This window comes from Bradyrhizobium elkanii WSM2783, from assembly GCF_000472865.1.
Classification (GTDB): domain Bacteria; phylum Pseudomonadota; class Alphaproteobacteria; order Rhizobiales; family Xanthobacteraceae; genus Bradyrhizobium; species Bradyrhizobium elkanii_A.
On record NZ_AXAP01000010.1, the window covers coordinates 114,749 to 170,682 of the forward strand.

The 55,934-nt window shown below is 64.1% G+C and carries 51 protein-coding genes, 1 tRNA gene and 1 riboswitch (2 of these 53 running past the window's edge); of the genes, 26 read left to right on the top strand and 26 right to left on the bottom strand.

Translation table 11 applies throughout. The features are described from left to right. The 8 genes from YY7_RS0111980 to phoB form a co-directional block, all read left to right on the top strand. On the top strand, positions 1–749 hold the 3' portion of the coding sequence (locus YY7_RS0111980; protein ID WP_028163447.1) for a lysylphosphatidylglycerol synthase domain-containing protein. 307 nt of this gene lie to the left of the window's left edge; the window shows 749 of its 1,056 coding nt (coding positions 308–1,056); its start codon lies off the left edge, out of view; the stop codon is at positions 747–749. Between the two features lie 32 nt (positions 750–781). Continuing rightward, the gene (locus tag YY7_RS0111985; protein ID WP_028163448.1) at positions 782–2,080 is read left to right on the top strand and encodes an ATP-binding protein; all 1,299 of its coding nucleotides are present in this window, start codon (positions 782–784) and stop codon (positions 2,078–2,080) included. Positions 2,081–2,223: 143 nt separating this feature from the next. Then, positions 2,224–3,234 (top strand): phosphate ABC transporter substrate-binding protein PstS, encoded by a 1,011-nt coding sequence (pstS, locus tag YY7_RS0111990; RefSeq protein WP_028163449.1) that lies wholly within the window; start codon positions 2,224–2,226, stop codon positions 3,232–3,234. Between the two features lie 201 nt (positions 3,235–3,435). Then, positions 3,436–4,425 (top strand): phosphate ABC transporter permease subunit PstC, encoded by a 990-nt coding sequence (gene pstC / locus YY7_RS0111995; RefSeq protein WP_035689936.1) that lies wholly within the window; start codon positions 3,436–3,438, stop codon positions 4,423–4,425. 1 nt (position 4,426) lies between these two features. Further along, on the top strand, positions 4,427–5,272 hold the full coding sequence (gene pstA / locus YY7_RS0112000) for a phosphate ABC transporter permease PstA (RefSeq protein ID WP_028163451.1): 846 nt from the start codon (positions 4,427–4,429) through the stop codon (positions 5,270–5,272). After that, a complete protein-coding gene (gene pstB, locus YY7_RS0112005; RefSeq protein ID WP_028163452.1) occupies positions 5,269–6,090 on the top strand; it encodes a phosphate ABC transporter ATP-binding protein PstB in 822 nt (273 codons plus the stop codon). Before pstA ends, pstB begins: the two co-directional genes overlap by 4 nt. Before the next feature lie 11 nt (positions 6,091–6,101). After that, on the top strand, positions 6,102–6,818 hold the full coding sequence (gene phoU / locus YY7_RS0112010; protein WP_028163453.1) for a phosphate signaling complex protein PhoU: 717 nt from the start codon (positions 6,102–6,104) through the stop codon (positions 6,816–6,818). A 116-nt stretch (positions 6,819–6,934) separates the two neighbouring features. Continuing rightward, positions 6,935–7,642: a phosphate regulon transcriptional regulator PhoB gene (gene phoB, locus YY7_RS0112015; RefSeq protein ID WP_028163454.1), complete on the top strand. Its 708-nt coding sequence runs from the start codon at positions 6,935–6,937 to the stop codon at positions 7,640–7,642. A gap of 120 nt (positions 7,643–7,762) precedes the next feature. On the opposite strand, the gene YY7_RS0112020 is transcribed toward phoB, so the two are convergent. Next, entirely contained in the window at positions 7,763–8,278 is a 516-nt protein-coding gene (locus tag YY7_RS0112020) for a GcrA family cell cycle regulator (protein ID WP_028163455.1), read from the bottom strand. Positions 8,279–8,776: 498 nt separating this feature from the next. Here YY7_RS0112020 and YY7_RS0112025 point away from each other — a divergent pair, with 498 nt between their 5' ends. The 3 genes from YY7_RS0112025 to YY7_RS0112035 all read left to right on the top strand — a co-directional run bounded on the left by YY7_RS0112025 (position 8,777) and on the right by YY7_RS0112035 (position 12,122). After that, the gene (locus YY7_RS0112025; protein WP_028163456.1) at positions 8,777–9,985 is read left to right on the top strand and encodes an aspartate aminotransferase family protein; all 1,209 of its coding nucleotides are present in this window, start codon (positions 8,777–8,779) and stop codon (positions 9,983–9,985) included. Then, entirely contained in the window at positions 9,985–10,911 is a 927-nt protein-coding gene (gene argF, locus YY7_RS0112030; protein WP_028163457.1) for an ornithine carbamoyltransferase, read from the top strand. The genes YY7_RS0112025 and argF overlap by 1 nt, the downstream gene beginning before the upstream one ends. Before the next feature lie 212 nt (positions 10,912–11,123). After that, the gene (locus YY7_RS0112035) at positions 11,124–12,122 is read left to right on the top strand and encodes an Hsp33 family molecular chaperone (protein ID WP_028163458.1); all 999 of its coding nucleotides are present in this window, start codon (positions 11,124–11,126) and stop codon (positions 12,120–12,122) included. Between the two features lie 167 nt (positions 12,123–12,289). Here the strand turns inward: YY7_RS0112035 and apaG are convergent, their stop codons facing one another. Next, entirely contained in the window at positions 12,290–12,682 is a 393-nt protein-coding gene (apaG, locus tag YY7_RS0112040; protein WP_028163459.1) for a Co2+/Mg2+ efflux protein ApaG, read from the bottom strand. Between the two features lie 226 nt (positions 12,683–12,908). Between apaG and YY7_RS0112045 the strand changes: the two genes are divergently transcribed. From YY7_RS0112045 to YY7_RS0112055, 3 genes are read left to right on the top strand one after another with little or no spacing between them, the layout of a single operon-like run. Next, positions 12,909–14,159 (top strand): OpgC domain-containing protein, encoded by a 1,251-nt coding sequence (locus tag YY7_RS0112045; protein ID WP_028163460.1) that lies wholly within the window; start codon positions 12,909–12,911, stop codon positions 14,157–14,159. Next, positions 14,156–14,914: an SGNH/GDSL hydrolase family protein gene (locus YY7_RS0112050; protein ID WP_028163461.1), complete on the top strand. Its 759-nt coding sequence runs from the start codon at positions 14,156–14,158 to the stop codon at positions 14,912–14,914. Before YY7_RS0112045 ends, YY7_RS0112050 begins: the two co-directional genes overlap by 4 nt. Before the next feature lie 15 nt (positions 14,915–14,929). Beyond that, positions 14,930–15,946, top strand: coding sequence for an SGNH/GDSL hydrolase family protein (locus tag YY7_RS0112055; RefSeq protein ID WP_028163462.1), 1,017 nt, complete (start codon positions 14,930–14,932; stop codon positions 15,944–15,946). 186 nt (positions 15,947–16,132) lie between these two features. On the opposite strand, the gene YY7_RS0112060 is transcribed toward YY7_RS0112055, so the two are convergent. Then, entirely contained in the window at positions 16,133–17,317 is a 1,185-nt protein-coding gene (locus tag YY7_RS0112060; RefSeq protein ID WP_028163463.1) for an O-succinylhomoserine sulfhydrylase, read from the bottom strand. Between the two features lie 71 nt (positions 17,318–17,388). Continuing rightward, a riboswitch (SAM riboswitch) is annotated at positions 17,389–17,468 on the bottom strand. A gap of 156 nt (positions 17,469–17,624) precedes the next feature. On the opposite strand from YY7_RS0112060, the gene YY7_RS0112065 reads away from it, so the two are divergent. Next, entirely contained in the window at positions 17,625–18,683 is a 1,059-nt protein-coding gene (locus YY7_RS0112065; protein WP_433994496.1) for a 2'-deoxycytidine 5'-triphosphate deaminase, read from the top strand. A gap of 569 nt (positions 18,684–19,252) precedes the next feature. Next, complete coding sequence (locus tag YY7_RS0112070) at positions 19,253–20,671, top strand: adenylate/guanylate cyclase domain-containing protein (RefSeq protein ID WP_028163465.1); 1,419 nt, start codon at positions 19,253–19,255, stop codon at positions 20,669–20,671. A gap of 85 nt (positions 20,672–20,756) precedes the next feature. On the opposite strand, the gene YY7_RS0112075 is transcribed toward YY7_RS0112070, so the two are convergent. The 3 genes from YY7_RS0112075 to YY7_RS0112085 all read right to left on the bottom strand — a co-directional run bounded on the left by YY7_RS0112075 (position 20,757) and on the right by YY7_RS0112085 (position 22,507). Further along, positions 20,757–21,080, bottom strand: coding sequence for a hypothetical protein (locus YY7_RS0112075; RefSeq protein ID WP_028163466.1), 324 nt, complete (start codon positions 21,078–21,080; stop codon positions 20,757–20,759). A gap of 260 nt (positions 21,081–21,340) precedes the next feature. Further along, entirely contained in the window at positions 21,341–21,541 is a 201-nt protein-coding gene (locus YY7_RS51425) for a hypothetical protein (protein ID WP_035689939.1), read from the bottom strand. Between the two features lie 225 nt (positions 21,542–21,766). Further along, positions 21,767–22,507 (bottom strand): SDR family NAD(P)-dependent oxidoreductase, encoded by a 741-nt coding sequence (locus YY7_RS0112085; protein ID WP_028163467.1) that lies wholly within the window; start codon positions 22,505–22,507, stop codon positions 21,767–21,769. A 101-nt stretch (positions 22,508–22,608) separates the two neighbouring features. Between YY7_RS0112085 and YY7_RS0112090 the strand changes: the two genes are divergently transcribed. Continuing rightward, positions 22,609–23,220, top strand: coding sequence for a TetR/AcrR family transcriptional regulator (locus YY7_RS0112090; protein ID WP_028163468.1), 612 nt, complete (start codon positions 22,609–22,611; stop codon positions 23,218–23,220). 40 nt (positions 23,221–23,260) lie between these two features. Here the strand turns inward: YY7_RS0112090 and YY7_RS0112095 are convergent, their stop codons facing one another. Together YY7_RS0112095 and YY7_RS0112100 are read right to left on the bottom strand one after the other, a co-directional pair. After that, positions 23,261–23,494, bottom strand: a complete 234-nt coding sequence (locus tag YY7_RS0112095; RefSeq protein WP_028163469.1) for a hypothetical protein — start codon at positions 23,492–23,494, stop codon at positions 23,261–23,263. Positions 23,495–23,745: 251 nt separating this feature from the next. Further along, positions 23,746–25,083 (bottom strand): PQQ-dependent sugar dehydrogenase, encoded by a 1,338-nt coding sequence (locus YY7_RS0112100; RefSeq protein ID WP_028163470.1) that lies wholly within the window; start codon positions 25,081–25,083, stop codon positions 23,746–23,748. A 209-nt stretch (positions 25,084–25,292) separates the two neighbouring features. On the opposite strand from YY7_RS0112100, the gene YY7_RS0112105 reads away from it, so the two are divergent. Further along, the gene (locus YY7_RS0112105; protein ID WP_028163471.1) at positions 25,293–26,738 is read left to right on the top strand and encodes an MATE family efflux transporter; all 1,446 of its coding nucleotides are present in this window, start codon (positions 25,293–25,295) and stop codon (positions 26,736–26,738) included. A gap of 10 nt (positions 26,739–26,748) precedes the next feature. On the opposite strand, the gene YY7_RS0112110 is transcribed toward YY7_RS0112105, so the two are convergent. The 3 genes from YY7_RS0112110 to YY7_RS0112120 all read right to left on the bottom strand — a co-directional run bounded on the left by YY7_RS0112110 (position 26,749) and on the right by YY7_RS0112120 (position 28,521). Then, complete coding sequence (locus tag YY7_RS0112110) at positions 26,749–27,150, bottom strand: SRPBCC family protein (protein ID WP_028163472.1); 402 nt, start codon at positions 27,148–27,150, stop codon at positions 26,749–26,751. Between the two features lie 114 nt (positions 27,151–27,264). After that, the gene (locus YY7_RS0112115) at positions 27,265–27,624 is read right to left on the bottom strand and encodes a VOC family protein (RefSeq protein WP_028163473.1); all 360 of its coding nucleotides are present in this window, start codon (positions 27,622–27,624) and stop codon (positions 27,265–27,267) included. 57 nt (positions 27,625–27,681) lie between these two features. Continuing rightward, a complete protein-coding gene (locus YY7_RS0112120; protein ID WP_028163474.1) occupies positions 27,682–28,521 on the bottom strand; it encodes a helix-turn-helix transcriptional regulator in 840 nt (279 codons plus the stop codon). A gap of 145 nt (positions 28,522–28,666) precedes the next feature. Between YY7_RS0112120 and YY7_RS0112125 the strand changes: the two genes are divergently transcribed. Next, positions 28,667–28,740 (top strand) — tRNA-Gly (locus YY7_RS0112125). Between the two features lie 10 nt (positions 28,741–28,750). Here the strand turns inward: YY7_RS0112125 and amaB are convergent. The 4 genes from amaB to YY7_RS0112145 form a co-directional block, all read right to left on the bottom strand. Continuing rightward, positions 28,751–30,268 (bottom strand): L-piperidine-6-carboxylate dehydrogenase, encoded by a 1,518-nt coding sequence (amaB, locus tag YY7_RS0112130; protein ID WP_028163475.1) that lies wholly within the window; start codon positions 30,266–30,268, stop codon positions 28,751–28,753. 149 nt (positions 30,269–30,417) lie between these two features. Further along, positions 30,418–31,476, bottom strand: a complete 1,059-nt coding sequence (locus YY7_RS0112135) for a class I SAM-dependent methyltransferase (RefSeq protein ID WP_035689941.1) — start codon at positions 31,474–31,476, stop codon at positions 30,418–30,420. Positions 31,477–31,742: 266 nt separating this feature from the next. Beyond that, positions 31,743–32,108 (bottom strand): nuclear transport factor 2 family protein, encoded by a 366-nt coding sequence (locus YY7_RS0112140; RefSeq protein WP_028163477.1) that lies wholly within the window; start codon positions 32,106–32,108, stop codon positions 31,743–31,745. Between the two features lie 185 nt (positions 32,109–32,293). Beyond that, positions 32,294–32,509: a ChaB family protein gene (locus YY7_RS0112145; protein WP_028163478.1), complete on the bottom strand. Its 216-nt coding sequence runs from the start codon at positions 32,507–32,509 to the stop codon at positions 32,294–32,296. A 131-nt stretch (positions 32,510–32,640) separates the two neighbouring features. On the opposite strand from YY7_RS0112145, the gene YY7_RS0112150 reads away from it, so the two are divergent. Further along, positions 32,641–33,795: an alpha/beta fold hydrolase gene (locus YY7_RS0112150; protein ID WP_245287260.1), complete on the top strand. Its 1,155-nt coding sequence runs from the start codon at positions 32,641–32,643 to the stop codon at positions 33,793–33,795. Positions 33,796–34,047: 252 nt separating this feature from the next. Here the strand turns inward: YY7_RS0112150 and YY7_RS0112160 are convergent, their stop codons facing one another. Next, positions 34,048–34,719 (bottom strand): helix-turn-helix domain-containing protein, encoded by a 672-nt coding sequence (locus YY7_RS0112160; protein ID WP_196237257.1) that lies wholly within the window; start codon positions 34,717–34,719, stop codon positions 34,048–34,050. Between the two features lie 241 nt (positions 34,720–34,960). Then, positions 34,961–35,797 carry a universal stress protein gene (locus YY7_RS0112165; RefSeq protein ID WP_028163481.1) on the bottom strand — a complete coding sequence of 279 codons (837 nt, stop codon included), beginning with the start codon at positions 35,795–35,797 and terminating at the stop codon, positions 34,961–34,963. Between the two features lie 303 nt (positions 35,798–36,100). On the opposite strand from YY7_RS0112165, the gene YY7_RS0112170 reads away from it, so the two are divergent. Beyond that, positions 36,101–36,556, top strand: a complete 456-nt coding sequence (locus YY7_RS0112170; RefSeq protein ID WP_028163482.1) for a CBS domain-containing protein — start codon at positions 36,101–36,103, stop codon at positions 36,554–36,556. Positions 36,557–36,757: 201 nt separating this feature from the next. Further along, complete coding sequence (gene glk, locus YY7_RS0112175) at positions 36,758–37,726, top strand: glucokinase (protein WP_028163483.1); 969 nt, start codon at positions 36,758–36,760, stop codon at positions 37,724–37,726. 98 nt (positions 37,727–37,824) lie between these two features. Here glk and YY7_RS0112180 read toward each other — a convergent pair whose 3' ends face one another. Next, a complete protein-coding gene (locus YY7_RS0112180; protein WP_028163484.1) occupies positions 37,825–38,175 on the bottom strand; it encodes a RidA family protein in 351 nt (116 codons plus the stop codon). A 65-nt stretch (positions 38,176–38,240) separates the two neighbouring features. Beyond that, positions 38,241–39,899, bottom strand: a complete 1,659-nt coding sequence (locus tag YY7_RS0112185; protein ID WP_028163485.1) for an FAD-binding dehydrogenase — start codon at positions 39,897–39,899, stop codon at positions 38,241–38,243. Between the two features lie 271 nt (positions 39,900–40,170). Here YY7_RS0112185 and YY7_RS0112190 point away from each other — a divergent pair, with 271 nt between their 5' ends. Beyond that, positions 40,171–40,635 (top strand): hypothetical protein, encoded by a 465-nt coding sequence (locus YY7_RS0112190; RefSeq protein ID WP_028163486.1) that lies wholly within the window; start codon positions 40,171–40,173, stop codon positions 40,633–40,635. A 183-nt stretch (positions 40,636–40,818) separates the two neighbouring features. On the opposite strand, the gene YY7_RS56485 is transcribed toward YY7_RS0112190, so the two are convergent. Beyond that, on the bottom strand, positions 40,819–43,818 hold the full coding sequence (locus tag YY7_RS56485; protein ID WP_028163487.1) for an autotransporter outer membrane beta-barrel domain-containing protein: 3,000 nt from the start codon (positions 43,816–43,818) through the stop codon (positions 40,819–40,821). A 654-nt stretch (positions 43,819–44,472) separates the two neighbouring features. Here YY7_RS56485 and YY7_RS51445 point away from each other — a divergent pair. After that, on the top strand, positions 44,473–45,084 hold the full coding sequence (locus tag YY7_RS51445; protein ID WP_245287261.1) for a helix-turn-helix transcriptional regulator: 612 nt from the start codon (positions 44,473–44,475) through the stop codon (positions 45,082–45,084). A gap of 9 nt (positions 45,085–45,093) precedes the next feature. Here the strand turns inward: YY7_RS51445 and YY7_RS0112205 are convergent, their stop codons facing one another. From YY7_RS0112205 to YY7_RS0112215, 3 genes are all read right to left on the bottom strand, one after another. Next, the gene (locus YY7_RS0112205) at positions 45,094–45,537 is read right to left on the bottom strand and encodes a hypothetical protein (protein ID WP_028163488.1); all 444 of its coding nucleotides are present in this window, start codon (positions 45,535–45,537) and stop codon (positions 45,094–45,096) included. Positions 45,538–45,717: 180 nt separating this feature from the next. Continuing rightward, a complete protein-coding gene (mfd, locus tag YY7_RS0112210; protein ID WP_028163489.1) occupies positions 45,718–49,236 on the bottom strand; it encodes a transcription-repair coupling factor in 3,519 nt (1,172 codons plus the stop codon). Then, positions 49,233–49,517, bottom strand: coding sequence for a succinate dehydrogenase assembly factor 2 (locus YY7_RS0112215; protein ID WP_028163490.1), 285 nt, complete (start codon positions 49,515–49,517; stop codon positions 49,233–49,235). Before YY7_RS0112215 ends, mfd begins: the two co-directional genes overlap by 4 nt. A gap of 207 nt (positions 49,518–49,724) precedes the next feature. Here YY7_RS0112215 and recG point away from each other — a divergent pair, with 207 nt between their 5' ends. Together recG and YY7_RS0112225 are read left to right on the top strand one after the other, a co-directional pair. Beyond that, on the top strand, positions 49,725–51,833 hold the full coding sequence (gene recG, locus YY7_RS0112220; RefSeq protein ID WP_028163491.1) for an ATP-dependent DNA helicase RecG: 2,109 nt from the start codon (positions 49,725–49,727) through the stop codon (positions 51,831–51,833). Positions 51,834–52,083: 250 nt separating this feature from the next. Continuing rightward, the gene (locus YY7_RS0112225) at positions 52,084–52,371 is read left to right on the top strand and encodes a GIY-YIG nuclease family protein (RefSeq protein ID WP_028163492.1); all 288 of its coding nucleotides are present in this window, start codon (positions 52,084–52,086) and stop codon (positions 52,369–52,371) included. Between the two features lie 111 nt (positions 52,372–52,482). Here YY7_RS0112225 and YY7_RS0112230 read toward each other — a convergent pair whose 3' ends face one another. The 3 genes from YY7_RS0112230 to glmS all read right to left on the bottom strand — a co-directional run. Further along, the gene (locus YY7_RS0112230) at positions 52,483–53,340 is read right to left on the bottom strand and encodes an NAD(P)-dependent oxidoreductase (RefSeq protein WP_028163493.1); all 858 of its coding nucleotides are present in this window, start codon (positions 53,338–53,340) and stop codon (positions 52,483–52,485) included. A 90-nt stretch (positions 53,341–53,430) separates the two neighbouring features. Continuing rightward, the gene (locus tag YY7_RS0112235; RefSeq protein ID WP_028163494.1) at positions 53,431–54,213 is read right to left on the bottom strand and encodes a DUF502 domain-containing protein; all 783 of its coding nucleotides are present in this window, start codon (positions 54,211–54,213) and stop codon (positions 53,431–53,433) included. A 92-nt stretch (positions 54,214–54,305) separates the two neighbouring features. Continuing rightward, a protein-coding gene (gene glmS, locus YY7_RS0112240; protein WP_028163495.1) for a glutamine--fructose-6-phosphate transaminase (isomerizing) crosses the window boundary here: on the bottom strand, positions 54,306–55,934 show its 3' portion. It continues 198 nt past the right edge of the window; 1,629 of the gene's 1,827 nt are visible here — the last part of the coding sequence; the start codon falls outside the window, past its right edge; it ends in the stop codon at positions 54,306–54,308.

Consider the following 55,934-nt stretch of genomic DNA (forward strand, 5'->3'; position numbering starts at 1 on the left):
CCTATTCGATCGGGCACAATGTCGGCGCCAGCGTCTTCACCGGCGGGGCGGTGCGCTACCGCATCTATTCGGCCTGGGGGCTGAACGCGATCGACGTCGCCAAGATCTGCTTCCTGGCCGGGCTGACCTTCTGGCTCGGCAATGCCGCCGTGCTCGGCATCGGGATTGCCTATCATCCGGAAGCCGCCGCCGCGATCGATCAGCTTCCACCCTGGCTCAATCGGGTCGCGGCATTCACCATCATCGTCGCGCTGGTAGCCTATGTGGTCTGGGTCTGGACCCAGCCGCGGGTGGTCGGGCGCGGGCCCTGGACAGTGACGCTGCCGGGCGGCCCGCTGACGCTCTTGCAGATCTGCATCGGCATCATCGACCTCGGGTTCTGCGCCCTGGCGATGTACGTGCTGGTGCCGGACGAGCCCAATCTCGGCTTTGTCGTGGTGGCCGTCATCTTCGTCTCGGCGACGCTGCTGGGCTTTGCCAGCCACTCGCCCGGCGGCCTCGGCGTATTCGACGCCGCCATGCTGGTCGGCCTCTGGCAGATGGACCGCGAGGATCTGCTCGGCGGGATGCTTTTGTTCCGGATGCTCTACTATATTTCACCTTTTGTCGTATCTGTAATCTTGCTGACGTTTCGGGAGCTTATCCTTGGAGCGCGAATCAAGCGCCTGCGCCATTTGGGAGCTGGCTCCGACGCCAAACCGCGGCATGAGGCCGTTTATGTCCGCGAGCGCGGAGACACCAGCGCCTGACGCCGCCGCCTGAACAGGAAGAAGCCGGCTCAATGGCCCTTCACGAATCCTCTTCCTCCTTTTTCTCGCCGTGGCCTGACCGGCTGCGGCACTCGGCTATTGTCCTGCTTGCGGCGGGGCTGGCGCTCAGCGTGCTGGTCGCGCTCGATGAACTCTCGCTGATCCGCGCCTTTGCGGTGTTCCTCTGCATCGCCGCCGCGGCGCTGGTGCCCTGGCGCCTGCATGACGTGGCGGCCTCCCGCGAGGACACCCGCAGCGTCAATCCAGTCGAGAACGGGGCGGTTGCCGCCGTCGTCGCCGGCATGCCGGACCCGGCCGTGCTGCTCGACCGTGCCGGCCGCGTCATTCATCTCAATGCCGCGGCGGCCCAGTTGGCGCCGGCGCTGCGCAAGAACGAGCTGGCCCAGTTCGCGCTGCGCTCGCCGGAGATCATCACCGCGCTGCGCGAGGCGATTGCCACCACCGAGCCGCGGCGCGCCACCTATCTCGACCATGTCCCGGTCGATCGCTGGATGGAATTGGTGATCACGCCGGTGCCGGTGCCGACCCTGTTCGGCGGCACCGACAAATGCATGCTGATGACCTTCCATGACCTGACGCCGCTGCGCCGGGTCGAGGAAATGCGCGCCGACTTCGTCGCCAATGCCAGCCACGAATTGCGGACGCCGCTCGCGGCGCTGTCGGGCTTCATCGACACCCTGCAGGGGCCGGCCAGGGACGATCCGCGGGCGCGGGAGCGCTTCCTTGGCATCATGCATACCCAGGCTACGCGGATGGCGCGGCTGATCGACGATCTGTTGTCGCTGTCGCGGGTCGAGCTCTCGGCCCATGTCCGCCCTGACACCTGCGTCGACCTGATCCCGATCATCCGCCAGGTCGCCGACGGCCTGGAGCCGCTGGCGCGCGAGCGGCAGGTCGTGATCGAGATCCAGCTTCCCGAGACGCCGGTCATGATCGCGGGCGACCGGGAGGAGCTGTTGCGGCTGTTCGAGAACCTGATCGAGAACGCGCTGAAATACGGCGCCTCCGGCGGCCGGGTGATCGTCTCGCTAAAGGAGGCCGCCTCCGGCGAGGGCGCCCCCGAGATCCGGGTCCTGGTGCGGGATTTCGGTCCCGGCATCGCCCCGGAACACCTGCCGCGGCTGACCGAGCGCTTCTATCGGGTCGACGTCGGCGACAGCCGCCTCCAGGGCGGAACCGGGCTTGGATTATCCTTGGTGAAACATATTCTTAACCGTCATCGCGGCCGCCTCTTGATCGAAAGCGTGCCGAAAAACGGCGCTACTTTTACCGCCTGTTTTCCCCAGGTGAAGACCCCTGCGGCGGCATAAAATCAAGCAATTTCAATTGCTTGAATGTGTCATCCAACTGTCATCCAACCTTCGTAAAACGAGCATCGACCGCTCCTAAACGGACCGGCGTGAGCGCGATCGGGCGCATCCGGCGCTTCGCTCACAGGATTGGAGACCACCCCATGAATTTCTTTAGGACAATCGTCGCTGCCGGCTTGGTGGCCGTTTCGACGTCGGCCTTTGCGGCCGATATCACTGGCGCAGGCGCGACATTTCCGTTCCCGATCTATTCCAAATGGGCGGACGCCTATAAGAAGGAAACGGGCAACGGGCTGAATTATCAGTCGATCGGCTCCGGCGCCGGCATCAAGCAGATCCAGGCCAAGACCGTGACCTTCGGTGCCACCGATGCGCCGCTGAAGGCCGAGCAGCTCGAGAAGGACGGACTCGTCCAATGGCCGATGGTGATGGGCGCGATCGTGCCGGTCGTGAATCTCGAAGGCATCAAGCCGGGCGAGCTCGTGCTGTCGGGCGAAGTGCTCGGCAACATCTATCTCGGCAAGATCACCAAGTGGGACGATGCGGCGATCGCCAAGCTCAATCCGAAGCTGAAGCTGCCCTCTGACGCCATCACCGTCGTGCGCCGCTCGGACGGTTCGGGCACCACCTTCAACTTCACCGACTTCCTCTCCAAGTCGAATGCCGACTGGAAGTCCAAGGTTGGTTCGGGCACCGCGGTCGAGTGGCCGGTTGGCGTTGGCGCCAAGGGTAACGAGGGGGTTGCGGGCAACATCAGCCAGACCAAGAACGCCATCGGCTATGTCGAATACGCCTACGCCAAGCAGAACAAGCTGACCTATGCGGCGATGGTCAACAAGGCCGGCAAGACCGTGCAGCCGACCATTGCTGCGTTCCAGGCCGCTGCTTCCAACGCGGACTGGGCCAAGGCTCCGGGCTACTACGTGATCCTGACCGACCAGCCGGGCGATGCGTCCTGGCCGATCACCGCGGCGACCTTCATCCTGATGCACAAGGAGCCGACGGATAAGGCGGCCTCTGCGGAAGCCATCAAGTTCTTCAAGTGGTCGTTCGAGAAGGGTGGCAAGGCCGCCGAAGAGCTCGACTACATCCCGATGCCGGAGCCGGTCGTCAAGCTGATCGAGAAGACCTGGTCGTCGGACATCAAGAGCTGAGCCTCGCATAGCGAGCGTCGCGCCCTGTCCTCTGCGGGCGCGACAAAGTCGAGAAACCGGAATCCATCGCTTCGCAACCGAAGCTGTGGATTCCGGGTCTACGCCCGACGGGGTGCATCCTGCGACGATGCGGGAAAACGTTCAGGACGGGTCGCGCAGTAAGTTGCGATCGAGTAAACACAGGGGATTGGCGTGGCAGACATGGCCGTTCAAAGCGACGTAATGGCAGCCTCCGGACCTTACGATCGTGCCAGGGCCCTCAGCGCCTTCAAACTCGGTGACATCACCTTCTACTGGATCACTCGCGCCTGCGCGATTTCGGTGCTCCTGATCCTAGGCGGTATCATCCTTTCGCTGATCGCCGGCGCCTGGCCGGCAATGAAGGAATACGGCTTCTCGTTCCTGTGGACCCAGCGCTGGGCGCCTTCGGCAGACCCGCCGGTGCTCGGCGCGCTCGGGCCGATCTACGGCACGCTGATCACCTCTGTCATCGCTATGATGATTGCCATTCCAGTTGGCATCGGCATTGCGATCTTCCTCACCGAGCTCTGCCCACAATGGCTGCGCCGCCCGATCGGCATCGCGATCGAACTGCTCGCCGGCATCCCCTCGATCATCTACGGCATGTGGGGCTTCTTCGTGCTGGGCCCGTTCCTCGCCAACACCTTCCAGCCGTTCATGATCCGCGTGTTCGACGGCGTGCCGGTGCTGGGCGCGATATTCGCAGGCCCGCCATCCTATCTCAGCCTGTTCAACGCGGCGCTGATCCTGGCGATCATGGTGCTGCCCTTCATCACGGCGATCTCGGTCGACGTGTTCAAGACGGTGCCGCCGGTCCTCAAGGAGGCGGCCTACGGGGTCGGCTGCACCACCTGGGAAGTCGTCCGCAACGTCGTGATCCCCTACACCCGCGTCGGCGTGATCGGCGGCATCATGCTGGCGCTCGGCCGCGCCCTCGGCGAAACCATGGCCGTGACCTTCATCATCGGCAATTCGTTCCGCATCTCCTCCTCGATCTTCGCGCCCGGCACCACGATCTCCGCGGCGATCGCCAGCGAATTCGCCGAGAGTGACGGATTGCACCAGTCGGGCCTGATCCTGCTCGGCCTCTTGCTGTTCGTGCTGACATTCATTGTTCTCGCCTGCGCGCGACTGATGCTGATGCGTCTGGAAAGGAAGGCGGGGAACTGACATGAACCCGATTTACAAAGCACGCCGCCGCAACGACATCATCATCCGCGGGCTTTGCATCGCCGCTGCCGCGTTTGGGGTGACCTGGCTGGCGCTGATCCTGTTCACGCTGTTCTACAATGGTCTCGCCGGCCTCAGCCTCGACGTCTTCACCAAGAACACGCCGCCGCCCGGCTCCACCGATGGCGGCCTGTTGAACGCGATCGTCGGCTCGGTGATCATGACCGTGATCGGTGTCGGCATCGGCGCGCCGCTCGGCCTGTTCGCGGGCACCTATCTGGCCGAATATGGCAAGCATGACCGGCTCACCTCGGTGATCCGCTTCATCAACGACATCCTCTTGAGCGCGCCGTCGATCATCATCGGCCTGTTCATCTATGGCGCGGTCGTCGTGCCGATGGGCGGCTTCTCCGCGCTGGCCGGCTGTCTGGCGCTGGCGGTGATCGTCATCCCGGTCGTGCTCCGCACCACCGAGGACATGCTGCTGCTCGTCCCCAACCCGCTCCGGGAGGCGGCCTCCGCGCTTGGCCTTCCGCGCTCGCTGGTGATCAAGCGGATCGCCTATCGCGCGGCGCGCTCCGGCCTGATCACGGGCGTGCTGCTGGCGACCGCCCGCGTCGCCGGTGAGACCGCCCCGCTGTTGTTCACCGCGCTGTCCAATCAGTTCTTCAGCCTGAACCTGACCAAGACGATGGCGAACCTGCCGGTGACCATCAACAACTTCGTGCAGAGCCCCTACGCCTATTGGAAGGAGCTCGCCTGGAGCGGGGCCTTGCTTATCACCTTGACCGTGCTCGCGCTCAACATCGGCGCGCGCATCCTCGGCGCCGAAAGGAGCGCAAAATGACCGATCTGTCCGTATCGACGACCAGCCCGAGCGCGGCCATTCCCCAGAAGTCGCTGCCGGAAGCGGCGCCAAAGGTGACTGCGCGCAGCCTCAACTTCTATTACGGCGAGCACCATGCGTTGAAGAACATCAACCTGACGCTCGGCACCAACCGCGTCACCGCCTTTATCGGCCCGTCCGGCTGCGGCAAGTCGACCCTGCTCCGGATCTTCAACCGGATGTACGACCTGTATCCCGGCCAGCGCGCCACCGGCCAGTTGATGCTGGACCAGACCAACATCCTCGACCCGAAGCTCGACCTCAACCTGCTGCGGGCGCGGATCGGAATGGTGTTCCAGAAGCCGACGCCGTTCCCGATGACGATCTACGAGAACATCGCCTTCGGCATCCGCCTTTACGAGAAGATCTCGAAATCTGAAATGGACGGCCGCGTCGAGAAAGCGCTGCGCGGCGGCGCGCTGTGGAACGAGGTCAAGGACAAGCTCAACGCCTCCGGCCTGAGCCTCTCCGGCGGCCAGCAGCAGCGCCTCTGCATCGCCCGCACGGTTGCGGTGCGGCCCGAAGTTATCCTGTTCGACGAGCCCTGCTCGGCGCTCGATCCGATCTCGACCGCCAAGGTCGAGGAGTTGATCCAGGAATTGTCGGAGGACTACACGATCGCGATCGTCACGCATAACATGCAGCAGGCGGCGCGCGTCTCCGACAAGACCGCGTTCATGTATCTGGGCGAACTGATCGAGTTCGACGACACCAGCAAGATCTTCACCTCGCCGAGCGATCGACGCACCCAGGACTACATCACCGGCCGGTTTGGTTGAGGAGGGACATCATGGCTTCTGAACATACCGCCAAGGCATTCGACAGCGATCTTCAGGAACTGACCCGTCTGGTCGCAGAGATGGGCGGGCTGGTCGAACGGATGATCACCGAATCCGTCGATGCGCTGATCCGCCGCGACGTCGCGCTCGGCAAGCGTGTCGTCGCTTCCGACATCGAGATCGACAGCCTGCAGCGCGTGATCGAGGAGCGCGCCGTGCTGACGATCGCCCGCCGCCAGCCGATGGCTGTCGACCTGCGCGAGATCGTCGGCGCGATGCGGGTGGCGACCGACCTCGAGCGGATCGGCGACCTCGCCAAGAACATGGGCAAGCGCGTCGCCGCGCTGGAGAACGACTTCCAGCCGCTGAAGCTGATCCGCGGCCTGGAGCACATGACCGACCTCGTGCTGTCGCAGGTCAAGTCCGTGCTCGACGCCTATGCCGCGCACGATCTGCCGGCGGCGATGAACGTCTGGAAGAGCGACGAGGAGGTGGACGCGATCTGCACCTCGCTGTTCCGCGAGCTCCTCACCTACATGATGGAAGATCCGCGCAACATCTCGTTCTGCATCCACCTGATGTTCTGCGCCAAGAACATCGAGCGGATCGGCGACCACGCCACCAACATCGCGGAAACGGTCTTCTACATGATCGAGGGTCAGCAGATCACCGACAAGCGGCCGAAGGGGGATATGACGACGTTCGCCACGACCGTTCCGGGCAACTAGAGCAACATCCGGAAAGTCGACGCCGGCTTTCCGCCAAGATCCTGCTCAAACATCAAAGGAAGAGTGGGATGACGATTCAAGCAGAGAGTCATCCCGCTATAGGAGAAGCCAAGCCGATGAGCGCACGCATTCTGGTGGTCGAAGACGAAGAAGCGCTGACGACGCTGTTGCGCTACAATCTCGATGCAGAAGGCTATGATGTCGAAACGGTCGCCCGTGGAGACGATGCGGACACAAGGCTCAAGGAACGTATTCCCGACCTTGTCGTGCTCGACTGGATGCTGCCGGGACTCTCCGGCATCGAGCTGTGCCGGCGTCTGCGGGCGCGGCCGGAGACCAAGCAGCTCCCGATCATCATGCTGACCGCGCGCGGCGAGGAAAGCGAGCGCGTGAGGGGGCTGGCGACCGGTGCCGACGACTACATCGTCAAGCCGTTCTCGGTGCCTGAACTGCTCGCGCGGGTGAAGGGCCTGTTGCGCCGGGCAAGCCCGGAGCGGCTCGCCACCGTGCTCACCTATGGCGACATCGAACTCGACCGCGAGAAGCGCCGCGTCGCGCGCTCGGGCCGCCCGATCGATCTCGGCCCGACCGAATATCGCCTGCTGGAGTTCTTCCTGGAGCATCCCGGCCGCGTGTTCAGCCGCGAGCAGCTGCTCGACAGCGTTTGGGGCCGCGACATCTATATCGACGAGCGCACCGTCGACGTTCACATCGGCCGCCTGCGCAAATTGCTCAATCCCGGCCGCGAGCAGGACCCGATCCGCACCGTCCGCGGCGCGGGCTACGCGCTCGATGATCGCTTCGCGAAGGCCGAGCAGTCGTAAACCGGCGACCTCAATCCGTAGCCCGGGTGGAGCGAAGCGTAACCCGGGGAAATTTGGACCTGCCGATACAGCGTTCCCGGGTTGCGCTGCGCTCCACCCAGGCTACGATCTGTCGTCGGCTTACTTGCCTTGTGACGGCTTGACCGTCGGACGGCGGCGGTCAGCCGCCGGCTGGTAGGCGATGCGGGAGTGGTGCGCGCAATAGGGCAGGCCGGGAAGCGCCTTGCCGCCGCAGAAGAAGAATTCCGGGCTCGAAGGATCGCCGACCGGCCAGTGGCAGGTGGCCTCGTTCAATTCGAGCAGCGACAGCCGCTGGCTCATCGGCACCACATTGTCGTAGGCGATAGGGTCCGCTTCCACCTCCACCTCGAAGGCGTGGGCGAGCGCGGTGTTGCCGCGGGAGACCGGACGCGCCACGCGCATCATCGGCTGTGCGGGACGCGCCTTGCGCTGCCGCGGCGCGGCTGCAGCAGGACTCTTGGCGCGGCCCGAGAGGCCGAGCCGGTGCACCTTGCCGATCACCGCATTGCGGGTCACGTTGCCCAGTTCCGCAGCGATCTGGCTGGCCGAGAGGCCACCTTCCCAGAGCTTTTTCAACTGCTCGACGCGTTCGTCGGACCAGGTCAATACCGTCATCGCATCTTTCCCTTCGCGTTGCGCCGGCCGATCCTGGGACAGCGCTGCGATGCCTAATCTCAAAAATCCCTGCGGGCAGAATCCCTTAAGGCTCGCCGGGCACGAAAACCGCACCCGAACGTGTACGCCGCACACAAAGGACTCTAAGGGATCAAAACTGCCGCACGAGATGTCGTACCCGACAGGCCAGACGCTACAATATGGCGTGACTCTGGCGCAAGAGTCCGCGCCTATGCGTCCACATGTTCCGACATTTAGGGATTGCAATCGGGCTTTTCCACCACACCGGAAAACTGCGGATTACCGGCACTTTGCAGCGCAGCCTGGCGGCTTCGTGGCGATTGACAGCACCCGCCGCGCGCATAGAATGCCTGTACGTGCCGCCCTGCAAAGGCGGCACGTTTTGTTTTCGCTGGATGAGCTCCAGCCGCGTGTCTGCATCGCTGCACGCCGCCGGGGCTTGTCTGAAAGGCTTGTCTGAACCCTTCAGTGATCGCCATGACCGACCGCGCCACGTCGCATCTGCTTCCCGTTTTTGCCAGGGCCGATCTCGGCTTCGAACGCGGCGAAGGCTGTTGGCTGATCTCGACCAAAGGCGAGCGTTATCTCGACTTCACCTCCGGTGTCGCGGTGAACGCGCTCGGCCATGCCCATCCGCATCTGGTGAAGGCGCTGCAGGAACAGGCGACGAAGCTCTGGCACATGTCGAACCTGTTCAAGAGCCCGGACGGCGAGAAGCTTGCCGCGCGGCTGTGCGAGCAGAGTTTTGCGGACTTCGTGTTCTTCTGCAATTCCGGCGCGGAAGCGATGGAGGGCGTGATCAAGGTCGTGCGTCACTATCACTTCTCGAAGGGGCATCCGGAGCGCTACCGCATCATCACCTTCGAAGGCGCCTTCCATGGCCGCACGCTCGCGACACTCGCCGCGACCGGCGCCGCGAAATATCTCGAGGGCTTTGGGCCGCCGATGGACGGCTTCGACCAGGTGCCGCATGGCGATATCGAAGCGGTGAAACGTGCGATCGGTCCAGAGACCGCAGGCATCCTGATCGAGCCGGTGCAGGGCGAAGGCGGCGTGCGCTCCGCGCCGCCGGCCTTCTTCAAGGCGCTGCGCCAGCTCTGCGACGAGCATGGCCTGCTGCTCGCGTTCGACGAGGTGCAGACCGGCATGGGCCGCACCGGCGATCTCTTCGCCTACAAGCGCATCGGAGTCACTCCCGATGTGATGTCGCTGGCCAAGGCGCTCGGCGGCGGCTTTCCGATCGGCGCCTTCCTTGCGACCGCGGAAGCCGCCTCCGGCATGACGCCGGGCTCGCATGGCTCGACCTTCGGCGGCAACCCGCTCGCAGTCGCGGCCGCCGGCGCCGTGCTCGATGTGATGCTGAAGCCCGGCTTCTTCGATCACGTGCAGAAGATGTCGCTCCTGCTCAAGCAGAAGCTCGCCTCCGCGGTTGACCGCTATCCGTCCATTCTCGCCGACGTGCGCGGCGAGGGGCTTCTGATCGGCGTCAAGGCCGTGGTGCCCTCGGGCGACCTCGTCAACGCCCTGCGCGAGCAGAAGCTGCTCACAGTCGGCGCCGGCGATAATGTGGTGCGCTTCCTCGCGCCGCTGATCGTCAGCGAGGCCGAGATCGAGCACGCCATCGGTTGCCTGGAGCGCGCCTGCACCGCGCTCTCAAGCGGACCGTCGAAGAAGGCAGCGGGATGATGAGCAAGGCGCCCCGTCACTTCCTCGACATCAACGAAATGTCGCTCAACGAGCTGCGCGCCATGCTGGCCGCCGGCGCCGCCATGAAGGCGAGACTGAAGGCGCATGAGAGGGCTACGAAGCCGCTCGAAGGCAAGACGCTGGCGATGATCTTCGAGCGTCCTTCGACCCGCACGCGAGTGTCGTTCGACGTCGGCATGCGCCAGCTTGGCGGTGAATCGATCATGCTCACCGGCGCCGAGATGCAGCTCGGCCGTGGCGAGACCATTGCCGACACCGCGCGCGTGCTGTCGCGCTATGTCGATGCGATCATGATCCGCATCCTCAACCACGATGCGCTCTTGGAGCTTGCCGCGCATGCCACCGTCCCCGTGATCAACGGGCTGACCCGCCGCTCGCATCCCTGCCAGGTGATGGCCGACCTGATGACGTTCGAGGAGCGTCGCGGTTCGATCGAGGGCAAGACCGTGGCCTGGACCGGTGACGACAACAACGTGCTGGCGTCATGGGCGCATGCCGCCGAGCGTTTCAAGTTCGCCCTCAATATCGCGACGCCGCCGCAGCTCGCGCCGAACAAGGCGATGCGCGACTGGATCAAGGCGACCCAGGCGCCGATCGTGCTCGGCAACGACCCCGAGGAGGCCGTGCGCGGCGCCGATTGCGTCGTCACCGACACCTGGGTGTCGATGGGCGACAAGGACGGCGAGCACCGGCACAATCTGCTCCGGCCCTATCAGGTCAATGCCAAGCTGATGTCGCTGGCGAAACCCGATGCTTTGTTCATGCATTGCCTGCCGGCGCATCGCGGCGAGGAAGTCACCGACGAGGTGATCGACGGTCCGCAATCGGTGGTGTTCGACGAGGCCGAGAATCGCCTGCATGCGCAAAAGGGCATTCTGGCCTGGTGTTTTGACGCGGTCGCGTAAGCGCGCCGCCAAGATAGCTGTCGTCCCGGCCAAGCGAAGCGCGAGCCGGGATCCATAACCACCGATGTGAGTTGTTGCATCAAGCTGCGGCCTCAGCTTTTCACAATGCTCACATCGGTGGTTATGGATCCCAGCTTTCGCAGGGATGACGGCTAACAGCGATAGATGTGAACCCCTTTCGTTTCGCCTCTCAAGACCCCAGATAGAGCGCCATGGTTTCACAATCCCCCGACATCAAGATCACGGAAACACCGACCCGGGCGCCATCGGCCGTTCCGGTCGACGACGCGGTGCTGCCATTCGAGGTCGATGCACTCGATCTGCGTGGGCGGCTGACGCGACTCGGTCCCGCCCTCGACGACATCCTGCACAAGCATGATTATCCGCCTGCGGTCGGCAAATTGCTCGGCGAGGCGATCGTGCTGACGACGCTGCTCGGTTCATCCCTGAAGTTCGACGGCCGTTTCATCCTGCAGACCCGGACCGACGGCCCGGTCTCGTTCCTGATCGTCGATTTCAAGGCGCCCGATCGGCTGCGCGCCTATGCGCGCTACGATGCGACAAGATTGCAGGATGGGCTCGATTCCGGCGCGCTGCTCGGCAAGGGCCATCTCGCGATGACCATCGACCAGGGGCCGGACATGAGCCGCTATCAGGGCCTGGTCGCGCTCCATGGCGGCAGCCTCGAGGACGCAGCTCATGAGTATTTCCTGCGCTCGGAGCAGATCCCGACGCGCGTGCGCCTTGCAGTCGGCGAGGAATGGCGCGGCGGCGACGGCGGCAAGGTTCGCTGGCGCGCCGGCGGCATGCTGCTGCAGTTCCTGCCGAAGGCGCCGGAGCGCGCGCGGCAGGCCGATCTGCATCCCGGCGATGCGCCCGAAGGAACGGCCGCCCATGAGGTTCCGGAAGACGATGCCTGGGTCGAGGGGCAGTCGCTGATTGGAACGGTCGAGGACGTCGAACTGCTCGATCCGGATCTGTCGGGCGAGCGGCTATTGTACCGCCTGTTCCACGAGCGCGGCGTGCGCGTGTTCACGCCCCTGCCGCTGCGCGCGCAATGCTCCTGCTCGCGCGAGGCGGTATCGTCGATGCTGAAAAGCTTTACGGCGAAGGACCGCGCCGACATGGTGAAGGATGGCAGGGTCGTCGTCACCTGCGAGTTCTGCTCGTCGGTCTACGAATTCACGCCGGAAGAAGCGGGCGTGGAGTAGGGCTCTCGCACGTGGAATCGTAGGGTGGGCAAAGCGAAGCGTGCCCACCATTTCGAGCGGAGTGTTGATGGTGGGCACGGCGCAAGAGCGCCTTTGCCCACCCTACGATTGTCGTTGAAGGGATGGATCACCGGGTCAAGCCCGGTGATGACGAGCGCGAGCGCTCGTCAATTCAACACCCTCTTCCCGTCCGGGCTGTCGAGCGAAAATGTCGGCACGTCGATCTCGAACCGTTCGCCGCTTTCGCTCACCATCTGGTAGCGGCCGCTCATGAAGCCGGATTCGGTCGGCAGCGGCACGCCCGAAGTGTATTCGAAGCGCTCGCCCGGCGCGAGCACCGGCTGTTCGCCGACCACGCCCTCGCCGCGCACTTCCTGCTGGCGGCCGGTGGCGTCGGTGATGAGCCAGTATCGGGTGCGCAGTTGCACCGTCTCGGTGCCGGAATTGGTGATGACGATGGTGTAGGACCAGAAATATTGCCGGTTTTCAGTCGACGAACGTTCCGGCAGGAAGTTCGGCTCGACGGTGACTTCGATGTCGCGGGTGACGGCGCGGTACACTTTTCCAGTCTCCTCAACTCGCATCATAGCCAATAAGTCCGTCGGAACCAATCGTCGCACTTGGTGACGAAGTTGGGCGGTTACTGTTTTTCATCCCCGTTTGACCATAGTTCCGCTCTAAAGGCGCGAGCATCCGCGTCAATCCCGTATCTTGTCCGCAAGTGGCGGGCGGATATTATCCTTTTGAGTCGGGGCGGCGCAAAGCTTCGCACGGTCATGGTGCCCGATGACGTCGATTGCCGATCCAATTTCCGGAACGCAGCTTGCCGACGCCAAGGACGCGAGCGCAGCGGTCGCCGCCGCGCCCGCGATCACGATGCCCACGACCTCCGAGCGCGAATTGCGGCTGGATTTGTTCCGCGGGCTTGCGCTGTGGCTGATCTTCATCGACCATTTGCCTACGAACATTCTGACCTGGCTCACGATCCGCAATTACGGCTTCTCCGACGCGACCGAGATTTTCATCTTCATCTCCGGCTACACCGCGGCCTTCGTCTATGGCCGTGCGATGCTTCAGGCCGGCTTCGTGGTGGCGACCGCGCGCATCCTGCGCCGCGTCTGGCAGATTTATGTCGCCCACGTGTTCCTGTTCACGATCTTTCTTGCGGAAATCTCCTACGTCGCCACTCGCTTCGAGAACCCGCTCTACACCGAAGAGATGGGGATCATGGATTTCCTCAAGCAGCCCGACGTCACCATCGTGCAGGCGCTGCTGTTGCGCTTCCGCCCTGTCAACATGGACGTGCTGCCGCTCTACATCGTGCTGATGCTGTTCCTGCCCTTGATCCTGTGGCTGATGAAATGGCGGACCGACGTGACGCTGGCGCTCTCGGCCGGCCTCTACGTCCTGACCTGGCATTTCGACCTCTATCTCAGCGCCTATCCGAACGGCGTCTGGGCGTTCAATCCGTTCGCCTGGCAATTATTGTTCGTGTTCGGCGCCTGGTGCGCGCTCGGCGGCGCAAGAAGGATGTCGCGCATCCTGGCCTCCCCGATCACGCTCTGGATCTGCATTGCCTATCTGTTCGCGGCGTTCCTGGTCACGCTGTCCTGGTATCTGCCGCAGCTCGGCCACATCGTGCCGCGCCGCATCGAGCAGTGGATGTATCCGATCAACAAGACCGATCTGGACGTGTTGCGCTTTGCCCATTTCCTGGCGCTGGCGGCCATCACCGTCCGCGTCCTGCCCCGGGATTGGCCGGGCCTGAAATCGCCCTGGCTGCGACCTTTGATCCTCTGCGGCCAGCACTCCCTTGAGATATTCTGCCTTGGTGTGTTCCTGGCATTTGCCGGGCATTTCATCTTGGCCGAGGTGTCCGGCGGCGCCGGAATACACTTCCTGGTCAGCGTCACCGGGATTGTCATCATGTGCGCCATGGCGTGGGTGATTTCGTGGTACAAACACTCCGCCGACAAAGGTGCCGCGCGATACAAGAGCGCCGGCGGCAATGCCGACCTGGCGGGAGGGGCGGTATGAAGTCCGGCTTATGGACTATGCTAGGCCTGACATTGCTGGCCGTTTATCTGTCGGCGGCCCCGGCGCGCGCCGGCGATCCCGAGCAGATCTGCGACGTCCCGGCCAATCTGCTGGCCACCGAAAGCTCGTTGCGCAAGGTTGCCGAGGCGGTGCGAAGCGGCCAGCCGCTGAATGTGCTGGTGGTCGGCAGCCGCTCCTCCACGATTCCCTCTTCCGAGGCCAGCGCGTACCCGGCAAAGTTGCAGGCAGCGCTGAAGGAAAGCCTGCCCAGCACGACCGTTAACCTGTCCGTAGAACTGCAGGGCGCCAAAACCACGGCGGATACAGCCGACACCCTTGTTAAGCTGGTGGAAGCAAAAAGGCCTACTTTGGTGATCTGGCAGACGGGAACCGTCGATGCCATCCGAGCTACCGATCCCGACGACTTTCGCAGCGCTCTGGATGCGGGAATTGGTGCATTGCAACAGGCGGGAACCGACGTGGTCCTGGTCAATCTTCAGTACAGCCCCCGCACCGAAAGCATGATTTCCGGATCACCATACCTAGATAATATGCGGGTGTCGGCGCACGAACATGATGTCCCGCTGTTTGATCGTTTCGCCATCATGCATCACTGGAACGATGCTGGTGATTTCGACCTGTTCAGCTCCGCCCACGGCGTGGAATTGGCCAAGCGGGTGCATGCCTGTCTCGGCCGTGCGCTGTCGAAATTCGTGATCGACGCGGCCCACCTCGGACCGGCGCAGCAGAACTAAAGGGAACCAGCGTTAATGAGGACCTACCGCCCTTTTTGTCGAAGCACATGGCTGGTCGCAGCCGCCGCCGTCACGGCGTCCGTGCTCGTGACGTCGCCGCTGCACGCGCAAGTTGCGCAAGGCGACCAGCATGCCGCGCTTACTGACGGCGCGAAATCCCACGCCCCATCCGACAAATCGGGACCATCCACGCCGGCCATTTCGTCCGGTGCTGCGGCCGCCGCCGAGGCTGATGCCCAGAAGGGCATCGCCGGCAAGGCGATCGATAAGGTGAAGGAGGTCGCGAAGTCGGCCAGCGACATTTTCCGTCGCGTGCCCTGCCTGCCGCCGAAGGGCATCTCGAAAACGATGGGCTCGCTGCCCCATGTCGCGAGCAAGCTTGCCGCGGGCCAGCCGGTCACCATCATCGCCTTCGGCTCGTCCTCGACCCAGGGCTACGGCTCCTCGGCGCCGGAATTCACCTATCCGAACCGCCTTGCGGCGCAACTGCACCGGCAATATCCCGGCGCCGACATCCGCGTCGTCAACCGCGGCCGGGGCGGCGAGGACGCGCCGGAGATGATGCAGCGGCTGCAGACCGAGGTGATCGACGCCCACCCGGACCTCGTGATCTGGCAGGTCGGCACCAATGCCGTGCTGCGCAATCTCGACCCCGGCGAGACCGAAAAAATGGTCGAGGATGGCGTGACGCGCATCCAGTCGGCCGGTGCCGACGTCGTGCTGGTCGATCCCCAATATTCGCCGCGCGTCACCGAGCGTGCCGCCAGCGCCAACAAGATGATCCGGCTGCTCAACCACATCGCCGAGCTCCGCCATGTCAGCATCTTCCCGCGTTTTGAAGTGATGCGCGACTGGCACGAGAAACAGTCGATCCCGATCGACAGCTTCGTGATCGCCGACGGCCTGCACATGAACGATTGGGGCTATGCCTGTTTCGCCCAGTTGCTCGGCGACGACATCATCAAGTCGGTCGGTCAGATCAAGCTCGGCGTCAACGTGCCGGCGGATGTGCGGACGTATCGGCCGATGTAATACCGCTGTTGCTGCCCACCCCGCTGTCGTCCCGGGCTTGACCCGGAACCCATAACCACAGGGAGAGGTGATGGGCGAAGCCGTAACAGCTTGCTCGCGCCACAACATCTCCCTGTGGTTATGGGTCCCCGCCCCGGGCGCAATTGCGCCCTAGGCGGGGACGACAGTTGTGTGCGTTGCAGGAGTTCACACCGCCTCCAGCGCCTGGGCAAAATCCTCGATCAAATCGTCGGCGTGCTCGAGGCCGGCGGAGAAGCGAATAAAACCTTCGCTGATGCCGAGCTCGGCGCGCGCTTCCGGCGCGAGGCGCTGATGCGTCGTGGTGGCGGGGTGCGTGACGAGGCTCTTGGCATCGCCGAGATTGTTGGAGATGCGCGAGATCTTGAGCGCGTTGAGGCAGCGGAACGCGCCGGCCTTGCCGCCCTTCACCTCGAACCCGATCAGGGTCGATCCCGACCGCATCTGCTTCTTCACGGTGGCTGCCTGCGGATGATCGGCGCGGCCCGGATAGATCAGCCGCGTGATCTTCGGATGGCTTGCGAGCGCATCCGCGATCTTCGCGGCCGTCTCGGTCTGCGCCCGGACGCGCACCGCCAAGGTCTCCAGCCCCTTCAGCAGTATCCACGCATTGAACGGCGACATCGACGGCCCGGTCTGGCGCAGGAAGTTATGGATATGCTCGGTGATGAACGCCTCGGAGGAGAGGATGATGCCGCCGAGGCAGCGCCCCTGGCCGTCGATATGCTTGGTCGCGGAATAGACCACGACGTCGGCGCCGAGCGACAGCGGGCTCTGCCAGATCGGGGTGGCGAACACATTGTCGACGATCAGCCGTGCGCCGCCTTGATGCGCGATCTCGGCGATCGCGCCGATGTCGAGCACGTCGAGCGTCGGATTGGTCGGGCTCTCGAGGAAGCACGTCTTCGTGTTCGGCCGGATCGCCTTTTTCCACTGGTCGAGGTCGAGCCCGTCGACCAGTGTCGACTGGATGCCGTAGCGCGGCAAGAGGTCCTCCACCACGTAGCGGCACGAGCCGAACATCGCTTTCGAGGCCACCACGTGATCGCCGGCCTTCAGCGGCGCGAGGATCGCAGTCGTCACCGCCGCCATGCCGGTCGCGGTCGCGCGCGCAGCTTCCGCGCCCTCGAGCTCGATCATGCGGCGCTCGAACATCGAGACGTCGGGGTTGGAGAAACGCGAATACAGGAAGCCGGGATCCTCGCCCTTGAATCGCGCCTCGCATTCCTCGGCCGTGGCGTAGACGAACCCTTGGGTCAGGAATATTGCTTCGGACGTCTCGCCAAATTGTGAGCGTAGCGTTCCGGAATGAACCAGCCGGGTTTCGGGGCGGTAGCGTGTAGCTGCAGACATTAGGACCTCCAACGTGACCATTTTCGTCCTTGGGAAAATGGTCACAAAAAAACCGGCCTGAAGGGCCGGGATCGCTGAGGTCCCCGGCCTGTTTAGCGACTTATTTAACGTGGCTGCAAGCCGGCCGGCTCAAATCACCACGGGATAAGTCATGCTGATATTCGTTCCCGCCCTTTCCGTCAAGGCGGGCATCGGCTAACCGATAAAATCCATTTTTTGGGCCTTTTATGGCTCTAAGCCGTCTTGAGGGACCGCGTCTGTGTCGTTCGTACTGCAAGACGATGCCAATGGGATCCTGCCCGACCGCATGATCGCGGCGATGGCGGACGCGGGCCTGATCCTGCCGGTCTATCCCTTTGTGGAGAGCCAGATCCAGCCCGCGAGCCTCGATCTTCGCCTCGGCGACATCGCCTACCGCGTGCGCGCGAGCTTTCTGCCCGGTCCCGACGCCACCGTTGCCGAGCGCATCGACGAGCTCAAGTTGCACGAGATCGATCTCGCCGACGACGCGGTGCTGGAGACCAATTGCGTCTACATCGTGCCGCTGCTCGAGAGCCTCGCGCTGCCGCCGGAGATCGTCGCAGCTGCGAACCCGAAGAGTTCGACCGGGCGGCTCGATGTCTTCACCCGCGTGATCGCCGACGGCACGCGCCGTTTCGACATGATCGGGGCCGGCTATCACGGCCCGCTCTATGCCGAGATCAGCCCCAAGACGTTTCCGATCCTGGTGCGCGAAGGCTCGCGGCTGTCCCAGGTGCGCTTCCGCACCGGCGATGCCATCCTCAGCGCCGCCGAGCTCGACGCGCTACATGACGCCGAACGCCTGGTCGATATCGACGATGCCGATCTCACCAATGGCGTCGCGGTTTCGGTTGATCTCTCGGGCGAGAATTCCGGCGGCTTCGTCGGCTATCGCGCCAAGCGCCACACCGGCGTGGTCGATGTCGATCGCCGCGGCGGTTATCCGGTCGATGATTTCTGGGAGCCGATCCGCGCGCGCCCCGACGGCAGCCTGATCCTCGATCCCGGCGAGTTCTATATCCTCGCCTCGAAGGAAGCCGTGCAGGTACCGCCGGACTACGCCGCCGAGATGGTGCCGTTCGATCCCTTGGTCGGTGAATTCCGCGTGCACTATGCCGGCTTCTTCGATCCCGGCTTCGGCTATGCCGGCGCCGGCGGTCAGGGCGCCCGCGCCGTGCTGGAAGTGCGCTCGCGCGAAGTGCCGTTCATCCTCGAGCACGGCCAGATCGTCGGCCGCCTGGTCTATGAGAAGATGCTTGCCCGGCCCGATGCGATGTACGGTCAGCGCATCGGCTCGAATTACCAGGCCCAGGGCCTGAAGCTTTCCAAGCATTTCAGGGTGTGAGCGCGAAATTTCCTGTTGCTCATTTGGTACGGTTAGCCCTGAATCACAGATTACATTCTTTGTGACCACCATAACGACACAAAGACGTCGTGGCCTATCTCAGGGGCCGACGGCTTGATGGGTGGTCGGTGGATTACACTGTAACCTGTTTCGAGGTCATTGCGGCTTGGCTCGCCTTCAATGGGCTTGTTGCCATTGCACTGACCTATTGCGCCCCGGGTGAGCGCCGTTGGCGCCGTCAGCGATCAGAACCTGTCGACCGTGGTCGTAGCCGCCACCATTCGGAAGGGGAAACGACAATCTTGATCGTGTTCGAGGCTACGTAGCGCTCGCTTGATCTCACACGACGCGGGTTGTGGCCTGGACGCATCGACAGTGCCGGAAATGTTCCCCTGGGGTCGAATCTTTTTGACTGATCAGAGGTGAGATCATCCACTAAAGGCATGTTTGATGCCGTAATTTCATGTCTGATTATATTGAGCGTCGGTATTCTTATCGCCCATGCTATCGACGCACTGCGACCCTAGTGGCCGAGTGTCGTCGCCGGACATTTGAGGTATGCTCGGCACATGCAGGATAGCGACACCCTGTTCGACGCCTTGCGCCGCTCGGCCGACCCGGTCGTGGTCGATGCTGTCGATAATCTCGTCCAGAACGGCCGTGACGAGGAACTCGCCCGGCTCAATGCCGTGGCCTTCGCTGCCGGCAGCGGCCTGGACGAGGAAAAGGTCATCGCGGCCCTTCTGCACGCATCGCGGCTTGGGCTGTTCGAGATGTCCTGGAACATTCTATGTCCGAGTTGCGGCGGCATCCTCGGCGCCAACGCCACGTTGCGGAGCGTGCAGAAGGAGGACTACCACTGCGCTTTCTGCGGGGTGGCGAGCGAGCCGGTGCTGGACGAAACGGTGGAGGTCAGCTTCACGGTCAGCCCACGGATTCGCCGCATCGCCGCCCACTCTCCGGACCAACTCGGCTTCTGGGACTATCACCGGCAGGTCTTTTTTGGGACGGGGGTCGTCTCCCCCAAGCCGGACGCGTTCGCTGAACTCGCCAGTAAGGCTGTGTTGGAGACGATCGAGCTGCACGCCGGCGAACGGATGATTCTGGCTCTGCAACTTCCGGCGCAGCCCGTGATCGTCTTCGACCCGGTGACCCATATTGCCCATTTGATCGAGACCTCAGGCGAACCGACGGCGGAACGCCGCGAGCTCTCGATGATCTTCATGAACGCCCCTACCGGCCTCAGCCGCATCACCCTGTCTCCGGGTCCATTGCGTCTTCTGCTAGACAACCGAACGGAGCGCCGGATTCTGGTCGGCGTCTATGTGACGGGCCCGGAGCTGGAGCGGCTGATCGGCGGCCGCCGCCCCTTCCTTACCGCCAAGCGATTGCTGACGAACCAGACATTCCGCGACCTCTATCGGACGGAGAGCCTCGACGTCGAGCAGCGGCTCAAGATCATGAGCCTGACGTTCCTGTTCACGGACCTGAAGGGGTCGACCGACCTGTACGATCGCGTCGGCGATCTCGTCGCCTATGATCTGGTGCGCTCGCACTTCCAGATCCTGAACGAAATCGTGGCGTCTGAATCCGGCGCCGTGGTCAAGACCATCGGTGACGCCGTAATGGCGACCTTCCCGGTGCCGCACCGCGCCGTCTCCGCCGCCCTCAAGATGCGCGATTCGATGCGAGCGCTGAATGTCCGGCGGGGCGCGGAGGAATTGATCCTGAAGATCGGAATTCACGAGGGGCCCTGTCTTGCGGTGAACCTGAACGACCGGCAGGATTACTTCGGCCAGACAGTGAACATCGCATCGCGGGTGCAGGCTTTGGCCACAGGCGACAGCATCTTCGCCACCCAGGCGGTGGTGCAGGATCCGGAATCGGCCCGACTCATTTCGTCGCGCGGGGTGGATGCCCAACCTCAGGTGATGACTCTCCGCGGTGTCGGCGAGCGCATGCCCATCTTCGCGATAACGATAAGCTGACCAGAGCACTTTAGCCCGGTTGACCGCCAGCGGCGACATGCTTTTCCGTTGCGGCCGGGGACCGACGTCGGACGGGCTTCACAGATTAGAAGCCTGCCGGCTTGCCTTTCTGGTTCGGCGAAACACAGTTCTGGCAGATATTCAGTTTGCGCCTGAGCTGATCGTCATCAGCCCGCTGGCGCGCTGCTTCTTCCTCCCAGTTCGTGGATTTTGACGCCGAACCTTGCGCCGTTTCGTCCCTCCGCTTGCGGGCCGTCCCTTGCTGCGGAAGAGAAGGGATGGCTTCCGCTGGAGGCTGATAGAAGCCGTCTATATCGGTGGGGCCCAACGAGCCCTGCTGGGCGTAGCAGCGCTCGCCAGATTGGCAGAATACCGCGGCCAACAGTAGGCCAGCATAGATGAGCTTCATGGACTCTCCTCCGGCACAATAAGGACCACCGGGCCGTGGCGGCAGCGATGCTCTTATAGCAGCAGTTTCTCAAGTCCCGTCGATGCGCGCGATAGATTATGGCGGCATCGGACCGGGCCCCGGCGACGCGCGCGGCCTTGGGCCCGGGGAGTCGCGCAAAATCTGTCTTGGAAACGACCGTCAAGGAATTTGGCGAACTCCGTCAGCCCTGGCGGACGCCGGGCTGGCGAAAGCGAAGCCCTGGCGAGAGCCCGCCGCGATCACATTGGCGGGCCGCTCCAGTCGAAGCGACAAGTTGAAATTTGAGGATTGGCCAAGCTTTGCACGGCCGACCATTCCTCGTTCAACCGCCTTTCGACAAACCCACGCTCAAGATCCGTAAAATTGGTCGCCAGCAGCCGCCGGTATCGGCTGATGTTGCTGTCATGGGCCCGCAGACGGGCGACTTTCTCGTTGGTCATCGAGCATCCATATGCAAAAGAAATCAATCTTGAGGCACCAAAATACCGTCGCTGCTTGACGCCTTTATGAAGCTTTCGATCAGCTCGCTCTGAGCGTTCGGCAATTCACAAACTGCACCGCCGGGCTCGAAATACGGTCTCCCGGCGGCGTTTGTCTCAATTCGTGCCCTTGCAAGTACGATCAGGGCCCGTTGCAATCACCCGCTGGCGATGCGGGGTGGCCGCCTACGCGTTGGCGCCGCCGTCGATGGTAAGCTCGGTGCCGTTGATCGAGCGCCCCTCCGGCCCAGCGACGAATGCGACCAGCGCTGCGACGTCCTCTGCCTTGCCGTAGCGGGGGATCGCCATCCGGGCCCGCTGGGCGGCCGCCTGCTCGCCTTCGGCGGGATTCATGTCGGTGTCGGTCGAGCCCGGATGTACGATGTTGACGGTGATGCCGCGGCCGCCGAGATCGCGCGCAAGGCCCTTTGTCCAGGCGATCAGCGCGGATTTGCTCATCGAGTAGAGGCTCATGCCGGGACCGGGCACCTGGGTCGCCAGATTGCTGCCGATCGAGATGATGCGGCCGCCTTCGCCCATGTGCGCTGCCGCCGCCTGAGATCCGACCACCACAGCGCGGACGTTGACCGCGAGCGTCGCATCGATGTCTTCGAGGCTGAGTTCGTCGATCGGTCCGCCCCTGAAGATGCCGGCATTGTTGACGAGGATATCGAGACCGCCGAGCGCCTCGGCGGCTTGATCCACGGCCGTCTTGACCGCGGCGGCATCGGCGCTGTTGGCCTTGATCGCAAATCCGCGCCGGCCCAAGCGCTCGATCTCGGCGACCACCGCCTGCGCCTTGTCGGCCGAACGTTCATAGGTGATCGCCACGTTCGCGCCATCGGCGGCGAGCCGCCTTGCGATCGCGGCGCCAATCCCGCGGCTCGCGCCCGTCACCAACGCCCGCTTTCCCTGCAATGCGCTCATGTTCCATCTCCATTTCTGTGTTGACCGATACAGAAATAGGTTGGTTGCGCCGGGCGGTCAAGCTGATTATGTAGTATGCAACACAGAAATCGGGTGGACGGATGGTCGAACGAGGTCGCCCCAGGGGCTTCGACAAGGATGCGGCGCTCGCGCGCGCCATGGAGGTGTTTTGGGTCAAGGGCTATGAAGGGGCGTCGATGACCGATCTCACCACGGCGATGGGGATTGCTTCGCCAAGCCTCTATGCGGCCTTCGGCTGCAAGGAAGAACTGTTCCGTCAAGCGCTGCAATTGTATAGCGCCACCGAGGGGCCTGAGATCTGGGATGGCATCGCTCGCGCGCCGACTGCTTTTGAGGCGGTGGAAAGCTATCTCGTGCAGACGGCGAGGGCGTTCACGCGACGGAACCGGCCGACGGGGTGCCTGGTGGTGCTATCGGCGCTGCATGCGACCGAGCAGTCCGAAACGGTGCGGCGCGAGCTGATGGCGATGCGCACGAAAAACGTCGAGGATCTGCGGCAGCGCCTGCAGGAGGGCGTGGTATCAGGCGAGATATCGGCAAGCGCCGATCTCGCGGCGATCGCCCGATACTACGTCACCGTGCAACAGGGCATGTCGATCCAGGCGCGCGACGGCGCGACGCGGCGAGAGCTTGAACGCGTTGCGCGCGCGGCGCTCGCCGCATGGAAGCCCTTGACCAGCGCGCCTGGCTAATTCGCCGGCAATCGTCCCCGTCGTTCTTTCGGGGTGCGACCTACTTTGCGAGCAGCTCGGTCAGGTCGGTCGAACTCGAACAGCGCAGCTCATCGATTTGCCGGGCCAGCAGCAACGCGCTCGCCCTCAGCGCTTCCAGCTTCGAGGCCTCGGGATGTTGTCTTTCGAGTTCGGTGATACGGTCATTGAAGCCGGTCAGCTCATTCTGGAGCCGCGCGATCTCTGCCGTGGCGTCGGTGGACACCACCGGCGCAGATAGTCTGGTCGCCCGCATAACCATCTCCCCAAGTATGGTCGATGCTTCGTGAACCGAATTCGTGGCGAGACCGAGAAGCCATTTGGGCGAGGATGCGACGGCCGCGGGCAATGTTTGCGTTCGCGTGCAGCAAAGCCACAGTAGGAACCTTGGCCGGAGCGTTTTCGAGCGAAGTGGACACCGGTTCGCGTGAAGAAAACGCGTCAAAACAGGAATCCAGAGCTTCGGTTCTGATTCAATCAGAACCGAAGCTCTGATCGATCCGATCGCTATTTCGCCGCCGAATGCGTCGCCGGCGTCACGCGCCAGACCGTGTTGCCGACGTCGTCGGCGACGAGGAGCGCGCCGTCCTTGGCAATGCGGACGCCGACGGGACGGCCCTGGGCCTCGCCCTTGTCGTTGAGGAAGCCGGTCAGGATATCCCGCGGCGGCCCTGCGGGCTTGCCGTTCGCCAACGGCACGAAGATCACCTTATAGCCGGAGCGTGGCTTGCGATTCCACGAGCCGTGCTGGCCGATGAAGGCGCCGCCGGCCATGTCCTGCGGAAAAAGATTCCCAGTGTTAAATGTGAGCCCGAGCGAGGCGGTATGCGCGCCGAGCGCATAGTCCGGCACGATCGCCTTTGCGACCAGGTCTGGCCGCTGCGGATCGACGCGGCTGTCGACATGCTGGCCGAAATAGCTGTAGGGCCAGCCGTAGAAGCCGCCATCCTTCACCGAGGTCATGTAGTCGGGCACCAGATCGTTACCGAGCTCGTCGCGCTCGTTGACGGTGACCCAGAGCTCGCCGGTCTGCGGATTCCATGATGGGCCGTTCGGGTTGCGCAGACCGGAGGCGAACACACGCCACTCGCCGCTCTGGCGATCGACTTCGAGCACGGCGGCGCGATTGGCCTCGGCCTCCACGCCGTTCTCGCCGACATTGCTGTTGGAGCCGACGGTCGCATAGAGCTTGCTGCCGTCGGGGCTCGCGGTCAGGTCCTTGGTCCAGTGATGATTGATGGTGCCGGCGGGCAGCTCGGTGAGCTTCGCGCCGGCCGCGTCGATCTTGGTGTCTCCCTCGTGATACGGGAAGCGCATGATCGCATCGGAGTCGGCGACATAGAAATCATTGCCGACCAGCACCATGCCGAAGGGCGAATTCAGGTCTTTCAGGAAAATGCTGCGGGTTTCGGCGACACCGTCCCCGTCGGCGTCGCGCAGCAGCGTGATGCGGTTGGCGCTCGGCACGCCGGCCCCGGCCCATTTCTGCGCCTGCTTGTAGATGAAGCCCTTGACGCCCTTGCCGTCGTCCGGCTTCGGCGGTGCGTTGCTTTCGGCCACGAGCACATCGCCATTCGGCAATACGTAGACCGTGCGCGGATGATCGAGCCCGGTCGCGAACGCGTTGACGGCCATTCCGTTGGCGGCCATCGGTTTGGTGCCGGCGGGCCACGGATTCGGCGTGGCGATATCGACGGTCGGGATCAGCGAATGTTCGGGCGGCGGCAGCGCCGGCGCGGCCCCGTAGCTCTGCGCGACGGTCTTGGTGTCCTCCGGGTCATTGCAGGCGGAAAGCGACAGCGCCAACGCGCCGATCGACATTGCCACGAGCAGATTCCTGCGCATAGGTGGGCTCCCTAAAGATGGTGCGGGGACAATCCGTTGCGCGGTCGAATGTTCTTATCGTTCGGCCTGAATTTCGTGTGGTGGGACGAAAGGCTACCCACCTACAATCGTGCAGGGGGCCCCTGCGCCGGGCGCACGTGGAATTGATCGCGGCCGTGGTAGGGAAGCACCCGCGCCGCGGCATTCAGACCGCGGGCGTCGGAGTGGAAATGCCCGATATTGCGGTTGCCGAAATACCTGTCGACGAGGAAGAGCGCCCGCTGCCACCGCGGGTGACGGCGCCGGCGCGCAACCGCCTGCTCGACGGGCCGATCCTGCGCACGCTGCTGTGGCTTGCCTGGCCCAACGTGATCGCTCTCTCGGCCGGCACCTGCGTGGTGATCGCGGAGACCTCCTATATCGGCCGGCTCGGCGTGGAATCGCTGGCCGCGATGGCGCTGGTGTTTCCCTGCGTGATCCTGACCATGACCATGTCGGGCGGGGCCATGGGTGGCGGCGTGGCCTCCGCGATCGCGCGGGCACTTGGCGCCGGCGAGACCGAGCGCGCCTCCACGCTTGCGGCGCATGCGCTTCTGATCGGCATCAGCTTCGGGCTGGTCTTCATGCTGGGCATGCTGATCTTCGGCCCGCATCTTCTGGAATTGCTCGGCGGCCGCGGCAACGTGCTGGCGCAGGCGATTGCTTACAGCCAGATCTTCTTCGGCGGCGCCGTGCTGCCGTGGCTGATGAACACCATGGCGGGCGTGCTCCGCGGCACCGGCAACATGAAACTGCCCTCGACCATGATCCTGTCGTCCGCGGTGTGGCAGATCATCCTGGGCGGCACGCTGGGCCTTGGCCTCGGCCCCATCCCGCAATTCGGCATGCGCGGCGTCGCGGCGGGTTCGCTGATCGCCTATTCGATCAGCATTGCCGTGATGGGCTGGTACCTGTTCTCCGGCCGCGCCCGCGTCGTGCCGAAGCTCAGGGGATTGCGCATCCAGTGGGCGATGTTCATCGACATCCTGAAGGTCGGCGCCATCTCCTGCTTCTCGCCGCTGCAGTCGGTTTTGACCATCAGCATCTTCACCCACATGCTGGCGAATTTCGGCACCGCGATTCTGGCCGGCTACGGCATCGGCGCGCGGCTCGAATTCATGCTGACGTCGCTCGCGTTCGCGACCGGCATCGCCTCAGTGCCGATGATTGGCATGGCGGTCGGCGCCGACCGCATTGCGCGGGCGCGGCGGATCGCCTGGACCGCGGGCACGGTGTCGTTCGTCTCGGTCGGTGCGATCGGCACCTTCCTCGCCATCTTCCCCGACCTCTGGGTCAACCTCTTCACGGGTGATCCCGCCGTGCGCCTGGCCAGCCATCAATATCTGTCGACGGCGGCGCCGATGTACGCTTTCATCGGGCTGGCGATGTCGATGTTTTTCTCCTCGCAAGGCGCGGCGAAGGTGCTGGGCCCGGTGCTGGCGCAGACCGCGCGTCTGCTGTTCATCGCCGCCGGCGGCTGGTGGCTCTCGACGCATGAGGCGACCGCGCAGAACTTCTTCATGCTCGCGGCCGCCTCGATGGTCGTGCTCGGCGTGCTCTCATGCTTAAGCGTGGTGCTGACACGCTGGGGCCCGAAGCGCGCGCCGATTGCGAAGGTAAGTCCCGCGCTGTCCTGACACAGGTTCATCACGCCGACTCTCGCCCGAGCTTGTTCTGCATCGCACTGACGCCGAGATCCATCTGGGAGGAGATGTAGGGCGCGATCTCGTTCGGCAGCACATCGGCGATCCATGTTACGCGGCTGCGGGAATCGCCGTCGGCGAACACCTGGATGGATGCGCTGTGCTGCTTCAGCCGCTCGCTGACGACGGCATAGACCAGCCGTCGCCGCGCCTCGTCGCAGTCGACGAACAGTTCACGCGCGACCGTGCCGTTGGAGAAGGTGACGATGCGGGCATCGCCATCGAGCTTGGTGTCGAGCACGAAGCCCGGCACCAGCCGCGTATGCGGCGCGCCGAAATCGCGTAAGGCATCCCATACCTGGTCGGGATGCGCATCGATGATGAATTCCTTGTGGATGGATGCCATGGGGTAATTCCTTTGTGAAGTCGCGTAGGGTGGGCAAAGCGAAGCGTGCCCACCGTCAAGCTCTCTGCTCGTAATGGTGGGCACGCTCCGCTTTGCCCACCCTGCGATCGCGGCTTACGCACACACCGCCTCGACATTGTTGCCGTCGGGGTCGATCAGGAACGCCGCGTAATAGGTCGGGCTGTAGTCCTTGCGATGGCCGGCTGCGCCGTTGTCGCGGCCGCCAGCTTTCAATCCTTCGCTGTGGAATGTCTTGATCGCCTCGTGGTTCGGCGCGCGGAATGCGACATGGGCGCCGCCATTGCTCTTGCCCTTGTGCAGATGCAGCCACAGCGCCGGCTCGCCCTTCGGGCCGAAGCCGGCGCCACTGTCATCGCGCGAGCACAGGACATAGCCGAGCGGGGCAAGCGCCGCGGTATAGAAACGCACGCTGGCGTCGAGATCGCCGACGCGCAGTCCGATATGGTCATACATGATCGTTCTCCAGTGCTTTAGGCGCGCCTGATGACGCGCTGGACTGGAGGAGGCTAGCTAGTGCAGCGCCAGCCGTTCTTGGAAAATCTTGCGGTCGCCGCGCGACGCTTTTCGGAACGCATGCGGCGAGACGCCGGCGGCGCGGCGGAACGTGCGCACGAAATTGGAGAGATCGCCGAAACCGACGTCGTAGGCGATCTCGGTGACCGAGCTGTCGTCATCGGCCAAGCGGCGCGCCGCGTGGCGCAGCCGCGAGCGCACGAGATATTGATGCGGCGTCACGCCGAGGACGTCCGAGAACAGCCTGAGGAAATGGAACGCGCTGATGCCGGCCTGATCCGCCGCATCATCCAGCCCGATTTCTTGCTGCGAATGCGCATCGATCCACAGCGCGGCCTCGACCGCGCGGCGCCGATCGCGCAAGGCGGCTGTCACCGGCTTCGCCGCGCGCCCCGACACCACCTCGACGAAGCGGTTGGCCAAGAGATGGCCGGCCTCGTCAAGGCCGATGTCGCTGTTGCCATCTGCTGCCGTTTGCGCGAGTTCGCCCAGCACCATCAATTCCGGCAGCGGCGGCACCGATCCGATCTGCCAGACCGCGCGGCTGTCGCCGATCGCCTGCACCAGCTCCGGATGCAGGTAGAACGACAGGCATTCGTCGCCGCCGACATGGTCATGGGTGCAGGTATATTCGTCGCCGGGATGGCCGACCAGGATCGCGCCGGTCACCAGCTCATGGAAACGGCCGCGGCAATGGCAGCCGAAGCTGCCCTTGCGGACATAGGAAATCGAATGCGCATCATATTGTTCGGCAAACGGTTTCTCGCCGGGCACCGCGGTGCAGCGGAACTCGTTCACTGCAATGCGCTCACGCTGCAACAGCGGCCTTCGGATCATGTCCTAGGACTTAGCGATGCGCCCGCCGCGGCGCAACGCCCCAAGCAGCCCACCCGGAATCTGGACGTTTTCCGTTAAGGAGAACGCCAGAGGCGACTTGGCGAAAGCCTCGGTCTCGGCTAATCAGGTGCAGAAAGCGAGATCCGCGGGCGTAGTTCAATGGTAGAACGGCAGCTTCCCAAGCTGCATACGAGGGTTCGATTCCCTTCGCCCGCTCCAATCCCTCGCGTCAGCCGACATCGAATTTGACGCCCTGCGCCAACGGCAGTTCGCGCGAATAGTTGATAGTGTTGGTGGCCCGCCGCATGTAGCCGCGCCAGGCGTCGGATCCGGATTCGCGGCCGCCGCCGGTTTCCTTCTCGCCGCCGAACGCGCCGCCGATTTCGGCGCCCGACGGGCCGATATTGACGTTGGCGATGCCGCAATCCGAGCCGACCGCGGACAAGAAGGTCTCGGCCTCGCGGATGTCGGTTGTGAAGATCGACGATGCGAGCCCCTGCGGCACCGCATTGTGGCTGGCGATCGCCTCGGCAAGATCGCGGTAGCGCATCACGTACAGGATTGGCGCGAACGTCTCGCGCGGCACCGGGCCGGTTTGGGCGGGCATCTCGACCAGGGCAGGCGCGACGTAATAGGCGGCTTGTGATTGATGATCCACGCGGGTGCCGCCATGCACCTTGCCGCCGAGCGAGGTTGCTTCCTCCAGCGCGCGGCCCATCGCCTCGAAGGCGGCTGCATCGATCAGCGGGCCGACCAAAGTGCGCGACTCGCGCGGGTCGCCGATGGTGACGGAACGGTAGACGCGGCTGAGCCGCGAGACGAAATCATCGGCGATGCTTTCGTGCACGAACAGGCGGCGCAGCGAGGTGCATCGCTGGCCGGCGGTGCCCATCGCAGAGAACGCGATGCTGCGCAGAGCGAGGTCCTGATCGGCGGAGGGCGTGACGATCGCGGCGTTGTTGCCGCCGAGCTCGAGAATGGCCCGGCCAAAGCGCGCGGCGACGCGCGGGCCGACCTGCTTGCCCATCCGCGTCGATCCGGTGGCCGACAGGACGGCGACGTCGGGGTGATCGACCAGGACTTCGCCGACCGTGCGGTCGCCCTGCACCAGTTCGGCGAGACCCTGCGGCGCATCGCCGAAACGCGCGAGCGCACGCTCCATGATCGCCTGCACCGCGCAGGCGGTCAGCGGCGTTTTCTCCGAAGGCTTCCACACCACGGCGTTGCCGCAGACCAGCGCAAGCGCTGCATTCCAGCACCACACGGCAACCGGAAAGTTGAACGCCGTGATGATGCCGCATACGCCGGCCGGATGCCAGGTCTCCATCATCCGATGACCGGGCCGTTCGGACGCGATCGTCAATCCATAAAGCTGGCGCGATAGCCCGACGGCGAAGTCGCAGATGTCGATCATCTCCTGCACCTCTCCGAGTCCCTCGGAGAGGATCTTGCCGGCCTCGATCGTCACCAGCCGCCCGAGCAGTTCTTTCGAACCGCGCAATTCCTCGCCGAGCAGGCGCACCAGTTCGCCGCGGCGCGGGGCAGGGACAGTTCGCCAAGCCAGGAACGCGCTGCGCGCGCGGGCGATCGCCGCGCGCATGTCGTCATCGCTTCCAGGCTTGAGACGCCCGATGACCTCGCCGTCGATCGGCGAGCGGGCGATCAGACTGCCGTCGGCGACGAAGGCCGGCAGAGCCCGCAGCTTCGTCAGGAGATCGATGGCTTCGCTGGTGACAGAGGTACTCATGGCAGATGTCCTCGGATCAGCGGTCGCGCATATCAGCGCCCGCCTCGATCCGTTAGCAAGTCCCGCAAGCGCTCGTCCGCGTCAAGTCCATCCGCCGCCACGCGAAGAAACTTCGCGCGGCGGCGCTGCGTGCTGGCGTTATTGCGCTGTTATGGCCGTGCTTCGAGGATCAGGTTGAACGGCGTTTCGGTGGCGCGCCGGAACCTGGTGAAGCCGGCTTCGCGGGCGATCTCGCGCAGCCTGGCCTCGCCAGCCTGCGCGCCCAGGGCGAGCCCGACCTCCTGGTCCAGGGAGGCCGGCGTGCAGACCATGGTCGAGGCCGCATAGTAGACCCGCCCGATCGGATTGAGATTGTCCTCCAGCCGGTCATTGGCGAAGGGCTCGACCAGCATGCAGGTGCCGTCCTTGGCCATGGTGCTGCGGGTATGCTTGAGCGCACCGACCGGGTCGCCCATGTCGTGCAGGCAGTCGAAGAAGCACACGAGATCGTAGCTGTCGGCAGGAAAAGTCTTTGCGGTGTGGGTCTCGAAGTGCATGCGATCGGACAGTCCCGCCTCCCGCGCCAGCTCGCGCGCGGCCTGGACCGAGCCCTCGTGATAGTCGAACCCGAAGAATGTGGATTTCGGAAACGCTTCCGCCATCAGCCGAGTCGATATGCCATGGCCGCAACCGACATCGGCGACCTTCGCGCCCCGCTTCAATTTGTCGACGACGCCCTCGAGCGAAGGCAGCCATTCCTGCACCAGATGATGCTTGTAGCCGGTGCGAAAGAAGCGCGCCGTTCCGCAGAACAGGCATTCGCTGCGCTTGTTCCAGCCGACGCCCTTGCCGGTCTTGAAGGCGTCAGAAATCTTCTGCTCGTCGAGGAATGTCGCCGCTACGACGTTGCCGACCGCGCCCAGGAAAACCGGGCTTTCGTCGTCGGCCAGCGCCATGGCCTGTTCCGGCAGCATCGAGAATTTTCCCGATGCGGCGTCATATTCGACGTAGCCCGAGGCCGCTTGCGCCGACAGCCACTCGCGCACATAGCGCTCCGCGGTGCCTGTTGCCTTCGCCAGTTCGGAAGAGTCCATCGGTCCCTTCTCGGCCAACGCCTTGTAGAGGCCGAGCCTGTCACCGATCAGCATCAGCGACGCGTTCATCGCGGCGCCGATGTCACCAATCATCCTGCCCATGAAAGAGTTCAGGCGGTCACTATCAACTTCCATGATATGCCTCCGTCGAAATTGCTTTTCACCGAAACTGTCACATCGACGCTGCGCAAAGCGACTCTTGCGGGATGCAAAACCGCTTCATCGCAGCGCGCGATAATGGTGTGGGAGGTGAGGCGTTACTTCTCACGACAGCGAGATCGCCGTCACAAGCGCGCGAGCGGTAACGCAAACTTGCTCTGCTCTATTCTTTCTTCTCGGCAGTGCATGGCAGCGAGGCTGACGGATGTTGCGTCAGTAGCACCGCCATGCACCGCATCGTATCACGCGCCCTGCGGCACCTGGTCGAGGAAGCCGGTGATGCTCTTGATGCGGCCGTCCTTCAGCACCGCGAAGTCCGTGCCCTTGATCGGGCCGTCGGCGCCGTCGGGACCAAGGCCCCAGCAAAAGCGGAGATGATCGCCGAAACCGTTGGGTTCGCCGATCAGTTTGAATTTGAAGGCCGGAAATTTTTCCTGGACGCCCGATATCAGCGCATCGACGCCTTCATGGCCGTCGCCGCTCATCAGCGGATCGACATAGCGTGCGTCCGTGGTCCAGTTCTCGGCCAGTATCTCGCGGCGCCGGCTCGGCGTGCGCTCGTTCCACAGTTCGATATAGCGGCTTGCGATGGTTTTGTGGTGGGTCATCTTGCTCTCCTTCGCGTGTCGCCGAATGGATCGGCTGCTGCGGACTATCGGATGTTGGCGTGAGCTAATCGATTACCTCCGAGGTCATCGCCGGCCGCTTGGAAATCTGCGGTGGTGCGCGAAACCGGATCACGTGCCAGTCGTTGGTTTCGCGCTAGAGCAATTCGAACAAAACTCTTCAGGTTCTAGATTCCGGGTCTCTGGATCCAATGATCGCCGACCTTGTCATAGGATCGCTTCACCGCCGCCCAGGCGGTCCGGTGTGCGATCTCCTCTTGCCTGATGTCGCCCGCATGCGCGGCAAAGGAATGGTTGAAGGCTTCGCGATAGATGTCCTGGGCATGCGGAGGCAAATGGCTGCGAACCGGAAATGGCAGATCCGCATTCGAGGGATAGGGCATGGATAACTCCCCTGCTAACCCGCTCTGGCCACCGCTAATATGGTGGTCCTATATTGTCCACGCTTGATCGAGGTCAAACCTTCCGCTGATGCCTGTCCGACCATGGCGCCGGCGAGCAAAGGGGGGTGAGCTTGAGCGAAAAGAGCAGACCACCGCAAGAGAAGCCGAGCGCCGACACGGATTGGGCGGTGCAGACGCTGCTATGGCCAATGGCAGCCACGCGATTGGCGCTGGAAGCCTATCTGCATTGGTTCGCTGGTCGCGAGCCCACGCCGTCCGAGCCGGAGAACGAAACGCCGCCCCCCTGGTCCACGCCGAACGTGATCGCGCTGCAGCTCGCCTCGATGCGGCTGCGGGATTTTTCACGCAAGGCGACGGGCCAGCCGCTTCTGATCTGTGCCCCCTTTTCGCTGCACGAAGCTTTGGTCGCCGATTTCGCGCCCGGCCATAGCCTGGTGCAGGCCCTGCAACAGGACGGCATGGATCGCATTTATGTCACCGACTGGTGCTCGGCGACATCAGAGATGCGCTATCTTTCGATCGACAGCTATCTCGCCGACCTCAACGTGGCCGTCGATGACATCGGCGCACCGGTCGATCTCATCGGCTTGTGCCAGGGCGGGTGGCTGTCGCTGGTCTATGCGGCCCGTTTTCCGCACAAGGTGCGGCGGCTCGTGCTCGCCGGTGCGCCGGTCGATGTCTCCGTGCCCTCAGATTTGTCGCGGATGGTGGCAAGTGTGCCCGAGGCAGCGTTCGACGAACTGGTGCACCAGGGAGAGGGCATCATAAGCGGCAAGCATACGCTTCGCTTCTGGAGCATGCCGCTCACCCTCCATGACGTCGAAGCGACCTTGCAGCGGGATCTCGGCGATGGATCGGAACAAGGCGCGGCACTGCTGGCACGCTTCGAGCGCTGGGATCGCAAGCTGCTGGATTTGCCAGGAACCTTTTATATCGAGGCGACCAACTGGATCTTCCGCGAGAACCGGATCGCCCAGGGACGATTCATCGCGCTTGGCCACAAGATCGATCTCGCCGATGTGACGGTTCCGGTTTTCCTGCTGGCAGCAGAGAAGGACATTGTCGTGCCGCTCGAGCAGGCACTCGCCACGGCGCGCCTGCTCGGCACGCCGCCGCAATGGCTGGAGCAGTCCTCCGAGCCGTGCGGTCACCTCGGTCTTTTCATGGGGCGCGAGAGCTTGAGCCGTTCGTGGCGCCGGATCATCCGCTGGCTCCAGGCCGGTGGCGACGATGTTGCGGAACCAAGGCCCAGGATCAGGGCGTGAAACGAAAGCCTTCGGCGGGAGCCGGGCTATCTCAACTCGGCTAGTGCGAGCGGACGCATCGCATCGGGCGCGGCAATATGCTGGACAATGGCCTGCCGGCGCGAAGCTTCGGTCCGGTCGCTGCTTCAGCCATGAACCGCCAGCAGCATGATCGCGAGTGCGGCAGCAGCACCAAGCGCAATGATCTTGCGATGGTGCCACGGTCCGCGCTGATCAATGAATGGTTCATGGCACACCTCGGTCGTCAGGCGTTCAGGCGTTCAGCCGGTTTAGCGCAGCCCGGTTCCGCAATTCGATCCGGCGCGAAGTCGCCAGCGTGATGGCGCCGGATTGTTCCAACTGGGTGAAGGTGCGCGACACGGTCTCGATGGTGAGGCCGAGGTAGTCGGCAATGTCCTGGCGCGACATCGCAAGTTCGATCGAATTCGTGCTGGCGGTGCGGCGGGCGATATCGAGCAGGAATCCCGCGACCCGCTCCTCGGCCGTCTTGATCAGGAGCAGCATGTGATTGCGGAAGTGCTGCAGTTCGCGCGTGGTGGCATCCCAAAGCTGCTGCGACAGATCCTTCTCGCGCTCGGCACGCAGCATCACCGCGCTGCGCTTGACGATCAGGACCTGCGCCCCGTTCACGGCCTCGGCGGAAGACGAGTGCGTTTCGCCCGCCTCAAAGCCGAAGATGTCGCCCGGCAGATAGAAGCCGCCGATCTGGCGCCGGCCGTCTTCCAGCACCTTGTAGGTGCGGACGGTGCCAGAGACTACCTGATAGAGATATTCGGCTTCGTCACCTTCGCCATAGATCTCGGCATTGCGCGCATATTGAAAGGGCGTGCCCATCAGCGCAAGCGGTCCCTGCATGGCCGGGCTTCCGAGACGGCGCGGCGTGCTCGCGGCCTGGATGACGGGGCGGGAAGCGTCGGTGTGCATGGCGGGCTCCTTCAAATCATCTGATGGAGCCAGACTGCCTGCCTGCACCGCGCCTGAAAATTCGGAGTCCTTCCCTAAGGAAGATTACGGACCCTAAGGAATGTTACGGAGGGCTGGGACCCAGACAATCGTCATTGCGAGCGTAGCGAAGCAATCCATGGCTCCACGTGCGGAACGATGGATTGCTTCGCTGCGCTCGCAATGACGGACGATACGCGACGGCGGAGGCCCGCCAGCCAGCTCAATGCGACATCAGCGTCGGTACCGTCATGCACTGGAGCATCTCGCGGGTGACGCCGCCGAGCAGCCGTTCCTGCAGCCGCGAATGCCCGTAACCGCCCATCACCAGCAGATCGAGGCTCTCGTCGGCCGCAACGGACAGGATGGCTGGCTGGATTTCGGAGTGCGCGGCCGGGAAGGCCATGATCTTGGCCGGCAGTCCAAGCCGCGCCAGATGTTCGACGAGGCGCTGCGGGCTTGCTTCGTCGGGAATCGCCCCCGGATTACCGATGGAAATGATCGTGAGCGCGTCGGCGTGCCGCAGCAGCGGCATGGCATCCCGCAGCGCACGGCCGGCAAGGCGGCTTCCGTCCCAGCAAATTCCGATGCGCCGCGCCGCAAATGCGCCGCGGAAGGTATAGGGCATGAACAAGACCGGGCCGCCTGACTGGAACAGGACTTCCTGCGGCACGTCGTTGTCGAACGTATCGCGGTCGGGTTCCGGCTGCAGGACTACGGTGAGATCATGAAGCCGGGCGCTGGCGCCGGCGATCGCGATTGCCTCGCCTGGTGTCGCGCTCATGGTGCGGCAGGTATACGAAATCCCTGCGTGCTTCGCCTCGACCTCGAAAACGAGCATCGCGGCCTCTGCACGCTCCAGCGCGTGCTGCCGGGTCTCCTCGACGATCATGGCGACCGCAGCGCCGCCGGCCGCGGCGATCGGAACATTGGCGGTCTCGTAGGCGACGGACAGCGCGTCGAGGTGGGCGCCGTACGTCATGGTCAGCAGCACGGCGCCGTCAATCACCGGCCGCGCCGGACGTTCGGAAGGGATAAGCACCAGCAGGTTCTTGAACATCGTCATTCTCCCCCACAATTGGTGGCAATCGGCCCGAATTGGACGCAGTCATAAGAGCACAACGGCCGATCCGGGTATTGATCCAGGTCAGAGGGCGCCGTCGTCATTTTGACGCACATCAAGGTCCGGCTCGCTCGCCGGTGCACGCTGGAGCTTAGGTTCTGATTGAACCAGAGCCGAAGCTCTAGATTTTTGCTTTGACGCGTTTTCTTCACGCGAACCGGTGCCCACCCTCGGATCAAGTCCGAGGGCATGCTTCGCTCGAAAACGCTCTCGCGACCCGAGCCTGTTTGGAGAGAAACAATGCTGGCAACGGATGTCATGCGAACCTGCTTCGCCACCATAAAGCCGAACGCGCCGCTGCTCGATGCCGTCCACCTGCTCCTTGAAACCACCCAGCGTGGCTTGCCTGTGATCGACGATGATGGATCTTTGGTCGGCATCATCTCCGAAGGTGATTTCCTGCATCGCCAGGAGCTGGGCGTGACTGGCCCCGCAGGGTTCCTGCTCGAATTGATGCTCGGAAGAGCGGAGGGTCATCTGATGCGCGAGCGAACGCACGCGTTGCGCGTCGATGCCGTCATGACGCGGGATCCCGTCCGCGTGGATGAGACCGCGACGGTAGACGATGTCGTTACGCGAATGGACGCGCACCAGATATCGCAGGTGCTGGTGGTCCGCGACGGCAAGCCCATCGGAATCGTTGGCCGGACGCAGTTGCTCATCGCGCTCGAACGTTGTTTGAGCCCGCAACACTGACGAAGGGGCGGCAGGCTATTCGCAGCATTTTCGGCCTGGGTTGCGTTGATAAACCACGCAGCGACCGATTCCCAAAACCTCCGTGCGGTGGTACTCGGACCTCATCGCCGCCAGCCAGCCGGCAGGCGCGGACCGGAACCGGCAAGCGGCTGCGCCGAAAGATGGGCGCGTGCTGATCGGAACTCGACAGGAACGGAGTCAATGACCGGGACCAGCCAAGCATTGCTCGCCGATATCGGCGGCACCAATGCGCGTTTCGCGCTCGTCAGGGGTGGTCAGATCGGCCCCATCGAACATGTCAAGGTCGCCGACTATCCGACCTCGGCGGAGGCGATCGCTGCCTTCCTCGCCCGCCACGCGACGGGCGGCGTTGCCACTGCGGCGATTTTCGGCATCGCGGGCCCGATCGAGAACAACCGCGTGGTGCTGACCAACAGCCCGTGGATGTTCGATGCGGCCAGCCTGCGTCAGCAATTCGCCTTCACGGCTGTGCATCTGCTCAATGATTTCGAGGCGCTGGCCTGGTCGCTCCCGGCACTGGGGACTTCCGACCTGGTATCGCTCGGCGGCCGAACTCCGGTCGCCGGCGCTCCCATGCTCGTGGTCGGGCCGGGGACCGGCTTTGGCGCGTCCTGCCTGGTTCCGGCGAGCAAGCCGCCCGTGGCAGTTGTCACCGAAGCCGGCCATGCCACCTTGCCGGCAACGTCGGAACGGGAGGAGCGGGTGATCGATCACCTGCGCGGGCGCTTCGGTCACGTCTCGATCGAACGTGTGCTATCGGGGTCCGGCCTCGCCAATCTCTATGATGCCCTGAACGCCATCGACGGCGCCGGCGCGCCCGCGCGCGATGCGGCCTCGATCACGCAGGCCGCGCTTGACGGGAGCTGCGCGACGAGCCGGGCGGCGCTCGACATGTTCTGCGCGATGCTCGGCATGGTCTGCGGCAATCTGGCGCTGACCTTCGGCGCCCGGGGCGGCGTCTATATCGCCGGCGGCATCGTGCCTCGTTTCGTCGATCATCTGGCGGGATCGGGTTTTGGCACGGGCTTCACCAGCAAAGGCCGGTTCGATGCCTATCTGCGGGAGATTCCGGTCCATGTCATCACCAGGCCCGATGTGACTTTTGTCGGGCTCAAGGCGTTCTTCGAGACCAACGTCGCGGCCGCATAGGTCGCTTCGACGATGGAAGTCGCTCGATCACGCTCGACGAAATGCACGATGCCGGCCGCGCGTCACGGCCGGCATCGCCATTCTCGAGTAAGGCGCGCTTACTTCGCCGCGGTCACCATGATCTCGACAGTGTATTGCGGTGCCGCCAGCTTGGCCTCGACGGTGGCGCGCGCCGGTGTGTTGCCTGCCGACACCCAGCGGTCCCACACGGCGTTCATCTCGGGAAACGTCTTCATGTCGGTGATGTAGATCGTCGTCGTCAGCAATTTCGATTTGTCGGTGCCGGCCTTTGCCAGATGGCCGTCGATGATCGAGAGGATCTCCTCGGTCTGTTTCGTCACGCTTTCACCGGCCGTCTTGTTGGCGACGATGCCGGCCAGATAGACCGTGTCGCCATGCACGACGACCTGGCTCATCCGCGGCCCGGTCTCAAAACGCTGAATGGTCATATTGTTCTCCCGTTGATTGGCGGGTGACTACCTAGCGCAGTCGCTTAACACTGGCGAGTCGCGATTTATCCCACCGCCTTCGCCGCGGCGCGTCCCGCGTTTCGTCCGGAGAACAGGCAGCCGCCGAGGAAAGTCCCCTCCAGCGAGCGATAGCCGTGCATGCCGCCGCCGCCGAATCCTGCAGCTTCGCCGACGGCGTAGAGTCCCCTGATGATCTCGCCGTCGTGGCCGAACACACGTGAATCGAGATCGGTCTCGAATCCGCCGAGTGTCTTGCGGGTGAGGATGTTGAGCTTCACCGCGATCAGCGGTCCATGCGCGGGATCGAGGATGCGATGCGGCGCGGCGGTGCGGATCAGGCGGTCGCCGATATATTTGCGCGCATTGTGCAGGTTCATCACCTGCGCGTCCTTCACGTAAGGATTCGTGATCTCGCGGTCACGCGCCTCGATCTGCGTCCGGATGTGATCGAGCTTCAACAGGTTGTCGCCGGAAAGCTGGTTCATCGCAGCGATGAGATCCTCGAGCCTGTCGCGCACAATGAAGTCGACGCCGTGTTTTTTGAACGCTTCCACCGGCGCCGGCGCGCCTTTGTTGGTCGCGCGCTTGATCGTCATGCGCCAGCTCTTGCCGGTGAGATCGGGGTTCTGCTCGGAGCCCGAGAGCGCGAACTCCTTCTTGATGATGCTCTGGGTCAGGATGAACCAGGAATAATCATAGCCGGTGCCCATGATGTATTGCAGTTGCCCGAGCGTGTCGGAGCCCGGAAACAGCGGCGCCGGCAATCGCCGTCCGGTCGCATCGAACCACATCGATGACGGCCCGGGCAGGATGCGGATGCCGTGCTTCGGCCAGATTGGATTCCAGTTCTGGATGCCCTCGACGTAGTGCCACATCCGGTCGCGGTTGATCAGCCGCGCGCCGCTCGCCTCGGTGATGCCGATCATGCGGCCGTCGACATGTGCGGGCACGCCGGAGATCATGTGCTGCGGCGGTTCGCCCAATCGCTTCGGCCAGTTCTGCCGCACCAGGTCATGATTGCCGCCGATGCCGCCAGACGCCACGATCACGGCTGGCGCGCGCAGCGAGAATTCGCCGACCACATTGCGCGAAGTGCTCTTGCCGCGCTCCACATTGGTCGGCTCGAGGATCGCGCCGGTGACGCCGTCGATCGCACCGTTCGTCACCGACAGCGCATCGACGCGATGGCGGAACTTGAAGATCAGCCTGCCGCTCTTTTCGGCCTCGCGTGCGCGGCGCGCGAATGGCTCGACGATGCCCGGCCCGGTGCCCCAGGTGACGTGGAAACGCGGCACCGAATTGCCATGGCCCATCGCGTCATAGCCGCCGCGCTCGGCCCAGCCGACGATCGGAAACAGGCGATGGCCCATCGCGCGCAGCCAGTCGCGCTTTTCACCCGCGGCGAAAGCGACGTAAGCTTCCGCCCAGCGCCGCGGCCAATGGTCTTCGTCGCGATCGAAGCCCGCTGTTCCCATCCAGTCCTGCAGCGCGAGCGCGTGAGAGTCCTTGATGCCGAGCCGGCGCTGTTCCGGCGAATCGACCAGGAACAATCCTCCGAACGACCAGAACGCTTGGCCCCCGAGCGATTGTTCGCCTTCCTGCTCGACCACGATGACGCGTTTTCCGGCATCTGTAATCTCTGTGGCGGCAACAAGGCCTGCCAGACCCGCGCCCACCACAATGACGTCTACATCCTCAGCCATGTCTTTCGTCCCCCGAGTTCCCTTTGAATGAGACCTGCACGTTCGCGCGCGGTCAACGGCAAAGGGAGCTTGGCGGCCGTTCCGCGAGGACACGGTAAGGTTGTTTCAGTTTGGGACCTCTCATCCGCAAACTGCAGCGTGTGCGCAACACTCGATTTGAATTTGTTTTGATCGAGCTGTGACGGCTGGACAAAAATCCAGACCCGCAACACGCTGGCCAAAGTCTTGCATCACTAAGATCAACGGATTCGATATTCGACTGGGGCAGGCCATGAAGTTGATGACGGGGTTGCTCGCGGCGGTTCTCCTGCTGGCGGGTATGGGGGCTTCGCATGCGGTGGTGCGGATCGCCGACGATCGTGGCGGCAGGATCGGCACTTACGTCGACAGATATCAAGGCCTTCGCAGTTCCGGCGAAACCGTCATCATCGACGGCCTCTGCGCATCGGCCTGCACCATCGTGCTGGGTGCGGTTCCGCATAATCGGATCTGCGTCACCTCGCATGCCAATCTCGGTTTCCACGCTGCATGGGATTTCGGCGCCAACGGCCGCGCCATCACCAATCCCGAAGCGACCCAGATGCTGTACTCGATGTACCCGACCTCGATCCGCCGCTGGATCGCCTCCCGCGGCGGCCTCACCCCGAGGATGATCTTCCTGCGCGGCAAGGCCCTGCAGGCCATGTTCCGGCCCTGCTACCTCGACGCCCAGGCCTCCGCCAACCGGGCGCGCTAGAGCATGATCCGGAAAAGTGTGAAGCGGTTTTCCGAAAAGATCATGCTCAAACAATAACCTAAAGCGCGATGATGATTCATCCTCATCTCATCGCGCTTTAGTGCGCTCCTAGATCATGATCTCCGCGCGAACGCTTCGCGTTGTCGCGAGGGAAAGCCGGTTTCTACCTTTCCGGATCGGGCTCTAGAATCTCCAGGAGAAGCTGCCCTTGACCGAATGATCCTGCACGCGGTCCGCGAGCTGGCCGACATAGGAGATGCCGACGCTGGCTTGCGGCGTGACCCGCAGGTCGAGCCCGCCTTCGACCAGCGCCGCGTTGCGCGCGAGCGGCACGCCCGCGACCATGAAGTTCGCGCCCGTGCTCTGGAACGCCAGCGCCGCCGTCGGGGTGACATCACCGACCGCGTACTGCCACGCCACCGAGGCGCGCGGCGTCAGCGACATGCCGTTCGTCAGCAGGAAGCTGGTGGCGATGCGCGCGCCGAGCGTCGAGTAGCCGACGTCTTCCTTGGTGCCGGAGCCGAGCAACGCGGCGATGCCGCTACCGCCGGTCTCATTGAAACTGTTGGTGTCGAGATGGACCCAGGCGAGCCCCGCAAACGGTTCGAGCGCAACCTGTCCGACGGTCAGCCCATAACCCACCTCGCCGAACACCTGCGCCGTGGTGGCGTCGTAGCGGGCGCGCGCGGTGTCGAAGAAGTTCGGGAAGACGATCGAACGGCTGGTATCGAGCGTGCTGAAGCTTGTCGCCGCACCGCCGCGCAGGCTGAGCGCACCGTAGGTCGCACCGACATAACCGGCGAGATGGGCGGTCTCGACATCAGCGGAACTCGTCCGGTCGCTGACGCGGACGGTTGAACTGGTGTAGCCGCCGGCGATGCCCACGATCCAGTTGGGAGCGAAGCGATGATCGACGCCGCTGAAGAAGCCGGCAAGATCGCGCGTCATGCCTGCGGCATTGCCGTTGCCGTCGAGCCGGCCCCAGGCGCCGACGCCCTGCGCCCAGAACGCCGTCTCGGGAAGCCGCGCGGGCACTGCGGGCGGCGCTTTCATCGGGAAAGCCGATTTCTGCGCCCCCGCATAGGCGAGCGCGGAACTGACCGACGTCGCGTCCATCGCGGCCAATTGCGGTCCCCCCGAGGTGAGCGCGGCCATCGGACCCGCATCGCCGGCGAATGAAGCTTGCCGTAGTCGCCCGAGCACAGCCTCGCGCACATAGCGGGAATCGTCGAGCATCGCGGTCTGCGCGCTGGCATGCACCTCGCCTGACAGCGCATCGAACGCCTGCCGCGCGCCGGCCGCGCTCTGATTGAGCACGGCAGTCACCAGCGGGCTGGTCAGTGAACTCTCCTGCAAGGCGTTGGCCGCCGCGCGCTGGTTCGGGGTCTCCGCGACGTCGGGGAATGCGGTGCTACTGCGGGCGAATCTCAGGAATACGTCGTTGGCACCGTAGCTCAACGTCGGCGTCAGGAAGATGAGGCTGCTGCTGACATCCGCAAATGTGCCGGTGACGCCGCCGTTCGCGGTGAGGATGGTGTAGACTGTCTGCGGCGAAAAGATTCCGCTCTGCGCCAGCGCCAGCACGGTGCCCCCCGTGAGGCTTGCGGTCCCGGTAGCGACAATCCGATCGGATTGGCCGGCCGCATTGGTCTCGACTTGGTAGATCGAGCCCGCCGCGAAGCTGACATTGCCGGCGACGTTCAGGGTGCCGATCGAATTGCCGGGCGCGACGGCGCCGCCATTCGCAACAGCGAGGCCGCCGATGGTACCGATGCCGCCGAGCGTGCCGCCGCCGTTCACAGTGACGGTGCTGGCGAGGCTCGCGCCGGCGTGGTTGTCATCGCCGACCACGAGCTTGCCGGCATTGACGGTGGTTGGACCGGTGTAGGTGCTTTGGCCGTTGAGAACCAGGGTCTTCGAACCGGCCTTGATGAGAGCACCGCCTCCGGTGATCACATTGCTGAGCGTGATGTCCGGGGATTGGTCAAACGTCAGCGTGCCGGCCTGGATTGCAATATTGCCGGTCAGGCCCGGCGTCGAACTGCCGAAGATGAGTGTGTTTGCCCCACCAAGAAACGTGAGAGCATTGGCACGTGTCACGCCGTCGTTGGACAAGCCGCCTGAAATCGTGCCGTTGTTGATGACAGTGGCATCCGTGCCGACGATGCCGGCGCCGCCGCCAAGGGTGCCGCCGCTCCAGCCATCTCCCCCGATGATCGATCCTGTGTTGCTGAGGGATGAACCCGACAGAATGGCACCGGCTCCGCCACCACTGCGCCCCGCCCCACCGCTGCCGCCTCCGAGACCGCCGCGAATGATGCCGCGGTTGTCGAGCGACGAGGCGGCACTCAGAGACACGCCAGCGCCGCCGGTCCCAGCGGGAGCCAGGACGCCGCCATATCCCACGGCGCCGCTGCCGCCTATGCCGCCGGTGATGTTGCCAATGTTGACAACCGAAAGTGCGGCCCCGACAAGGCCGGCACCGCCAGCGCCTCCGACGCCACCACCTCCAGCGCCGACGGCTGCGCCGGCCGTCCCGCCGGTGCCCCCAGCGATTGTCCCGGTGTTGGTGAAGCCGGCACCTGCGGCACTGAATTGAACGCCCACGCCACCGCTGCCGCCACCACCGCCGGTGTCAGGATACGGGGGACCACCGTAAATTCCCGACTTGCCGCCGTCGCCGCCACTGCCACCGGTGATGGTCCCGCTATTGCTGCTGGCGCCGTTGCCGGTGATCACCGCTCCGTACCCGCCTGCCCCGCCACCGCCGCCGCCGCCCGCGCCCCCCGAATTGGCGTCGCCGCCCTTGCCGCCTCGGCCGCCGACCATCGTCCCAGTGTTGGTCAGAATCGTTGTGCCGGCGCCGTTGCCATTGTATCCGCCGCCACCGCCGCTTCCGCCCAGGAGGCCGGTCTGTCCGTCATGGCCGTTCGGATCGCCCGCCGTACCTCCGGTGCCACCAGGAAGACCGCCGTACGCACTACCACCGTCACCGCCCCCCGCGCCGCCGCCGCCGCCGCCAGCGAGCGAATCAGCACGTACGCTATGGCCTGGATTCCCGGTGTAACCAGCGCCGCCACCCCCAGGGGTCCAGCCGAACCCGGGGCCGCCCTGACCTCCGTCAGCCCACGCCGCCATGGTGAAGCCGACAACCACACAAAAAGCGGTGGAACCGACGCGCATGACGCGCCGAACGTGCCGGCGATGACAATCGTGGCCCCGCGACTGGCGGTCCGAACATTTCCACGTCATTGCAGCCCCCACGACACTACCAATTTTCCGCACGCGCCTGTGGTTGCCGCAAAGCCATTTGCACGACTTCTGATCACGTCAACCTGTGCGGCGACTTGCCCATCACCGATGCCGATGTTCGCGCGAAAGTTCGCGACATTGGACTTCAGCAACGTTCATACTTACGCTGGCTCCTCAACGACGCCGAGGAAACAACGCACGCACCCAAACAGTCTTCGATGAATCACGATCTGACTACTGACCGCAAGGTATACAGGCGGTGGCGTGAGCGTTAAGAAAAACGAGCGAGACTTTGCTGCAACAGATTGGGTTCTCGATCGCCGCAAATCTCGCGCAAATAGATTCAATTCCAACCAGAAACTGCAACGCAGAATCCCATGGGCAACCGGGACGGTAGCTCGACACCGAAATCATCCGCCTTTACGAATCGGAACCCGATCTCCACGCGCTACCCGACTTGCTGTTCACGAACGTCAGTCGTCTGATCGACGCGGAAGTTGTAAGCTTCACCGAATTCCATCACGCGAGTCAGGATTTTCGCGCGTTGGTTTCGGTCGAAGACGATGTTGAAAAGATGGGTGCGCGATGCAGGCTTTTGCCCGTCACCGGCACTCGCACCCGTTCTGGCAGTATGATCCTGACTTTTACGGCGAGCGCGCGCTGCGCGACTCGGATTTCTTCACCGATGACGAATACGTCGAACTCCCCATGGCCAGGGAAGCGTTCCTGCCGTCAGGCGCCCGTCGGATGATGGCAATCGTGCTGCAGCATCAAGACTATGTGGTCACGATCGTCGGCCATCGTGTGCTCAATCGCCCGCCCTTCAGCGATTTGGAGTGCGACCGTCTTGAAACGTTCCCGTCCGCACATTCTGCGAAGCTATCGGCAGGCGCAGGAGCGCACGCTCGCCAAGCTCACTCCAGCCGATCGGCTGCGGCTGGCGTTCCCCGCGCCACGCCGCGTCAGATCGACGTGGCATCGTGGATTGCGCTGGGAAAGTCGAACGACGAGATCGCCGGTATCCTCGATGTCGGCGTCGACACGATCAAGGCGTACGTCAAGGCGATCAACAGCAAGATCGACTCGGACAGCCGCCGTGCGGCCATCGTCATCGCCCACACCACACCGCCTTTCGCCGATCTGCCGCCGCTCTGGAAGCTCGGCCTCGATGCGTGGGGCGGCCAGGCGCAGGCGTAAGCTTCTTGGTCAGTAGCACCGCATGATGTTGACGGTCTGCTCTCCGCCGCGCCGTCCGGGGACCGTCACGCTCTCCGAGGGGCAGCTCGAGACATAGGGTCGATCGGAAGGTTCAACCATTGGCGGATAGCGATGGGCCCAGTCCCAAGGGACGTCATAGGTGTAGGTGTTGCGGAAGTCGCCCGAGACCGATTGCGATTGCGGCATGCCGGCGATGCCTTCGCCGACCGCTGGCGCATCGAAATAGCCTGCTGTGCCCGGCCAGAAGCCACCGACAAAGCCTCGCCGATGCGGCCGGAACGCAGGACCAACGTGCCCGCGCACAACCGACGGCGCCGAAGCAACCCCGGCGCGCGCTGCTCCTCCCGACCTCGCGGATGCATCATTCGCAGCGAACAGAAGCGCTGCTGCGCCAACAGACGCGATCAACGCGCCACAGATTCGATAGCTCATGGTACGCACCAACTCGCCAATTACGGAGCCGCACTCGGCGCACGCTAGGCCATGCGCTTTGGTGCCGCCAACGCATACTTAACTGGTAGTTAAGCAGTAATATTAACAGCCAGCTATTGTCTCAAAAGCTCGGGATCGGCCGCGCTGCGCGACCGGCATCCCGTAACCAGGAGGGCGAGCTTACGCCGCCTTCTTGTTCTCGGCGAGATTGGCAAGTTGCCGCAGGATTTCCGTTGTCCCTGCAAGCCGTTCCTCCGGAGTCTTCCATTCCTGGAAGAACACGACCTTCATGTCGGGCCGCACCTTGGCGGCCTGGCCATGCTGGCGGATGAAGGCAACCAGGCGGTCGGGTTGGGCAAAGGCATTGTCGCGGAACGAGATCACGGCGCCCTTCGGACCGGCATCGACCTTCTCGACATTGGCGCGGCGGCAATAGGCCTTGATGGTGGCGACCTTGAACAGATAGCGCACCTCGTCGGGCAGCACGCCGAAGCGGTCGCGCATCTCGACTGCGAAATTGTCGATCTCCTCTTCGGTGTCGAGATCTGCGAGCCGCCGGTACAGCGACAGCCGCACCGAAAGATCGTTAACGTAATCCTCCGGAATGAGCACGGGCATGCCGATCGTGATCTGCGGCGACCAGCGGTCGGCGGCAGGCTCGGCGACGCCGGCTTTGAGGTTGACGATCGCCTCCTCCAGCATCGACTGATAGAGCTCGAAGCCGACTTCCTTGATGTGACCGGACTGCTCTTCGCCGAGCAGATTGCCGGCGCCGCGGATGTCGAGGTCGTGCGACGCGAGCTGGAAGCCCGCGCCCAGCGTCTCCAGCGACTGCAGCACCTTGAGCCGCCGTTCGGCCTGCGCCGTGATCTTCTGCTGCGCCGGCAGCGTGAACAGCGCATAGGCCCGCAGCTTCGAGCGACCGACGCGGCCGCGGAGCTGATAGAGCTGGGCAAGGCCGAACATGTCGGCGCGATGCACGATCAGCGTGTTGGCATTGGGGATATCGAGCCCGGACTCGACGATCGTGGTCGACAGCAGGATGTCGTATTTGCCGTCGTAGAACGCCGACATGATGTCCTCGATCACGGTCGGCGGCATCTGGCCGTGCGCCACCGCGACCTTCATCTCCGGCACGTTCTTGTCGAGGAAGTCCTTGACACCAGCGAGATCCTCGATCCGCGGCACCACATAGAACGCCTGCCCGCCGCGATAACGCTCGCGAAGCAGCGCCTCGCGAATCATCAAGGGATCATGCGGCGCGACGAAGGTACGCACCGCGAGCCGGTCGACCGGAGGCGAGGCAATGATCGAGAGCTCGCGCACGCCGGTCAGTGCAAGCTGCAGCGTGCGCGGGATCGGCGTCGCGGACAGCGTCAGCACATGCACCTGCGCCCGGAGCTGCTTCAGCCGCTCCTTGTGGCCGACGCCGAAATGCTGTTCCTCGTCGACGATCAAAAGGCCCAGGTCCTTGAACTTGATCGACTTGCCAAGCAGCGCATGGGTGCCGACGACGACATCGACGCTGCCGTCAGTGAGCCCCTTCTTGACCTGCGTCAGCTCCTTTGTCGGGATCAGCCGCGAGGCCTGCGCGACATTGACCGGGAAGCCGCGGAAGCGCTCGGCAAAGGTCTTGCTGTGCTGGCGCGCGAGCAGCGTGGTCGGCACCACCACCGCAACCTGCTTGCCGTCGAGCGCGACCGCAAATGCCGCGCGCAGCGCCACTTCGGTCTTGCCGAAGCCGACATCGCCGCAGATCAGCCGGTCCATGGGGCGGCCGCTCTCGAGGTCCTTCAGCGTCGAGTTGATCGCGCCGAGCTGGTCCTCGGTCTCCTCATAGGGGAAGCGCGCGCAGAACTCGTCATAGACATGCGGCTGCACCGGCATCTTCGGCGCTTCATGCAGCATGCGCTCGGCCGCGATCTTGATCAATTCGCCCGCGATCTCGCGGATGCGGTTCTTCAGTTTCGCCTTGCGCGCCTGCCAGCCAGTGCCGCCGAGACGATCCAATTCGACATTGGCGCTGTCGGAGCCGTAGCGCGACAGCAGCTCGATGTTCTCGACCGGCAGAAACAGTTTTGTCTCCGCCGCATAATGCAGCTCGAGACAGTCATGCGGCGCGCCGCCGACCTCCAGCGTCTGCAGGCCGACGAAGCGGCCGATGCCGTGCTCGACATGGACGACGAGATCGCCGGCCGACAGGCTCGTGACCTCCGAGATGAAGTTGTCGAGCTTGCGATGTGCCTTGCGCGGCCGCACCAGGCGGTCGCCCAGGATATCCTGCTCGCTGATGACTGCGACATCGTCGGTCTCGAAGCCCGATTCCATGCCGAGCACAGCGAGCATTGCCTCGTTGCGCGGGGTCGCCTGCACCATGCGCCAGGTGTTGACGTTGGTGACATTGTGGAGCTTGTGGTCCTGAAGCATCGAGCCCATGCGGTCGCGCGAGCCCTCGCTCCACAACGCAATCACCACCTTCTTGCGCTGCGCCTGCAGGGCCTGCACATGGGCGGCGACGGCCTGGAACACGTTGATGGAGGTATCGGCGCGCTCCGGCGCGAAGTTGCGGCCCTGCCGCGCGCCGGCGTCGAACACCTCCGTGCTGCCTTCGGGCACGGCAAACGGCGTCAGCCGCGCCAGTGCGCCATCGTTCAGGCGCTGCGTCCATTCTGCCTCGGTGAGATAGAGCTGGTCCGGCGGCAGGGGCTTGTAGATCGCGCCGCCACCGGGATGCTCCATCGCCTCGCGCCGCGCGTCATAGTAGTCGACAATCTGCTTGAAGCGCTCGCGCGCGGCGTCCTCGCCCTGCGGCTCGATCGCGATCGGCGCGCCGTCGAGATAGTCGAGCAACGTGTCCATCCGCTCCTGGAACAGCGGCAGCCAGTGCTCCATGCCGGGATGGCGGCGGCCTTCGGTGACGGCTTCATACAGCGCATCGTCGCGCTCCGGCGCGCCGAAGGCGGCGACATAGCCCATCCGGAAGCGGCGGATGGTCTCCGTGGTGAGCTGGAATTCCGAGACCGGAACCAGATCGAGCCCGCGCATGTCCAGGAGCGTACGCTGGGTCTCGGCATCGAAGGTGCGGATCGACTCCAGGGAATCGCCGAAGAAATCGAAGCGCACGGGCTGCTCGAGCCCGGCCGGAAACAGGTCGAGGATGCCGCCGCGCACCGCATATTCGCCGGGCTCGCGCACGGTGGAGGAGCGCGTATAGCCGTTGTGCTCAAGCCAGGCGACGATCGAGTCCATCGGCACGACATGGCCCGGCGCGACCGACAGCGCCTGCGCCGCCACCACCTCGCGCGCCGGCACCCGCTGCACGATGGCGTTCACGGTGGTCAGCACGATCAGAGGCTTGTCGCTGCCGGCGAGCCGCGACAGTCGTGCCAGCGTGGTCAGGCGCTGCGCCAGGACGCCACCATGCGGCGAGACACGGTCATAGGGCTGGCAGTCCCAGGCCGGGAACTGCATCACGGCAAGATCGGGCGCGAAGAATTCCAGTGCGCGGGCAAGCTGCTGCATCCGCGCCCCGTCGCGGCACACCACGGCAAGGCTGACCGCCGGCCGCTTCGGCTTCGCCGCGATCGCGCGCGCGAGATCGGCGACAATGAGCCCCTCGGCCCCCTCCGCGACATTGGCAAAGGTCACCGCGCGCCCGGGGGCCAGCAGCGCGGCGGGCGATTTGGCTTGTGGTTTCATGTGTCGTGTTCCACCGCGCGAAACGCCTTGATGCGGGCAAACAGCGCCCCTGCCTCGTCAAGCGGCCTGTCGCCGATCAGCGCGGCATAGAGGTCGGGATCGGGCACCTCGAGCAGATGCTCCAGTTCGGACAGTTCGGCCTCCGAGAGGTTGCCGATTTCGGCGTCCGCAAAGCGGCCGAGGATGAGGTCCATCTCGCGGGTGCCACGATGCCAGCAGCGAAACAATAGCCGCTTGCGGCGGTCGTCGAGCCCGCCGCTCGACCGTGTCGTTCCCGTCATGTCGCCAAATCCATCCAAACGCCAAAAGCCCGGACGTGCCGGGCGGGGGTGATATAGCGACTGGGATGACCGATGTCAGCCCTTCTTGTGCCCAATTATCAACGCCTCCCGTCATTGCCGGGCTTGACCCGGCAATCCATCCTCTCTTGAAGATGGATGCGCGGATCAAGTCCGCGCATGACGCGTCTCGCACGACGAAAGACCTGAATGCGCCCTGCTCTGCTCAATCCCCTGTTTGCGCCGGTCACGAGCCTGTCAGGCGTCGGGCCGAAGCAGGACAAGCTGCTCCGCTATCTGCTCGACCGCAGCGAGACGCCGCGGCTGGTCGATCTGTTGCTGCATCTGCCCGCAAGCGTGATCGACCGCCGCGCGCGGCCGAAGATCCGCGACGCGGTTCCGGGCACGATGGTGACGCTTGAGGTCACGATCGACCGCCATCGCCCGGCCCCGCCGCGCAATTCGCGTGCGCCCTATCTCGTCTATGCCAGCGACGACACCGCCGATGTGGTGCTCACCTTCTTCCGCGCCCAGCCGGGCTATGTCGAAAAGCTGCTTCCCGTCGGAACCAAGCGCTATGTCTCCGGCACCTTGCAGATGTACGACGGCATCCCGCAGATCGTGCATCCCGACCGCGTCGTCGACGAAGAAGGTTTTGCAAAACTCTCCGGCATCGATCCGGTCTATCCGCTGACCGAGGGACTTGCGATCGGCTCGCTCCGCCGTGCCATCGCGCAGGCGCTGCAGAAACTGCCCGCATTGCCAGAGTGGATCAGCCCGGAGGTGCTGCGCCGCTGCAGCTTTCCGCCGATTGCGGAAGCGCTGCAGCGTGTCCATGTGCCGGTCGAGCTCACCGACATCCTGCCTGACGGCCCGTTCTGGTCGCGCCTTGCCTTCGACGAGCTGCTCGCCGGGCAATTGGCGCTGGCGCTGATCCGCGCCCAACTCCGCCGGCCTGCCGGCGACCGCAATGCCGGCGACGGCCATCTGCGCAACAAGATCATCGACGCGCTGCCCTATGCACTGACGGCTTCGCAACGCTCCGCTATGGCGGCGATTGCAGAAGATCTGCGCCAGCCGCTGCGCATGCTGCGCCTGCTGCAGGGCGACGTCGGGTCCGGCAAGACTGTGGTGGCGCTGCTCGCGGCCGCGGCCGTCGCCGAAGTCGGCAAGCAGGCCGCGCTGATGGCCCCGACCGAAATCCTGGCGCGGCAGCACATCAAGACCATCGCCCCGCTAGCGGAGCGCGCCGGTCTTCGTGTCGCGATCCTCACCGGCCGCGAGAAGGGCAAGGAGCGGCGCGAATTGCTGGCCAGGCTCGAGGCCGGCGAGATCGATCTTTTGGTCGGCACCCATGCGCTGATCCAGGACGACGTGATCTTCAAATCGCTGGCGCTTGCGATCGTCGATGAGCAGCATCGCTTCGGCGTGCGCGAGCGGCTGGCGCTGACATCGAAAGGCGAAGCGGTGGACGTGTTGGTGCTGAGCGCCACGCCGATCCCGCGCACGCTGGTGCTCACCTATTTCGGCGACATGGACATCTCCGAATTGCGAGAAAAACCGGCCGGCCGCCAGCCGATCGATACCCGCGCCGTGCCGGCAAGCCGCATCAGCGACGTCATCGACGCCGTCGGCCGCGCGCTGACGGCGGGCAAGCTGGTCTACTGGATCTGCCCGCTGGTGGAGGAATCCGAAGCCGAAGGCACCGAACACCTGACCAACGCGACGAAGCGGTTCGAGAGCCTGCAGAAGCGTTTCGGCGACAGTGTCGGCCTCGTCCACGGCCAGATGAAGGGCGCGGAGAAGGACGCCGTGATGGCGCAGTTCGCAGCGCATGAGATCACGCTGCTGGTCGCCACCACCGTGGTCGAGGTCGGCGTCGACGTGCCGGCAGCGACGATCATGGTGATCGAGAACGCCGAACGCTTTGGGCTTGCGCAACTGCACCAGCTTCGCGGCCGGATCGGGCGCGGCTCGGAAGCCTCAACCTGCCTGCTGCTCTACCAGGAGCCGCTCGGCGAAATCGCAAAAGCGCGGCTTAAAGTGATCCGCGAAACCACCGACGGCTTCCGTATCGCCGAGGAAGACCTGAAGCTGCGCGGCGAAGGCGACGTGCTCGGCATCCGCCAAAGCGGCCTTCCAGGCTACCGCATCGCGCGCCCTGAGGTGCACGGCCAGCTCATCGCGCAGGCCCGCGACGAAGCGCTACGCATCATGAAGGACAATCCGAAGCTGAAAGGCGAGCGCGGCGACGCCTTGCGCTGCCTGCTCTACCTGTTCGAACGTGACGAAGCCATCCCGCTGATCGGCGCGGGGTGACGTTCTTCCCCGTCATTGCGAGCGCAGCGAAGCAATCCATGGTACGGCAAGCGGAGACGTGGATTGCTTCGTCGCTTCGCTCCTCGCAATGACGGTGTTTGTGGCAGCAGGACCGCGCAACCCCAACCGCCGTCATTGCGAGCGCAAGCGAAGCAATCCACCTTTCCGCGCTCTCGAAAGCCAATGGATTGCTTCGTCGCTTTCGCTCCTCGCTATGACGGTGTAAGTTTGCGTTGTGGAGGGCGAACGAATGAAACAGCCGTGCGTGTACATCGTCGCAAACAAGCGTCATGGAACGCTCTATGCGGGTGTGACATCGTATCTGCCGAAGAGGGCCTTTGAGCATCGCGAAGGACTCGTAAAAGGCTTTACGGCGAAGTACGGCTGCAAGGTGCTGGTCTGGTACGAACTCCACGACACCATGCTCGACGCCATCGCGCGCGAAAAACAGATCAAGGCCGGCAGCCGCGCGAAGAAGATCGCCCTGATTGAAGCTGTGAACCCGGATTGGAAAGATTTGTACGACACGTTGATCTGACTGGCTCTTACCCCGTCATCGCGAGCGCAGCGAAGCAATCCATGCCTCCACGCACGCGGTGACAATGGATTGCTTCGTCGCTTCGCTCCTCGCAATGACGGTGGTAGCTTTTTAGCTATTCTTAGCCTTGCAGCTCTCGGCGAACGCCCGCAGCTTCGCGACGTCCTCGCCCGCGCCGCTCGCATCCGCAGCGATGTGCTCGAACAGCCGCGCGAATCCCTCATAGGCGAGACTGGCGGGATGATCCGGGCCGAGGAAAGCGGCGATCTCGCGCATCTCGGCGACCCAGCGATACGCCTTCGGCACCATATCGGGCAGCGCATTCCCGATCCGCGCCAAAATGTGCGGCTGGCTGAGTGCCAGTTCGTCGCGCAACGCGTCCGCGGCGCCCGCGCGCGTGGCCGCCAGCACCATGGCGGCGCCGACGGCCGTCAGGCCCTTGTTGATGCCGGCATAGGACATCTTGAGCGCGGAAGCAGCGCCGACCGGCCCTTCGACGATGCGCAAGTCGAGACCGAGTTGCTTGAGCACTGCGAGGTCCTGCGCATGTTCGCCCGAGACATAGAATGCCGGTCCGGCTGAGCCCGGTTTCGGCGGCAAGCCGATGACCGCGCCATCGACGAAGCGCGCGCCGGAAGCCGCGATGATGTCGGCGACTTTCTGCACCGTCTCGACATTGACGGCATTGCAATCGACGACGACAGGTCTCGTTCGGTGTTTCGCGATATTGGCCGCCAACTGCTCGGCCAGCGCGATCGCCTCGCCGGGCGGCACGATCGACAAGATGATGTCGGCAGCGGCGATATCGGCCTCATCGGCCGCCACCATGCCGGCGGCCGCCGCGCGTTTGGCGCTCGCTTCGCTCCGGCCGTGAAGTGAGGTCAGGACGCGGGCGCCGTGTTCGGCCAGGCGTTGCGCCACCGCGCTGCCCATGGCACCCGGCGCGAGGATCGCGATCGTATTGGACATGATGGATCCTGAAGGGTTTTGTAAGACCGCACTTGTAGAACGATCCGAAGGCGAACACGAGTTCGCCTCACCTTCAAAATCGGGAGAGCCCTATTCCACTTTCGCAGGCGCGGGCTTCGGCTGCAGCGTGGAGGCGGAGTTGGCGATGCGAGCGGCGTTGGCGACACCGGCGAGCGCGGCGACGCGCTTTGCATCGCCGGAGCCCGGCTGGACGACGCCGGCGGACATGATCAATGTCGCGGCATCCTCGGCGCTCAGCTCGACCTCGATGATCTTGCTCTTCGGCACGTAGAAGAAGAATCCGGTGGTCGGGTTCGGCGAGCATGGCAGGAACACCGAGATGTGTTCCTCCTGGCCCGGCAGACTCGCCGCGATGTTCGCGCTCGGCGATTGCGAGATCAGGACGATCGACCACATGCCCGGCGAGGGAAATTCGACCAGGCCGACGCGGCGGAAGCTCGATCCGTTGCCCGAGAACAGCGTCTCGAACACCTGCTTGAGGCCGCGATAGATCGCGCGCACCGCCGGAATCCGCCCCAGCAGCCGCTCGCCGAGATCGACCAGCGTCCGTCCGATCAAATTCGCGGTAAGGAAACCGAGCAGCGTCAGCGCGATCACCGCGACGACCAGCCCGGAACCGGGCACGCCGAATGGCAGGTAAGTTTCAGGGCGATAGGCCGAAGGCACGAACGGTCGCACCAGGCCGTCGACCCAGGTCACGAACCACCAGGTCAGATAGAGGGTGATCGCCACTGGCCCCGTGACGATCAGCCCGGTCAGGAAATAGTTTCGAAAGCGGGCCATCAGGCCGCGCGGGCCGTCTGGCGAGTGTTCGCCCGGGGGCGGGATCGGAGGCGGATTCTCGGGGCTCATTATGGTTCCAGGTCGCAGGGCGCAGCCAGAATCTCCCAGCTAAGCCATCCTAGCAGGTTTTTGAAGGGCCAACGTAATCCGGGCGGTTGCGGCTATTCGACCGTAACCGACTTCGCAAGGTTGCGCGGCTGGTCGACGTCCGTGCCCATGACCACTGCGGTATGATAGGCGAGGAGCTGCACCGGAACGGCATAGACTATCGGCGTAAAGGCCGCCGCCATGTCCGGTAGCACGATCGTGACCAGGGAATCGACGGTCGCCTCCGCCGCCCCCTTGGCATCGGTCATCAGGATGATGTTGCCGCCGCGGGCGGCCACTTCCTGCATGTTGGAGACGGTCTTCTCGAACACCTTGTCGAAAGGCGCGATCACCACGACCGGCATGTTCTCGTCGATCAGCGCGATCGGCCCGTGCTTGAGCTCGCCGGCGGCATAGCCCTCGGCGTGGATGTAGGAAATTTCCTTCAGCTTCAGCGCACCCTCGAGTGCAAGCGGATAGCTGGTGCCGCGGCCGAGATAGAGCACATCGTGCGATTTGGAGATCTCGCGTGCGAGCTTCTCGATCTGCGGCTCCGTGGTCAGCGCCGCCGCGATCAATCGGGGAACCTCGACGAGGCCGTGTACGAGCCGGGCCTCGTCCGCATCCGACAGTTCGCCGCGCGCCTTGCCGGCGGCGACCGCGAGCGATGCCAGCACCATGAGCTGGCAGGTGAAGGCCTTGGTCGAGGCGACACCGATCTCGGGACCGGCCAGCGTCTGCAGCACGGTCTCGCTCTCGCGCGCGATCGTCGAGGTCGGCACGTTCACCACCGAAACCGTATGCGCGCCCTGCTCTTTCGCGTAACGCAACGCGGCCAGCGTGTCGGCAGTCTCGCCGGATTGCGAGATGAAGATCGCAAGATCGCCTTTCCGCAAAGGCGCCTCGCGGTAGCGGAATTCGGACGCGATATCGATCTCGACCGGCAGGCGCGAGAACCGCTCCAGCCAATATTTCCCGACATAGCCCGCATAGTTCGCGGTGCCGCAGGCGGTGATCGAGACGCGCTGGATATCCTTGAAATCGAACGGCAGCTTGACCGGCAACGTGACCCGCTCGGTCGCCATGTCGATATAGCGGGCGAGCGTGTGGCCAACCACTTCCGGTTGCTCGTGGATTTCCTTGGCCATGAAGTGGCGGTAGTTGGCCTTATCGACCAGGAATGCCGATGCGCCTGACTTCAGCACCTCGCGGTTGGCGACCGCGCCATGCTCGTCATAGATCACGCCGACGTCGCGCGACAGCACCACCCAGTCGCCGTCCTCGAGATAGCTGATCGTATCGGTGAACGGCGCCAGCGCGATCGCGTCCGACCCCAGATACATTTCGCCGTCGCCATGCCCGACCGCGAGCGGCGAACCTTTGCGGGCGCCGATCAGGAGGTCATTGTGGCCGTTGAACAGGAACGCCAGCGCGAACGCGCCGCGGAGCTGCGGCAGCGACGCCTTCACCGCGTCCTGCGGCGAATAGCCCTTCAGGAGGTAGGAGTTGACGAGATGGGCGACGACCTCGGTGTCGGTTTCGCTGGAGAATTTCGCGCCGTGCTTCTCGAGCTCCTGGCGCAATTCGCGAAAATTCTCGATGATGCCGTTGTGGACGACAGCGACATTGTCCGTCGCATGCGGATGCGCATTGCCCTCGGTCGGCCGGCCATGCGTCGCCCAGCGCGTATGCCCGATGCCGGT

What these genes read in the sequence shown, in the direction of transcription:
- phoB (WP_028163454.1), top strand. Translation starts at nt 6,935, where the DNA reads ATGAGCGCACGCATTCTGGTGGTCGAAGACGAAGAAGCGCTGACGACG.
- recG (WP_028163491.1), top strand. Translation starts at nt 49,725, where the DNA reads ATGCGCCCTGCTCTGCTCAATCCCCTGTTTGCGCCGGTCACGAGCCTG.
- YY7_RS0112105 (WP_028163471.1), top strand. Translation starts at nt 25,293, where the DNA reads ATGCCCGATATTGCGGTTGCCGAAATACCTGTCGACGAGGAAGAGCGC.
- YY7_RS0112035 (WP_028163458.1), top strand. Translation starts at nt 11,124, where the DNA reads ATGGTTTCACAATCCCCCGACATCAAGATCACGGAAACACCGACCCGG.
- YY7_RS56485 (WP_028163487.1), bottom strand. Translation starts at nt 43,818, where the DNA reads ATGCGCGTCGGTTCCACCGCTTTTTGTGTGGTTGTCGGCTTCACCATG.
- glk (WP_028163483.1), top strand. Translation starts at nt 36,758, where the DNA reads ATGACCGGGACCAGCCAAGCATTGCTCGCCGATATCGGCGGCACCAAT.
- YY7_RS0112025 (WP_028163456.1), top strand. Translation starts at nt 8,777, where the DNA reads ATGACCGACCGCGCCACGTCGCATCTGCTTCCCGTTTTTGCCAGGGCC.
- YY7_RS0112045 (WP_028163460.1), top strand. Translation starts at nt 12,909, where the DNA reads ATGACGTCGATTGCCGATCCAATTTCCGGAACGCAGCTTGCCGACGCC.
- YY7_RS51445 (WP_245287261.1), top strand. Translation starts at nt 44,473, where the DNA reads ATGCAGGCTTTTGCCCGTCACCGGCACTCGCACCCGTTCTGGCAGTAT.
- YY7_RS0112140 (WP_028163477.1), bottom strand. Translation starts at nt 32,108, where the DNA reads ATGACCCACCACAAAACCATCGCAAGCCGCTATATCGAACTGTGGAAC.
- YY7_RS0112115 (WP_028163473.1), bottom strand. Translation starts at nt 27,624, where the DNA reads ATGTATGACCATATCGGACTGCGCGTCGGCGATCTCGACGCCAGCGTG.
- YY7_RS0112020 (WP_028163455.1), bottom strand. Translation starts at nt 8,278, where the DNA reads ATGACGGTATTGACCTGGTCCGACGAACGCGTCGAGCAGTTGAAAAAG.
- YY7_RS0112225 (WP_028163492.1), top strand. Translation starts at nt 52,084, where the DNA reads ATGAAACAGCCGTGCGTGTACATCGTCGCAAACAAGCGTCATGGAACG.
- YY7_RS0112070 (WP_028163465.1), top strand. Translation starts at nt 19,253, where the DNA reads ATGCAGGATAGCGACACCCTGTTCGACGCCTTGCGCCGCTCGGCCGAC.
- argF (WP_028163457.1), top strand. Translation starts at nt 9,985, where the DNA reads ATGAGCAAGGCGCCCCGTCACTTCCTCGACATCAACGAAATGTCGCTC.
- YY7_RS0112055 (WP_028163462.1), top strand. Translation starts at nt 14,930, where the DNA reads ATGAGGACCTACCGCCCTTTTTGTCGAAGCACATGGCTGGTCGCAGCC.
- YY7_RS0112065 (WP_433994496.1), top strand. Translation starts at nt 17,625, where the DNA reads ATGATCGCGGCGATGGCGGACGCGGGCCTGATCCTGCCGGTCTATCCC.
- pstA (WP_028163451.1), top strand. Translation starts at nt 4,427, where the DNA reads ATGAACCCGATTTACAAAGCACGCCGCCGCAACGACATCATCATCCGC.
- YY7_RS0112170 (WP_028163482.1), top strand. Translation starts at nt 36,101, where the DNA reads ATGCTGGCAACGGATGTCATGCGAACCTGCTTCGCCACCATAAAGCCG.
- YY7_RS0112135 (WP_035689941.1), bottom strand. Translation starts at nt 31,476, where the DNA reads ATGGAAGTTGATAGTGACCGCCTGAACTCTTTCATGGGCAGGATGATT.
- YY7_RS0112160 (WP_196237257.1), bottom strand. Translation starts at nt 34,719, where the DNA reads ATGCACACCGACGCTTCCCGCCCCGTCATCCAGGCCGCGAGCACGCCG.
- YY7_RS0112075 (WP_028163466.1), bottom strand. Translation starts at nt 21,080, where the DNA reads ATGAAGCTCATCTATGCTGGCCTACTGTTGGCCGCGGTATTCTGCCAA.
- YY7_RS0112230 (WP_028163493.1), bottom strand. Translation starts at nt 53,340, where the DNA reads ATGTCCAATACGATCGCGATCCTCGCGCCGGGTGCCATGGGCAGCGCG.
- pstS (WP_028163449.1), top strand. Translation starts at nt 2,224, where the DNA reads ATGAATTTCTTTAGGACAATCGTCGCTGCCGGCTTGGTGGCCGTTTCG.
- YY7_RS0112120 (WP_028163474.1), bottom strand. Translation starts at nt 28,521, where the DNA reads ATGATCCGAAGGCCGCTGTTGCAGCGTGAGCGCATTGCAGTGAACGAG.
- YY7_RS0112190 (WP_028163486.1), top strand. Translation starts at nt 40,171, where the DNA reads ATGAAGTTGATGACGGGGTTGCTCGCGGCGGTTCTCCTGCTGGCGGGT.
- YY7_RS0112090 (WP_028163468.1), top strand. Translation starts at nt 22,609, where the DNA reads ATGGTCGAACGAGGTCGCCCCAGGGGCTTCGACAAGGATGCGGCGCTC.
- YY7_RS0112215 (WP_028163490.1), bottom strand. Translation starts at nt 49,517, where the DNA reads ATGACGGGAACGACACGGTCGAGCGGCGGGCTCGACGACCGCCGCAAG.
- YY7_RS0112205 (WP_028163488.1), bottom strand. Translation starts at nt 45,537, where the DNA reads ATGAGCTATCGAATCTGTGGCGCGTTGATCGCGTCTGTTGGCGCAGCA.
- phoU (WP_028163453.1), top strand. Translation starts at nt 6,102, where the DNA reads ATGGCTTCTGAACATACCGCCAAGGCATTCGACAGCGATCTTCAGGAA.
- YY7_RS0112100 (WP_028163470.1), bottom strand. Translation starts at nt 25,083, where the DNA reads ATGCGCAGGAATCTGCTCGTGGCAATGTCGATCGGCGCGTTGGCGCTG.
- YY7_RS0112095 (WP_028163469.1), bottom strand. Translation starts at nt 23,494, where the DNA reads ATGCGGGCGACCAGACTATCTGCGCCGGTGGTGTCCACCGACGCCACG.
- pstC (WP_035689936.1), top strand. Translation starts at nt 3,436, where the DNA reads ATGGCCGTTCAAAGCGACGTAATGGCAGCCTCCGGACCTTACGATCGT.
- mfd (WP_028163489.1), bottom strand. Translation starts at nt 49,236, where the DNA reads ATGAAACCACAAGCCAAATCGCCCGCCGCGCTGCTGGCCCCCGGGCGC.
- YY7_RS0112110 (WP_028163472.1), bottom strand. Translation starts at nt 27,150, where the DNA reads ATGGCATCCATCCACAAGGAATTCATCATCGATGCGCATCCCGACCAG.
- pstB (WP_028163452.1), top strand. Translation starts at nt 5,269, where the DNA reads ATGACCGATCTGTCCGTATCGACGACCAGCCCGAGCGCGGCCATTCCC.
- YY7_RS0112180 (WP_028163484.1), bottom strand. Translation starts at nt 38,175, where the DNA reads ATGACCATTCAGCGTTTTGAGACCGGGCCGCGGATGAGCCAGGTCGTC.
- YY7_RS0112185 (WP_028163485.1), bottom strand. Translation starts at nt 39,899, where the DNA reads ATGGCTGAGGATGTAGACGTCATTGTGGTGGGCGCGGGTCTGGCAGGC.
- YY7_RS51425 (WP_035689939.1), bottom strand. Translation starts at nt 21,541, where the DNA reads ATGACCAACGAGAAAGTCGCCCGTCTGCGGGCCCATGACAGCAACATC.
- YY7_RS0112085 (WP_028163467.1), bottom strand. Translation starts at nt 22,507, where the DNA reads ATGAGCGCATTGCAGGGAAAGCGGGCGTTGGTGACGGGCGCGAGCCGC.
- YY7_RS0112060 (WP_028163463.1), bottom strand. Translation starts at nt 17,317, where the DNA reads ATGTCTGCAGCTACACGCTACCGCCCCGAAACCCGGCTGGTTCATTCC.
- amaB (WP_028163475.1), bottom strand. Translation starts at nt 30,268, where the DNA reads ATGAGTACCTCTGTCACCAGCGAAGCCATCGATCTCCTGACGAAGCTG.
- YY7_RS0111985 (WP_028163448.1), top strand. Translation starts at nt 782, where the DNA reads ATGGCCCTTCACGAATCCTCTTCCTCCTTTTTCTCGCCGTGGCCTGAC.
- YY7_RS0112050 (WP_028163461.1), top strand. Translation starts at nt 14,156, where the DNA reads ATGAAGTCCGGCTTATGGACTATGCTAGGCCTGACATTGCTGGCCGTT.
- YY7_RS0112165 (WP_028163481.1), bottom strand. Translation starts at nt 35,797, where the DNA reads ATGTTCAAGAACCTGCTGGTGCTTATCCCTTCCGAACGTCCGGCGCGG.
- YY7_RS0112145 (WP_028163478.1), bottom strand. Translation starts at nt 32,509, where the DNA reads ATGCCCTATCCCTCGAATGCGGATCTGCCATTTCCGGTTCGCAGCCAT.
- YY7_RS0112235 (WP_028163494.1), bottom strand. Translation starts at nt 54,213, where the DNA reads ATGAGCCCCGAGAATCCGCCTCCGATCCCGCCCCCGGGCGAACACTCG.